Here is a 55,601-nt window from a genome sequence, read left to right as displayed (position 1 = left end):
TTCCCCAACCTGCTCGTCAACGGTGCCAGCGGCATCGCGGTGGGCATGGCGACCAACATGGCGCCGCACAACCTCATCGAGGTCGTCGCCGCGGCGACCCACCTGCTCGAGAACCCGGACGCCACCACCGAGGATCTCATGGAGTACGTCCCCGGTCCCGACTTCCCGTCGGGCGGGATCCTCATGGGGCTCTATGGCGTGAAGGACGCCTATACGACCGGGCGCGGTGCCCTCAAGGTCCGCGGGCGAACGTCGATCGAGCCGCTGGGCCCCCGGCGCACGGGCATCATCGTGTCGGAGCTGCCCTACATGGTCGGCCCGGAGCGTCTCATCGAGAAGATCCGCGACGCGGTGCAGGCGAAGAAGCTGCAGGGCATCAGCGACGTCACCGACCTCACCGACCGCAACCACGGCCTGCGCGTCGCGATCGGGATCAAGACCGGTTTCGATCCGAACGCCGTGCTGGAGCAGCTCTACCGGCTCACCCCGCTGGAGGACTCCTTCAGCATCAACAACGTCGCCCTCGTCGACGGCCAGCCCCGCACGCTCGGGCTCAAGGAGATGCTCAGCGTCTACGTCGGCCACCGCATCGAGGTCATCACCCGCCGCAGCCGGTACCGCCTCGCCCGCCGGGAGGAGCGCCTGCACCTGGTGGAGGGGCTCCTCATCGCGATCCTCGACATCGACGAGGTCATCCAGGTCATCCGCTCCTCGGACGACACGGAGCAGGCCCGCACCCGACTCCGGTCGGTGTTCGACCTCAGCGAGCCGCAGGCCGAGTACATCCTCGAACTGCGACTGCGCCGCCTGACCAAGTTCTCCCGCATCGAGCTCGAAGCGGAGCGCGACGCCCTCCTCGCGGAGATCGCGTCGCTGCGCGAACTGCTCGCCAGCCCGGCGCTGCTGCGCGCCGCCGTCGCCCAGGAGCTGGACGCCGTGGCGGAGGCCTACGGCACGCCGCGCCGCACGCTGCTGATGAACGCCGCCCCGCCGAAGCCCCGCGCGACGAAGGGCGCGGTGGATCTGCAGATCGCCGATGCTCCGACCACCGTGGTCCTGTCGATGACGGGCCGCGCCGTGCGCGTGGACCTCGGCGAAGGACAGGAGCTCACCGCCCCGGCCCGGCGGAGCAAGCACGACGCCATCCTCGCGACGGTCGAGACGACGGTCCGGGGCGAGGTCGGGGCGCTCACCAGCACGGGACGCGTCGTCCGCTTCTCCCCCGTCGACCTGCCCTCGGTGCCCGGCACCTCGGTGCAGCTCGCCGCGGGGACTCCGCTGCGCGACTACCTCGGGATCACGACCAAGGGCGAGCGCATCCTCGGGTTCGTCCGTTTCGACAGCGAGACCCCCGTCGCCCTCGGCACCGCTCAGGGCATCGTGAAGCGCATCGTGCCGTCGACCCTGCCCGTGCGGCCCGACCTGGAGGTCATCGGCCTCAAGGCCGGCGACGCCGTGGTCGGTGCGGCCGACGCTGCGGATGACGCCGACCTCGTGTTCCTCACCACCGACGCGCAGCTCCTCCGGTTCTCGGCTTCGACGGTCCGCCCCCAGGGCGCCCCGGCGGGCGGCATGGCGGGCATCAAGCTCGGCTCCGGCGCCTCTGTCCTCTTCTTCGGCGCCGTCCGCCCGGACACGGAGGCCGTCGTCGCCACGGTGTCCGGTGCGGAGAGCATCCTGCCAGGCACCGATCCCGGCCGCGCGAAGGTCTCGGCCTTCACGGAGTACCCGTCGAAGGGCCGCGCGACTGGCGGCGTCCGCGCCCACGCCTTCCTGAAGGGCGAGGACCGCCTCACCGTCGCCTGGGTCGGCCCGAGTCCGGCACTGGCCGTCGACCCCACCGGCGCGGTGCGCAAGCTCCCGGACGTGGGGGCACGACGCGACGCCTCCGGTCAGCCGATCGACGGCGTCATCGGCAGCATCGGCCGCACGCTCGTCTGATCCGTTCCACGAAGAAGGGGACCCGGCCACGCCGGGTCCCCTTCTTCGTGACCTCTGCACTCAGGCGTCGATGGACTCGCGGGAGAGCTGGTCGGCGGAGTCGATGATGAACTCCCGCCGCGGGGCGACCTCGTTGCCCATGAGGAGTTCGAAGACGCGGCCCGCCGCCTCGGCGTCCTCCATCCGGACGCGGCGGAGCAGACGACCGGAGCGGTCCATCGTCGTGTTCGCGAGCTGCTCGGCGTCCATCTCGCCGAGACCCTTGTAGCGCTGGATCGGCTCGTGCCAGCGCTTGCCGGCCTTGCGGAGCTTCGCGAGCAGCGCGTGCAGCTCCTGCTCGCTGTAGGTGTAGATCGTCTCGTTCGGCTTGGATCCCGGATTGATGACGATGATCCGATGCAGCGGCGGCACGGCGGCGAACACCCGTCCGTTCTCGATGAGGGGCCGCATGTAGCGGAAGAAGAGCGTGAGCAGCAGAGTGCGGATGTGCGCGCCGTCGACGTCGGCGTCGCTCATGAGGATGATCTTCCCGTAGCGCGCGGCGTCGATGTCGAACGTCCGACCGGAGCCGGCCCCGATCACCTGGATGATGGACGCGCACTCGGCGTTGGACAGCATGTCGCCGACCGACGCCTTCTGCACGTTGAGGATCTTCCCGCGGATCGGCAGCAGCGCCTGGAACTCGCTGTTGCGCGCGTTCTTCGCCGTGCCGAGGGCCGAGTCGCCCTCGACGATGAAGAGCTCGCTGCGCTCCACGTCGTTCGTCCGGCAGTCGACGAGCTTGGTCGGCAGGGTGGACGACTCGAGCGCGTTCTTCCGGCGCTGCGTCTCCTTGTGGGCGCGTGCCGACACGCGGGCCTTCATCTCGGAGACGATCTTGTCGAGCAGCTGCGTGGCCTGGCTCTTGTCGTCGCGCTTGGTGGAGGTGAAACGCTGCTGGAGGTCCTTGCGCATCACCTGGGCCACGATCTGGCGCACGGCGGGCGTGCCGAGCACCTCCTTCGTCTGACCCTCGAACTGCGGCTCCGGCACGTTGACCGTGAGGACCGCGGTGAGGCCGGCGAGGACGTCGTCCTTCTCGAGCTTGTCGTTGCCGACCTTGAGCCGGCGGGCGTTCTGCTCGACCTGGCTGCGGAGCACCTTCAACAGCTCCTGCTCGAAGCCCTGCTGATGCGTGCCGCCCTTCGGCGTGGAGATGATGTTCACGAAGGAGCGGATGCGGGTGTCGTAGCCGGTGCCCCAGCGCAGGGCGATGTCGACGGCGCAGACGCGCTCCACCTCGGTCGCCACCATGTGCCCGTCCGGCTGCAGGACCGGGACGGTCTCGGTGAACGTGCCCTCCCCCTGGATGCGCCAGGTGTCGGTCACCGGCGGGTCGACCGCGAGGTAGTCCACGAACTCGGAGATGCCGCCCTCGTAGAGGTACGAGGTCTCCACGGGGCCGGTCGGCGCACCGTCCTCCCCCACCCCGGCGCTCGCGGCGCGCTCGTCGCGCACCACGATCTCGAGCCCGGGGACCAGGAAGGCCGTCTGACGCGCCCGCGTCTCGAGCTCGGCGAGCTGGAACGCGGCGTCCTTGGTGAAGATCTGGCGGTCGGCCCAGTACCGCACCCGCGTGCCGGTGACGCCGCGCGGCGCCTTGCCGACGACGCGCAGCTCGCTGTTCTCCTCGAACGGGGTGAACGGCGCATCGGGCCGCTTCTCCCCCGAGTCCTGGAAGATGCCGGGCTCACCGCGGTGGAAGGACATCGCGTAGGTCTTGCCGCCGCGGTCGACCTCGACGTCGAGGCGCTCGGAGAGGGCGTTCACGACCGAGGCGCCGACGCCGTGCAGACCGCCCGATGCCGCATAGGAGCCACCGCCGAACTTCCCTCCGGCGTGCAGCTTCGTGTACACGACCTCGACGCCGGTCAGACCGGTCCGGGGCTCGACGTCGACGGGGATGCCGCGACCGCGGTCGTGCACCTCGACGCTGCCGTCGTCGTGGAGGATGACGTCGATCCGGGAACCGTTGCCGGCGACGGCCTCGTCCACGGAGTTGTCGATGATCTCCCAGAGGCAGTGCATGAGCCCGGGCGAACCGTTCGAGCCGATGTACATGCCGGGGCGCTTGCGGACCGCTTCGAGTCCTTCGAGCACCTGGAGATGATGGGCGGAGTACTCGGCATTCACAATCTCCGAGTCTATTCGCGGGAGGGAGCCGCCCCTCGCAGACACTCCCCGGGGCGCCGCCTTCGCGGGTGCGCGCGTACGCGCTGAGCGAAACACGCCGTCGACCGGGCATGCCCCCAGGTGCAGCGTGGTTGTATTGAGCACGACCAACAAGGACGCCGACACCCGAGGAGGCCCCGAGATGAATGCAACGACCGAACGTGAGACCTCCGCTGTCGAGTACCGCCTGACCGCGATGGACCGCTGCGACTCGTGTGGAGCGCAGGCCTACATCGCCGCCGAGGTCAACGGTTCCGAGCTGCTCTTCTGCGCCCACCACGGCCGCAAGTACGAAGAGAAGCTGCGCAGCGTGGCCACGAGCTGGCACGACGAGACCGCTCGTCTCATCGAGACGGTCTGATCAGCGCCTGACCCGGCCGGGCCGGTTCAGTCCACGACCCTCCGCCGAATCCGCGGACCGAGGCGGGTGAGGATCTCCTCGCCCACCGTATCGATCCGCTCGGCGAGGGTCGTTGCTGTCTCCTCCCCCTGTGCGCCGGGGCCGAAGATCGTCACCTCGTCGCCGACCGCCATCCCCGGCCAGCCTTCGACCGTCATCGTGGCGACATCGATGGTCGACACGGCACGCGAGCCGGCGGGGGTGCCCACCGTCATCCCGGTCAGCGTGGAGGGGACGCCGTCCAGGCTCCCGACGGCGACGATCGCGTTCTCGCCCTCCACCCGCACGACCGGCGCGACGAGACGCGCCGCGGGACGGATCCCGTCGAGGTCCGGGCCGTCCGCCGAGCGGATGCCGTAGCAGAACGCGCCGATCCGCGACACGGTCCCGCGCAGCTCGGGTCGCCACCAGGACGCGGCCGAGGCCGTGAGGTGCACAGACGCCGGCTGCGGCCCGGTCAGGCCGGCCTGCCGGACGGCGTCGAGGAACACGGCCTGCGCCTCGTCGTCCTCGGCATCGCTCGCCTCGGCGATGTGGCTCCAGACGCCGACGAGCGCGAGGGCGCCGGACCGCTCGGCGTCCCGGGCATCGGCGACCGCGGCCGCCCAGTCCTCCGGGCGCACGCCGTTGCGGTGCAGCCCGGTGTCGATCTTGAGGTGGATCCGTGCGCGCACGCCGAGGACCTCCGCCCGGGCGGCAATGCGCCGGAGATATTCGACCGTGCCGACGCCGAGCTCGATGTCCTGCAGGAGCGCCTCGTCGATCTCCTCATCTGTCGAGGTCGCCCAGGCGAACACCGTCACCTCTCCGCCCGCGATGCGCCGGACCTCGACGCCTCCGCGCACGTCATAGCTGCCGAACGACGTCACCCCGGCCTCGAGGCCCGTCTCGACCGCCCAGCGGAGCCCGTGGCCGTAGGCATCGTCCTTGAGGACCAGCATCAGCGTGGAGTCGCCGAGGCGGTCACGGACCGCCGCGATGTTCGCGCGGAAGACGGCGCTGTCCAGACGCAGTTCGGGGCGCATCGGGCCTCCCATCATGCCTCCCATCCGCGCACGGCGTGCGCTCCCGGGACCGCGACGAGCTCAGCCGGGGTCATCCGAGTGAGCTCCGCCCAGCGCGCGATGGCGCCGGAGGCGGGTCCGGTCCCTCCGAAGTAGGTCACCGCGTCGCCGACCTCCGCGGGAGCCCCCTGGAGGTCGATGACGCAGACGTCCATCGCGACACGCCCGACGATGGGGTGCAGCGCGCCGTCGATCTCCACGTCCGCGTGGTTGCCCAGGGCCCGGACGATGCCCTGAGCGTAGCCGCCCGTCACGAGCGCGACCGTGGTGTCCGCCGCCGCCCGGAAGGTGTAGCCGTACGAGACGGCCTCTCCCGCCCGCAGGCGCTTGGTGGACATGACACGGCCGACCAGGCGCATGACCGGAGGCGTCGTCGGGAGGCCCTCCGCGGACGGCAGCCCGTAGAGGAGAGCGGGATCGACGTCCGGCTCTCCGGTGATCGTGGCGGTGATGCCTTCGAGACGGAGCGCCTCGACCTCTCCGGGGGAGTCGACGAGGACCTCCTCCGCTCCTGCCGCGGTCACCGCCTGGGCGACGGCGAGCAGACCGTGACCCCACGCATCGCGCCGCAAGTCGGCCCGGCGACCTCCCGCCTGGATCGCCGCGGACGCGCCGGCAGCGAGGGCCGAACGCGAGATCATCGCCTGCGGAAGCGCACTCGAACTCGTGTCACACACGTGCTCCAGCCTAGCTTCCGCGCTCCCAGGAGCCTGGGGGCTCCCCGCGTAGACTGGGACGTCGATCCCTAGACCCGGAGCTTCATGTCTCGTCTTTCTCTCGCGCCCCGCATCCGCTACCTCCTCGGCCGTGCCCGCCGCATCGACGTCGGTTCGGTGTTCGAACGCGCCAAGGAGGCCTCGGCCCAGCATCACCGGCCCGTGCCCACGATCGTCGCCGACATGCTCTGGTCGGCGGCCCGTCACAACGTCGGCTTCCAGGACTACATCGACTACGACTTCGCGATGCTGAACCGGGCCGAGCGTGAGACGTACATGACGCACCCCGTGTCCAACCAGCTCTCGCAGAAGTACGACCACCCCGACTTCCGCTGGATCTTCCAGGACAAGATCGAGTTCAACCGCAAGTTCTCCGCGCACCTGCACCGTGAGTGGATGGTGGTCGAGGAGGGGAACGCCGACGAGGTCCGCGCCCTGACGGAGCGCCTCGGCACGATCGTCACGAAGGAGCCGGTCGGCCAGGCCGGGACCGGTGTGCACCGGTATCACGCGGCCGACATCACGGACTGGACCGAGTTCCACCGCGGCCTCCTCGATCGCGGCGAGCTGCTGATCGAACAGGTCATCCGCCAGCACGACGACCTCGCAGCCGTGTGCCCCGGGACCGTGAACACCACGCGCATCACCGCGTTCTTCGACGGCGAGAAGGCGCACATCCTCGCGATGGCGCAGAAGTTCGGACGCGGCGCGGTGAGCGACCAGATGACCTTCGGCGGCTTCTACACGATGCTCGACGAGAATGGGCACGCGGTGGGGGCCGGCTACGACTCGCACGGCCACGTCCACGAGACGCACCCGGACTCCGGGTTCCGTATCGCCGACTTCCAGCTGCCCTATATGGACGAGGTGCGGGCGTTCATCGATCAGGTCGCCCGCGTCGTGCCGCAGGTGCAGTACGTCGGCTGGGACGTCGTCGTGACCCCTGACGGCCCCGTGCTCGTCGAGGGCAACTGGGGCGCAGGCGTGTACGAGAACAAGCCCAGCGTCACCGGCATCCGCACCGGGCACAAGCCGCGGTACCGCGAGGTCATCGGCTTCTGAGCCTGTCGAAGCGTCGACCCGGCCCCTTACGAACGAACCGGCCCCTTGGGTTCAAACGCAAGGGGCCGGTTCGTATGTAAAGGGGTGGTTCGACCCGCTCAGACCGCGCGGACGATGCCGAGCGGGGTGGACTCGAGGCCCTGCCCCAGCGGGTTGTCACCGAGGATCTTCACCAGCCGCAGCTCCCCCGCCTTGTCCAGCGTGGAGCCGAGGATGTTGCCGCCGAGATCGTTGATGTCAACCACGGCCACCTCCGCCTGACCGCCGATCAGCGTCTTCAGGTGCGCCGCGACCCGGTCCGGATCCTTCGGCCCGAGCACCACAGCCTCGTTGTACGGAGGGATGGTGTGCTTCGTCGGTCCGTCGATCGCGCGCGCCTTGTCCCCCGCGATGCGGTAGAAGTCGCCCTTGCGCCCGAACGCCTTGGTGATCGCCGAGACGGCCGCCGCGAAGAGGATGCGCGGCGTACCGCACTCACGCAGCGCCATCTCCATCGTCTCCGGCATGCCGAGACCGATGCCGTACGGCGTGCGCGTGACGTACTTCGACAGGAACAGCGCGAGCTTCCGCGGCTTGATCTCGTCCAGGCGGTAGGACCGCCCCTGCGTGATCGCGACGATCTTCTCGGTCACGAAGAGGAGGTCGCCCGGCTGGACGGCATCTTTGGCGTACTCCGTGATGATGGCGTCGAGATCGTCGTCCGGCATCACGACACGGGTGCGCAGCGGGATCCGCGCGTAGCTCTTTCCGTCGACGCTCGTCTCGAGCGCCTTGCCCTCGTTCGCCTGCATCACTCGAGGTAGTCCCGCAGCGACTGCGAGCGGCTCGGGTGGCGCAGCTTGGCCATCGTCTTGGACTCGATCTGGCGGATGCGCTCACGCGTCACCCCGAACGTGTCGCCGATCTGGTCGAGCGTCTTCGGCTGACCGTCGCCCAGGCCGAAGCGCATCCGGATCACGCCGGCCTCGCGCTCGGAGAGCGAGTCGAGGAGCTGCTCGAGCTGACGCTGCAGCATCGTGAAGCCCACGGCATCGGCGGGGACCACGGCCTCGGTGTCCTCGATGAGGTCGCCGAACTCGCTGTCGCCGTCTTCGCCGAGCGGCGTGTGCAGGGAGATCGGCTCGCGGCCGTACTTCTGTACCTCCACGACCTTCTCGGGGGTCATGTCGAGCTCGCGGCTCAGCTCTTCCGGGGTGGGCTCGCGACCGAGATCCTGGAGCATCTGGCGCTGCACGCGGGCGAGCTTGTTGATGACCTCGACCATGTGCACCGGGATGCGGATCGTGCGGGCCTGGTCGGCCATGGCACGCGTGATCGCCTGACGGATCCACCAGGTGGCATAGGTCGAGAACTTGAAGCCCTTGGTGTAGTCGAACTTCTCGACGGCGCGGATCAGGCCGAGGTTGCCCTCCTGGATCAGGTCCAGGAACTGCATCCCGCGTCCGGTGTAGCGCTTGGCAAGGGAGACGACGAGACGGAGGTTCGCGCCGAGGAGGTGGCTCTTCGCGCGCTGACCGTCACGGGCGACCCACTGCAGGTCGAGTCCGAGCTGGCTCGTCTTCTCGGCGGGAGACATCGCGGAGAGCTTCTCCTCCGCGAACAGACCCGCCTCGATGCGCATCGCGAGCTCGACCTCTTCGGCCGCGTTCAGCAGCGCGACCTTTCCGATCTGCTTCAGGTAGTCCTTGACCGGGTCGGCCGTCGCGCCGGTGATCTGGGTCGAGTAGACCGGGACCTCTTCGTCGTCCTTGGAGGAGATGACGATCGCACCGGTCGGCAGCGGCTCGGTGAAGGCCGGCTTCGCGTCGTCCTCCTCCTCGTCGCCCGCGGCGTCTTCGGAGCCCTCGGCCGCAGCGGCGTCGTCTTCCTCGACGACGTCGTCCGACTTCTTCTTCTTCGCGGGGGCGCGCTTGGCCGCGGCGCGCTTGGGCGCGGGAGCCGCTTCGGTCGCTTCGACGTCCTCGACCTCGGGATCCGCGGTGATCTGATCGGCCTTCTTCGTCCGCGTGTTCTTCGTCGTGGCAGGAGTCACGTTTCGCCTTTCACGGGGCCGCTGGGAGACCCCGGGACATTTCGGACACTAGTAAGACCCTTGTCAAGTCCAGCGCTCGAAAACACTGATTGACAACGGGTCGGACTCCTAGTATCGCACACGTATGGCGATGAGGACGCATTCGAGGGCGATCCGCTGCGAGAGATTCAGCCGCGCCCCGGCTTGTCCTCGTCGCCGGACGGACGCGAGGCGAGGTAGCGCTCGAGCTCGGCCGCAAGTTCATCGGCGCTGGGCAGGTCGCGTTCGCTGAACCCGCCCTCGTCGTACGAGTCGTCTTCGGGGTCGCGACCGGCCATGTAGGCGTCGTAACGACGTTCGAGGTTGTGCACCATCTGCTGCAGCTCGTCGTTCGCCGCGACCTGCTCGTCGACCCGGGCGATGTAGTCCGCGCGCCGCTCCTGCACCGCGTCGAGCATGAGCACGAGACCGGTCGACGCCATGAGCTTCTCTGCCGCCGCGCTGACCGCCTCCGGATTCTCCGTCTCGGCGAGGTAATGCGGCACCAGCAGCACGAAGCCGACGACGCGCTCGCCCCGCTCCGCGAACCGGAACTCGAGCAGGTGGCCGGCGGTGGCGGGCACCTGCGTGCGCGGACGCCATACGGAGTGTGACACCACGAGATCGCGCCGATTACCGCTCACCGTCGTCCCGATGGGACGCGTGTGCGGCACGGGCATGGCGATCGAGTGGACCCAGTGCAGTCCTGAGGCCTCGAATTCCGCAGCGAGATCCAGAACGGTCTCCGCGAAGGCGTTCCATGCGAAGTCGGGCTCATACCCCGTGAGCAGCAGGAACGGGCGTCCCAGCGCATCCGTGGCGAGGGAGAGCTCGAGGCGGGGCGGGCGGAACTCGGCGAGGTGGTCCTGGTCGAACGAGATGACCGGGCGGCGCGCGCGGTAGTCGAGGAGCACATCGTTGTCGAAGATCGCGAGCGGCTGCGGCGACGTCGTCTCCCGCAGGTGATCGATGAGCCCGGACACCGCACTGCCGGCGTCGGTGAACCCGGTGAGCAGCATCACGAGAGGCAGGCCGTGGGGCACCGCGGGGGCGTTCGCGACGCGTTCGTGGATCTCTCCGGAGAAGGGCATGTCTCCATGCTACGAGCCGCACCCGGAGCCGGGCTCTGACGTGTCTCGCTGAGAGCGAACACACCCCGGCCGCCGGACCGACGACCCCGGTGCGGAGATCCTAGGATGGAGAGCATGACGCTTCCCGTGCTCTCGCACACCACCGATCAGTTCCCCGGAAGCGCTGCCGATGCCGCAGTGCTCGTCGTCCCCGATCTCTCCGAGTCGGCCGAGTCGCTGGCGGCTCACCCCGGTCTCGCCGACGTCCTGGCGGGCATCGGCTTCACCGGCGCCGCCGGAGCGTTCGCGCGGGTTTACGCCCCCGAGGTGACGACCCTCCCCTTCGCGGTCGTCGGCGTCGGCTCTACCATCGACGACGCGTCGGTGCGGAGCGCCGCCGGCACGGCTCTTCGCTCCCTCACCGGCTTCGACACCGTCGCGCTCGGCCTCGCCTCCGGGCTCGAGGCGCACGCGGCCGCCGCGGCGGAGGGCGCCGTCCTCGGTGGCTACCGCTTCGATGACTACCGCGCCGAGAACGGCAGGAAGAAGCGGGCGACGGCGGTCGTCGTCCACGCCCCGCTCGACGACGAGACGATCGCCCGCGCCCACGTGACGGGCGAGGCTGTCGCCCTCATCAAGGACCTCGTGAACGTGCCCGCGGAGTGGCAGAGTCCCGCACAGCTCGCGCAGAGCGCCGCCGACAGCGTCGCCGACCTCGACGTCACCGTGCAGATCCTCGACGAGACCGCTCTCGCGGAACAGGGTTTCGGCGGCATCCTCGGCGTCGGCCAGGGCTCCGACCGCCCACCGCGTCTCGTCCGCCTCGACTACGCGCCGGCGGACGCGCAGCGCCACATCGCCCTCGTCGGCAAGGGGATCACGTTCGACACCGGTGGGCTCTCCCTGAAGCCGGCCGCGTCGATGGTCGGCATGAAGTTCGACATGGCGGGTGCCGCCACCTCTCTCGCCGCGCTCCGCGCCATCGCAGCCCTGCGACTTCCCGTGCACGTGACCGCCTGGCTCTGCATCACCGACAACATGCCGTCCGGCCGCGCCCTCCGCCCCGGCGACGTCATCCGCATCCTCGACGGCACCACCGTCGAGGTGCTGAACACCGACGCGGAAGGGCGCCTCGTCCTCGCCGACGGCCTGGTCGCCGCGAGCCGGGAGAACCCCGACGTCATCATCGACGTCGCGACCCTGACCGGCGCGATCGTCGCGGCCCTCGGCCACCGCCACACGGGTGTCTTCGGCGACGACGAGACGGTCGCGGAGTTCCTCGCCGCCGCTGCGCGCACGGGAGAGCCGGCGTGGCACATGCCCCTGCCCGCCTACATGGAGGAGACGCTGGACTCCCCCATCGCCGACATGATCAACGCCAACATGGGAGATCGGATGGGCGGCGCGTCCTTCGCCGGCCTCTTCCTGCGACGCTTCGTCGGCCGCACCTCGGACGCGGACGACGCGCCGCGCATCCCCTGGGTGCACCTCGACATCGCGGGCTCCGGTGAACACGCCGGCGCCCCCTACGGCTTCACCGAGAAGGGCCCCACGGGGGCGATGGTCCGATCGATCATCGCCTTCGCCGAAGCAGCATCCCACCCGGAGGCATGACACCCATGACAACCCACACCTTCGACATCGTCGTCCTGGGCGGCGGCAGCGGCGGGTACGCCGCGGCACTGCGAGCGAGCGAGCTCGGCAAGTCCGTCGCACTGATCGAGAAGGACAAGGTGGGAGGCACATGCCTCCACCGCGGGTGCATCCCCACCAAGGCGCTGCTGCACGCCGCCGAGGTGGCGGACCACGTGCGCGACGCCTCCTCCGTGGGAGTCACGGCCTCGTTCGGCGGGATCGACGTCGCCGGGGTGCGCACGTACCGCGAGGGCATCGTCGCCAAGAAGTACAAAGGCCTCGAGGGGCTCGTGAAGGCGCGCGGGATCACGACGGTCCCCGGGCTCGGCCGCCTGAACACGGACCGGAGCATCAGCGTGGGCGACGACGTCTACGTCGGCACCGACGTGATCCTCGCCACGGGCTCCTACAGCCGCTCGCTGCCGGGGCTCGAGATCGGCGGACGGATCCTGACCAGCGAGCAGGCCCTCGCCCTGGACGTCATCCCCGAGCGCGTGCTCATCCTGGGCGGCGGCGTGATCGGCGTAGAGTTCGCGAGCGTATGGCGCTCCTTCGGCGCCGAGGTCACCATCGTGGAGGCCCTGCCCCACCTCGTCCCGAACGAGGACATCGCGATGAGCAAGGGCCTCGAACGCGCGTTCCGCCGGCGTGGCATCCAGTACTCGCTCGGCGTGCGCTTCCAGACCGCCACGCAGGACGACTCGTCCGTGACCGTCACCCTGGAGGACGGCAAGGAGCTCACCGCCGACTACCTCCTCGTCGCCGTCGGCCGCGGCCCCGCCACCGCCGACCTGGGATTCGAGGAGGCCGGCGTGCGCCTTGACCGGGGGTTCGTGACGGTGGACGACGAGCTCCGCACCGGCGTCCCCGGCGTGTGGGCGGTCGGCGACATCGTCCCGGGTCTCCAGCTCGCCCACCGCGGGTTCCAGCAGGGCATCGCGGTCGCCGAGCGCATCGCGGGCCTCACCCCCGTGAACGTCCCTGACGTGCAGATCCCCAAGGTGACCTACTCCAGCCCCGAGGTCGCCTCGGTCGGTCTCACCGAAGAGGCGGCGATCGCGGCACATGGCGCCGACGCCGTCCACTCCTACGAGTACAACCTCGCGGGCAACGGGAAGAGCGAGATCATCGGCACGGGCGGCCTCGTCAAGGTCGTCCGCCTCAAGGACGGTCCCGTCCTCGGCGTGCATCTCCTCGGCGACCGCGTCGGCGAGCTCATCACCGAGGGGCAGCTCGCGGTCGCGTGGGAAGCCCACCCGGAGGACATCGCGCCGCTCATCCACGCCCACCCGACCCAGAGCGAGGCCCTCGGCGAAGCCTTCCTCGCGCTGGCCGGAAAGCCCCTGCACGCCCTCTGAGCACCAACCGGTGCCCGAGTCACTAAGCTAGACAAGCGTCATACAACTTCTGAAGGAGACTCAGTCATGAGCACATCCGTGGTCCTCCCCGCTCTCGGTGAGAGCGTCACAGAGGGTACGGTCACCCGCTGGCTCAAGCAGGTGGGAGACACCGTCCAGGCGGACGAGGGCCTGCTCGAGATCTCGACCGACAAGGTCGACACCGAGATCCCCTCTCCCGTCACCGGCGTCATCGAGGAGATCCTCGTCGCCGAGGACGAGACCGTCGAGGTCGGTGCTCTGCTGGCCCGCATCGGTGACGGCAGCGGCGCGGCCCCTGCCGGCGATGCCCCTGCCGCCGCCGAGGCCGCTCCGGCCGAAGCCGCCGCCCCCGCCGCTCCGGAGCCCGAGGCGGTTCCCGCAGCGGAGCAGCAGGCTCCCGCCGAGTCCGCTCCCGCCGAGGCCGCCCCTGCGGCTCCGTCCGGCGACGCAACCGACATCGTGCTCCCCGAGCTCGGCGAGAGCGTCACCGAGGGCACGGTCACCCGCTGGCTCAAGCAGGTCGGCGACTCGGTCGAGGTCGACGAGGCGCTCCTCGAGATCTCCACCGACAAGGTCGACACCGAGATCCCATCGCCGGTCGCCGGCGTGCTGCAGGAGATCGTCGCCGGCGAGGACGAGACCGTCGAGGTCGGCGCCGTGCTGGCACGTGTCGGTTCCGGTGCTGCTCCCGCGGCTCAGGCCGAGGCTCCCGCCGCGCCGCAGGCCGAGGCTCCCGCCGCGCCGGCTCCGCAGGCCGAGACTCCGGCTGCACAGCCCGAGGCTCCGGCTGCACAGCCCGAGGCTCCGGCTGCTCCTGCCCCGCAGGCCGCGGCTCCCACCGCGCCGGCCCAGCCCGCTGCTCCCGCACAGCCCGCTGCTCCGGCACAGCCCGCGCAGGCCGAGACTCCCAAGCTGTCGCTGCCGACCGAGAGCGACAACCTGTACGTGACCCCGCTCGTCCGCCGTCTGGCTGCGCAGCAGGGTGTCGACCTCGCCACGGTCAAGGGCACCGGCGTCGGAGGCCGTATCCGCAAGGAGGACGTCCTCAAGGCGGCCGAGACGGCGACCGCCGCACCGGCCGCCGCCGCGGCACCGGCTCCGGCACCCCTCGAGGTGTCGCCGCTGCGCGGGACCACTCAGCCGATGTCGCGCCTGCGCAAGGTCCTCGCCAAGCGCGCGGTCGAGTCGATGCAGCAGACCGCTCAGCTCACCACCGTGGTCGAGGTCGACGTCACCGCTCTCGCCGAGTACCGCGACAGCGTCAAGGCGTCCTTCCTCGAGAAGACGGGCGACAAGCTCTCCTTCCTGCCGTTCTTCGCGCTGGCGGCGGCGGAGGCCCTGCAGGCCTTCCCGATCATCAACGCGACGGTCGACGGCGAGCAGATCGTCTACCCGGCCTCCGAGAACGTCTCGATCGCGGTCGACACCGAGCGCGGTCTGCTCACGCCGGTGCTCCGCGACGCGGCGTCGAAGAACATCGCCGAGATCGCCCACGAGATCGCCGACCTCGCGGCGCGCACGCGCGACAACAAGCTGAAGCCCGACGAGCTCGCGGGCGGCACGTTCACACTGACCAACACCGGTTCGCGCGGCGCGCTGTTCGACACCCCCGTGGTGTTCCTGCCGCAGTCGGCGATCCTCGGCACCGGCACGGTCGTCAAGCGCCCTGGCCTGGTCAAGGTCGGCGGCACGGACGCGATCGCGGTGCGCTCCTATGTGTACTTGGCCCTGTCGTACGACCACCGCATCATCGACGGTGCCGACGCGGCCCGCTTCCTCGGCGCTGTCAAGGCTCGCCTGGAGGCCGCGCAGTTCAGCGGTCAGCTCGGCGCCTGACTCGACGGCTTCGTCTCACCTCGGCTGGTCCGCGACGCGATATGCGTCGCGGACCAGCCATTTCTCTTCTATGCGCGCGAGAACGAGAGTGATCGCACCCTCCGTCCCCTCCTCGTCAGCGGACGATGACGGCACTTCCAGCACGGCGATGTCTCCATACCGATCGATGAGAGCGGCGTCCTGGACGTCGGCGGCTCCGGAGACGAGCGGGATGACCTCCGACGGGCTCGCCGCGACCGCGGAAGCGCACACCCGGTCCTCCTGAGCTTCGCACTCCTCGATCTGGGCCACGAGCCCCGGCAGGGCGAGCACCGGATCGTCGCCCGTCGGCGCCACCGGTGTGCGGGCCGCGGGAGCCGGCGACGGGGAGTCTACGTCCGCAGAGTCGGCCCCCGCTCGATGGGGCGAGGCCGAGGGCCGGCTCTCCGGGGGCCCGTCCGCCGGCTCATCTCGCTCGTTAGGCCACAGCAAACCGGCAAGCAGCACCACCACCGCGCCGGCACCGGCCACGGCGAGAACCCGCGGCCGTCGGGATCCGGTCCCCCGCTCCGGTGCGGCCCGGCGCGGCCTGCCGGCCTGCTGGCCGATGAGGGCTCGCGTCCTGCCGACGAGGCGGTCACGCAGAACGAGAATGTCGGCAACGATCCGTGTCGAGCGCGGTCCGCCGGCTCCTTCCACCCGCGCCCGGCGGTGCCGCAGTCGCGCACGGGCAACCGGCTCGACCCGGACGCGCCGCAGCGCCCCGGCAACCCCCGTCTCCACGGGAGGGCCTGCCCGGTCTTCGGCCGCCTCTTCCAAAGGTCGCGGCGCCGCCATCTCCAGGAGCTCGCTCTCCACCTCCTCGAGCAGCCGCCGTGGCACCCTGCGCTGTGCCGCGGCCGTGTCGATTCGATCCCGGGCGCGGTCGAGAGCCCGGGCCAGCATCTTGTCCGTACACTCCGCGCGCAGCCGGCCTACGATCTCGGAGACGGCAGACGCCGCCTCCTGGCCGGGCCCGACCACGAAGAGCGGCCGGCCACCCTCGGTGAGCCACCATGTTCCCTGCGCCTCGACAGCCGGCGCCGGACCCAGTTCCGCCAGTCCGCGCAGCAGACTCACGACCACCGTGCCGATCTCCCCGGGCGGCAGCCCACCCTGTGTCCGGAGCCGTCGGTCCAGGTACGACTCCAGCCGCTCCGTGCACCAGGGAAGCAACACGTCATGCCCGTCCAGCCGTCGGGCGATGTCGACCGGAGCCGCGATGTGCTGAGAGCCCGCGTACCGCCAGCCCGCCCAGCCGGCGAAGCTCTCAGCGTCGGCGCGCACGAGCGGCTCGTCCGGTGAGGTCACGAGCGCACCGTGGAAGGGCCCTTCGGAGCGGTCGAGGAGACGGATCGTGCGGTGCGCCTGGGCGAGCACGGCCGGTTCCTGCAACGGAGTCTCACGCGCTGGTGTCATGTGGTCCATCCCACCCGACCCGCCGGACCCGCCGTGGCTGTTCGGTGCCGCCGGGAGGGGATCCGGTCGCGGTCCGAATTGTGCAGGAACGGTCACCCTCTGCTCTCCGCTGCACGCGAACGGCGGCATCGCAAGGCGCTCGGACTCGGTAGGCTGGTCTCCATGGCAAAGCGTGCTCCCGAACCCGAGAAGCGTCCTGGGTTCTTCTCCCAGATCAAGTCCCTCTTCCGGTTCACGCGCGAGGCCTACCCCTGGCTCCCCTGGGCGCAGGCCGCGATCCTCATCGGCGGCGTGCTCCTCGGTCTCCTGGCCGGCTACCTGATCCCGCCGTTCCAGGTGTGGACGCTCGTCCTCTGGGCGATCACCGGCCTCATGCTCGGCGTGCTCGGCGCCCTCTTCCTCATGACCAGGCTCTCGACCTCGGCCATGTACACGAAGATCGACGGCATGCCCGGTGCGACGGGTCACGTGCTCAGCACCAGCCTGGGTCGCCAGTGGCAGGCTTCCGAGACCCCGGTGGGCATCAACCCGAAGACGCAGGAGGCCGTGTACCGGACGGTCGGCCGCGGCGGCATCGTCGTCGTCGGCGAAGGAGCCCGCGGACGTCTCACGCGGCTGGTGAACGAGGAGCGCAGCCGGGCGCAGCGCGTCGCCCACGGCGTGCCGATCACGGTGCTCTACGTCGGGCACGGCGAGGACGAGGTCCCCATCGCCGACCTCGCGAAGACCATCAAGAAGCTCCCGAAGGCCATCGACAAGGCCACGATGGCGGCCGTCATCCGCCGCATCGACTCGGTCTCGCAGTCGCTGTCGTCGCTTCCCATCCCGAAGGGGATCGACCCGACGAAGGTGCGGGCCCAGCGTCCGCGCTGACCCGCTCCCCCGAACCGCGAAGCGCGGCCGTCCTCACCGAGGGCGGCCGCGCTTCTCTTATTCCGAGAGCGGCTGCTTGGGGAGACGGCGCACCTTCGCCCGACGGCGACGACGCTCGGGGATCATGGAGCGCATCTCATCGAGCTTGCCGAAGCAGAACAGGCGGTCGTCGGGTTCGAGGACCACGTGCTTGCGCGGGTTCGGGATCACGCTCACCCCGCGGTGCAGCGTGAGGACGGTGATGTCGCGTTCCCACAGACCCGCCTCCCCCAGCGTCTTGCCGACGAGGTCGGCGGCGCCGTGGACCATGAGCTCGGCGACGCCGTATCCCGTGGAGACCGTGAGGCGCTGCCGCACGTCGATCTCCGGGAAGGCCACCTGACCGGCGATGTAGTCGATGATCGCGCCCGCGACGTCGAGCTTGGTCGCGGTCTCGATGCCCTGCAGGCCCGGGGAGGAGTTGACCTCCATCACCAGGGGTCCCTCGTCCCCCTCCAGCATGTCCACGCCGGCGACGCGGAGTCCCATGATCTGGGCCGATCGCACGGCGGCCCGCTCGTAGACCGGGTCGAGCTCGATCGCCTCGACCGAGCCGCCACGGTGCACGTTCGAGCGGAACTCGTCTCCGGCCGCCGAGCGCCGCATCGCCGCGACCACGCGGTCCCCGACGACGAGCGCGCGGATGTCGCGCCCCCGGCTCTCGGCGATGAACTTCTGGATGAGCACGTTCTGCTTGGTGGAGTGGAGCGTCTCGATGATGGCCTCGGCCACCTTCACCTGAGGCGCGAGGATGACGCCGATGCCCTGGGTGCCCTCGAGCAGCTTGATCACCACGGGAGCACCCCCGACGCGCTCGATCGCCGGTCGCACGTCGGCGCGGTTGCGCACGAAGGCCGTCGGAGGCATAGCGATGTTGTGCCGGGAGAGGATCTGGTTCGCCCGCAGCTTGTCGCGCGCGCTGGAGATGCCGTTCGCCGTGTTGGGGGTGTAGACGTCCATCTGCTCGAACTGCCGCACCACGGCGGTGCCGAAATACGTGATCGAGTTGCCGATGCGGGGCAGGATCGCGTCGTAGTCGCTGAGCTGCCGGCCCCGGTAGTGCAGGTCGGGCTCATCGGAGGTCAGGTCGATCGCGAAGCGCAGCGTGTTGAGCACCTTCACGTTGTGGCCCCGCTGCAGTGCGGCCGCGCGGAGGCGTTGGGTGGAGTACGCCTGCGGCGCACGGGACAGCACTGCGATCTTCACGGGGGATTTCCTGCCAGGATGTATCAGGTGAGTAGGTCTACCCATTCAAACACCCTTACGGGGTGGCGCGAGTGGGTGAGCCTGCCCGATCTCGGCGTCGACTGGATCAAAGCCAAGATCGACACCGGCGCCCGCACCTCGTCCCTGCACGCGTTCGACATCCAGGAGTTCGAGCGCGACGGCGAGGCGTGGGTGCGTTTCCGCGTGAAGCCCTGGCAGGACAGCCAGGAGGACGCGGTCGTCGTGGAGTCCCCCATCCACGACCGCCGAGCCGTCCGGAGCTCGTCCGGACACGCGCAGGAGCGTCTCGTCGTGCAGCTGATGATCCGGCTCGTCGACCGCGAGGTGATGGCCGAGGTCACGTTGAGCAACCGGGACGAGATGGGTTTCCGCATGTTGATCGGCCGCGAAGCGCTGCGTCGCGGTTACGTCGTCGATCCGGCGCGTTCCTTCCTCGGCGGCCGCGCACCCCGTGAGGCACGCCGGCGCAACCGCGGCCGCGCCTGAGCGTCAGGCGCGGATGAGGACCGTTCCCACGGCCTTGTCGTGCAGACCGCGCTGATCCGGGTCCCACACCACGGCCGGAATCACGATCAGCAGCAGCAGCGTGCGTACGATCGGGCGCCATAGGCCGACCCAGCCGCCGTCGAGACGGACGACGCGCATGCCGAGGATGCGGTGCCCGGGGCTGCCGCCCGCGGTCGGGATGAAGAGGATCTGCACGACGCCGAAGATGAGCAGCGTGGCGAACGGGTCGTACTGGAAGAACGCGACGGAGAGGATGACGGCTGCCGTCCAGTCGATCGCGAGGGCGCCGATCCGGCGACCGGGGCGGCCGATGCTTCCCGGTCCGGACTCCGGGAGTCCGAGTCGCTCACCGGGGTACGTGTTCACAGCATCCGTCACCCCTCCAGCCTACCGAGGCTGTGGATGCCCTCCGATCCTGCTCACGCTGTAACACGGACGAAACAAAGCGGATACCGTGGAGAAATCCCCCGTCCGTACTGTGCAAAGTGGCCCCGAAGCCATCGATCCGCATCACAGGAGTCGTACATGTTCAAAGATTCGTCCGAGGTACTGGCCTACATCAAGGAGAACGACGTCAAATTCCTTGACATCCGTTTCACCGACCTCCCTGGTGTGCAGCAGCACTTCAACATCCCTGCGGCGACGGTCGACGAGGCCTTCTTCACGGACGGACAGCTGTTCGACGGCTCCTCCATCCGCGGCTTCGCCAGCATCCACGAGTCGGACATGCAGCTCATCCCGGATGTGACGACGGCGTACATCGACCCCTTCCGCGAGGCGAGCACCCTCGTGATGATCTTCGACATCTACAACCCGCGCACCGGCGAGATCTACTCGAAGGACCCGCGTCAGGTCGCGAAGAAGGCGGAGAAGTACCTCACCTCCACCGGCATCGCCGACACCGCGTTCTTCGCTCCCGAGGCCGAGTTCTACATCTTCGACGACGTGCGCTACTCCGTGACCGCCGGCGAGAGCTTCTACAAGGTCGACTCCGAGGAGGCCGCGTGGAACACCGGCCGCGAGGAGGAGGGCGGGAACCTCGCCAACAAGACCCCCTACAAGGGCGGCTACTTCCCCGTCAGCCCGGTCGACAAGACGGCCGACCTGCGCGACGACATCACCCTCAAGCTCATCGATGCGGGCTTCATCCTCGAGCGCTCCCACCACGAGGTGGGCACGGCCGGCCAGCAGGAGATCAACTACCGCTTCGACACCATGGTGCACGCGGCCGACGACATCCTGAAGTTCAAGTACATCGTCAAGAACACCGCCGAGGAGTGGGGCAAGGTCGCCACCTTCATGCCGAAGCCGCTGTACGGCGACAACGGCTCGGGTATGCACACCCACCAGTCGCTGTGGAACGACGGCAAGCCGCTGTTCTACGACGAGGCCGGCTACGGTCAGCTCAGCGACATCGCGCGGTGGTACATCGGCGGCATCCTGGCGCACGCGCCGGCCCTGCTCGCCTTCACCAACCCGACGCTGAACAGCTACCACCGTCTGGTCAAGGGCTTCGAGGCTCCGGTCAACCTGGTCTACTCGGCCGGCAACCGCTCCGCCGCGATCCGCATCCCGATCACGGGCTCGAACCCGAAGGCCAAGCGCATCGAGTTCCGCGCCCCCGACGCCTCGGGCAACCCGTACCTCGCCTTCGCCGCGCAGCTCATGGCGGGCCTCGACGGCATCAAGAACCGCATCGAGCCGCACGAGCCCGTCGACAAGGACCTCTACGAGCTCCCGCCCGAGGAGGCCAAGAACATCCCGCAGGTGCCGAACTCCCTGCTGGACTCGCTCGAGGCGCTCCGCGCCGACCACCAGTTCCTCCTCGAGGGCGGCGTGTTCACCGAGGAGCTCATCGAGACCTGGATCTCCTACAAGTACGAGAACGAGATCCTGCCGATCGCTCAGCGCCCGCACCCGTTCGAGTACGAGCTGTACTTCGGAGTCTGAGCCGAACGCAGATCGCGAAAGAGTCCGTCCCCATCCGGGGGCGGGCTCTTTCGCTGTCCAGGGCCGGGCGATGACGGCAGCCTTATCCCTCCGTACTCATCCGAGGTTACTTCCTACGCATACACAGACATTTCGCTATCCTCTGACCACGTCTTCGCCTATGCTCGATCCCGCAGCCGGGGGGGCTCGCAGGAAGAGGGCGGCATGTCGCAGGACTACGAGGTCGACACGGACGTGTTGCGGACGATGGCGGCGAAGACGCGACGCATCATCTCAGACGTCGGGGCGACCGACCTCACCCCGCCGACGAGCGCCGGCCACGAGTGGGTGGTCGCGGCCTCTGAGCGGTTCGCCGAAGCCTGGTCTGCGGGCCTCGCGGCCCGGGTGACGGACTCCGACGCTTTCACCGAACGTTTGGCGACGACGGCCCGGATCTTCGACGAGGGGACGGATGCCGCGAAGGCCGAGGTCGACGCGATGATCTGGGAAGAGTGATGGAGCTCGGGCAGACCCGCTCCGCCGCCGCCCTCATTCCCGGCTCCCCCGGCGAGGTCCGGCAGACAGCCGAGGCGTGGAAGGCACACGGCTCGGCTGCAGCACGGGTGCACGACAAGCTCGCGACGCTCGACGATGAGGGCACCTGGACCGGCGAGGCCTACGACGCGTACTTGGCGCGCTTCGACCGTCAGCTGCTGCACTGGTCGAACGCCGGCGACGGGCTCCGCGAGGGCGCTCACGCCCTGTTCACCTGGGCGGATGCGCTGGAGTGGGCGCAGGAGGAAGCCGCGCGCGCCATCACCCTGTGGGACGAGGCCGAGCAGCAGGCCGCCACGGCGTTAGCCGCGCACCGCGCGTACGTCCGCGAGCTTCGGGTCGGGCAGGGTCTACGGCACCCGGACGTGGAGGTGCCGTTCGTCGACCCGTCCGGTCCGGCGCATGAACAGGCCAGAGAGGTGCTGTTCACCGCCCGGGCGACGCTGGAGGTCTTCGCCCGGGACTGCGCTGTCCGATTGGAGCAGGCTGCAGAGGCCGCGCGCATGCCGCTCACCGAGGCTGAGGCCGCGACCGCAGCCCAGCATGCCGTCACCGAGGCGGTGTTCACCCTTGCTGTCGTGCAGCCGTTCCAGGCCACGACGGACATGCTCGCCGTCTCCACGCAGACGCTGTGGGAGCACCCGGACATCATCCTCGAACTCCTCGGCGGGGCTGCGACCTTCATCGGAGGCGCGGCACTCGCTGTCGGTGGCGGAGGTCTGACCATCACCGGAGCCGGCGCACTCGCCGGCGCACCCGCCATCGCCGCCGCAGGCCTCGGCGTCGCCGGCGTCGGTGCGGGACTCATCGGGGATGCAACCGGGCGGTGGTTCCGCGAAACCGACAGAGCCGCCGACTCCCGCAAGGGTGTCGATCGCGGGGATGGACGAGACTACGAGGGCAAATACGCAAACGGTCAGGAGGAAAAGCCGTGGGTCGACAAAGAGAAGATCGGACTCGACAAGTTCGCCGCTGAGGAGCAAGTGGAAGTGATCCGTATCAAAGCCAAGGTGGGCTACGACGGCGCGCCACAGGACGGCCGATACTATGACGGCCTCGTCCGAAACCCTGACGGGACGTTCACAGCCATCGAGGTCAAGTCCGGTGGTGCTTATGACGCGTATTTCCGGCCGGGGAGCACACAGCGCCAGTTCGACGCGCAAGTGAACGATGGGGCCGTCGCGAGAGGGCAGCTCAATGGTGAGAGTATCGAGATTTCTAGGGTGATTGTGAGAAGGGAACCATGAGCAGCTACGGACCGTTCGCAGAGAGAACCCCACGCGGCCAGGAAGGGTGGATTGAAGAGGTCTTTCGTCCGGTCCCGGATACTCTTCGGCTGAGGCTCGAAGCACTGGACGGCCTGGAGGCATTCACCTACATCATCTGGCGGGGCAGCGACCCGACGAGCATCGTGGGGTTCGACTCCAAGCCTGGTGGATCCTTCATGCAGGCGGCGGGTTCAGCCGATCAGATGACCGTGGAGGTCCGGTTGGCAGGGCCTGACGGTCAGACCCGCCTGTACACGGTCGGTCGTCCCGAGCCTGCCGATGGGACGACGCTGATCCCGATCAGTCAGACCCGTGCGGTGCGCGTGTTCTCGAACGAGGTGTTCACCGCCAACGAAGCCGCGGTCATCTTCTACACCTACTACCTCACCGACGCCGTCGCTCAGCCGTACGTCCTCCGCGAGCTCGACCTCAGCCAAGAACTGTCGGAGCAACGATGAGAGTCTTGGAGACCGCCAGCACCGCCGCCCGCCTCTGGCGGTAACGGTGCTCCGGGCATGGCCCGCGTCAGAACTCGTCGGCGACGATCTCGGCCTTGAAGCCCGCGGAGTTCTCCAGCCATCCGGCGTAGTGATCCGGCCCGCCCGCGTGCGGGTAGCGCTCCGCGTACAAAGGCCGCCAGCCGTGTTCTGGCGCCGCTGCCATGATCGCGTCCACACGGTCCCGCGGGCCCGCAGCGAAGGCGAGATGGTTCACGCCCGGGGCACGACGATCGTGTTCACTGCTGCTGAGGTTCGGGGATGTCGTGAGGGTGACATACGCGCCACCCGCCTCCCAGGACTCGCCCTCGGGCCATGCACCGGCGCGGACGAAACCCACCGCACCGAGCAGCCACCCCCACTCCGCTCGCGACGACACGAGGTCGGCGACCCAGACCTCCACGTGGTGAATCCCTGCCATCCGTCCAGTCTCTCAGCTCCCCGTGGATCCGCCATTGCAGGTGTCGGGCTCTACGTCAACCCCAACGCGTCGCTTTTTTTGCGCGGATACGGTGAATACATCGTCGGGATACCCGGTCCCGCCAGTGGAGGACGCCGTGATCACCCAGGAAGCCCCGCCCACCGCCGCGCTTCTGGACGGCCGCTACCGCCTGGCGGAGGCTGTCGGCATGGGCGGGATGGCGACCGTGTATCGCGCGGAGGACATCGCCCTCGAACGCACCGTCGCGGTGAAGATGTTCCGCGAGTCAGACGATGCCGTCGTGTCCGTGGAGCGGGTGCATTCGGAGAAGGCGCTCCTCGCGGGCCTCAACCACCCGGGCCTGGTCACACTCCTCGACGCGCACCTCGAGCCCGGACGACCGAAGTACCTCGTGATGGAGTACGTGCCGGGACCGACGCTGAGCAAGCGCATGGCCCGCGCGACGGTCCCACCGCGGGAGATCGCCACGATCGGGGCGGACATCGCCTCCGCCCTCCACGCCGTGCACAGCGCCGGCATCGTGCACCGCGACATCAAGCCCTCGAACGTCCTGCTCACGCCGCCCCTCGACACGAACGGCCGCTGGAGCGCGAAGCTGGCCGACTTCGGGATCGCCTGCGCCATCGACATGTCCCGCGTCACCACTCCCGGCATCGTCCTCGGGACGCTGACCTACATGGCACCGGAGCAGTTGCGCAACGGCGACATCCGTCCCGCGGTCGACGTCTACGCGCTCGGGCTCGTCCTGTTGGAGGCGCTCACCGGTAAGCCCGGCTTCGCTCCCACCCTCAGCGTCGAATCCGCCCTCGCCCGTCTCCAGATCGCGCCGGAGATCCCGGCGGAACTGGGATCGGAGTGGGCCGCTCTGCTCAGCGCGATGACGGCGATCGACCCCGACGCACGGCCGCACGCTCTGGAGGTCGAGAGCGAACTTCGCCGGCTGATCGACCTCCCTTCGACCGAGGAGGTCGCCACGGACGTCACCGTGCCGCTTCCCGCGCCGACGGCAGGCACCCTCCCCCGCACCCGCGCCGAGGCCCGCGCCCGCCGTCGCGCCGCCTCGGCGCACCCCGCCGCGTCCCCGGCCCGGCGCACGCGCCGTCGTCGCGAGTCCCTGCTCATCGCTGCGGTGGTCGTACTCGGCGCGGTGACCACCGCCTCCGCAGCACTGCTCGGACACGGCGAGCAGGCCCTCGCCAGTTCGGGTGCCGTCTCCGACGGTGCCTCGAGGATCGTCGAGGACCTCCCCCCGGTCGAGCCGACTCCCGCGGACGCCGTCGTCGACTCGGAGCCATCAGAGACCGTCGCCGTGGAGCCGGTGGCCGCGACCCCGGTGACACGGACGGCACCGGTCACCGAGTCGGTCGCCGAGGATAGCCTGCCCGAGAACGCCGCACCGCAGGCGCAGGAGAACCGAGGCAAGAGCCCCGGCCGCGACCGCAACAACGGCAAGGGCAACAGCAGCCACTGATCCGACGCTCCCGACGCCCGCCGAGCCGGCGGGTGTCGCTGAGCGGCGCGCGGGACCGGGTGGAGGATGATCGAGTGTCGAGTATCGACAGAGGGAGGGGACCATGCGTCGCAGGAAGTTGATCGCACCGCCGGATCAGGCACCCAGCGTGTCCGCGCAGCGACGGTCGCCGTCGAGCGTGGTCGCCGGCGCCAGGGCGAACCCGTTCATGTTCGGTCTCCTCGGTGCCCTCGGGGTCCTCGTCGCGCTCATGATCGGCGGCATCGTCGGTCAGCTCGCCACCGTGCTGGTCTACATCGGCGTCGCGCTCTTCCTGGCGCTCGGCCTCGATCCGATCGTGCGGTTCATCGAGCGTAAGCTCCCCCGTCCCGCGGCGGTCGCCGTGGTCGTGATCGGCGTCCTCCTCGCCTTCGCCGGGATCATCCTCGCCATCGTCCCCACCCTCGTGGAGCAGATCGGGAACCTGATCAAAGACGGTCCGAAGATGATCGAGGACTTCACGAACAGCGCCTGGTTCCAGGACGTCAGCGGACAGTTCGGCGGCACGATCAAGGACGCGGTCGACGGTGTACTCGGCTTCGTGCAGAACCCGGACAACTTCCTCGACATCGGCGGCGGTGTCTTCGCCGTGGGCGCCGGGATCGCCGGCGGCCTGACGGGCATCACGATCGTTGTCATCCTCACGCTGTACTTCATGGCGTCGCTGCGCAGCATGAAGCGGGTGGCTGCCCGGTTCGTCCCGGCCTACCAGCGCGACACGTTTAGCGAGCTCCTCGAGGACGTCTCCAGTGCCGTCGGTCGCTACGTCATCGGTCAGGCGAGTCTCGCGCTCACCAACGGCATCCTGAGCCTCATCTTCCTGACCATCATCGGAGCGCCGGTGCCCGCACTGCTCGCGCTGATCGCCTTCATCGGCTCGATGATCCCGCTCGTCGGGACACTCTCGGCGTCGATCATCATCTCGCTCATCTGCCTGTTCGTCTCGCCGACGACCGCGCTGATCGCGATCATCTACTACCTGATCTACATGCAGATCGAGGCATACGTGCTCTCTCCGCGGATCATGAACAAGGCCGTCGACGTCCCGGGCGCGCTGGTCGTCATCGCCGCAGTGGCCGGTGGCGCGCTCGGCGGGATCCTGGGTGCGCTCGTCGCCATCCCGGTGGCCGCGAGCATCATCATCATCGTGCAGAAGGTCGTCTTCCCCAATCAGGACAGGAAGAAGACGCCGCCCGCGGTGACCGTCGCCTGATCAGCGGACGAGCACGGCGCCCGGCTGCACACGGACGGTGAAGGCGTCGATCTCGCCGACCTCCTCGCCGTCGATCTCGAACATCTGCGGCGCGGCGAGCTGCACCCGGATCCGCTCCGCCGAGACATGGGTCGTGGAGTCGGTGCTGACCGCCTGATCGACGTTCCCGATCATGCGACGGATCCCGTTGTCCCAGACGACCGAGCGGACGGTGTCCAGCCACTGCAGCGCGCCGTCGGAGCTGATGAGCAGCATGTCGAGGAGGCCGTCGTCGAGGACGGCGTCCGGCAACAGGCGGATGCCGCCCTGGAGCATGCCGCAGTTGCCGACGAGCAGCGTGTGCCCGCGCACCTCCTCCGGCTCGTGGTCGTCGAGCTGCAGCGTGATGTCCGTCATCTCGGTGCCGGCGAGTGCCCGCCCCATCGCCTCCACGTAGGCGAGCCAGCCGGCGCGATCCTTGAGGTCGTCGTTGGTCTCCACGAGCATCTGCGCGTCGACCCCGAAGCCGACCATGACGGAGAAGGCGTGCTCCTCGCCGTCGAACTCCACCCAGCCGAGGTCGATGCGGTGGGGCTCCGAGTCGCGGATGTGCTCGAGCGCCGGCAGCACGCCCTCGAGCGGCACGCCGAGGTTGCGCGCCAGGAGATTGCCGGTGCCCTGCGGCACGATGCCGAGGGCGACATCGGTGCCGACCAGAGCTTCCGCGACGGCGCGGATCGTGCCATCGCCGCCGACTGCGATGACGAGGGCGCAGCCCTCCTCCACGGCCTTCGCCGCGACGCCGCGACCGGGGTCGTCCGGGGTGGTCTCCCCCCAGCGCACATCGGCTTCCTCGCCGAACGCGAGGGTCACCGCTTCCCCGAGGACATCCCGGTCGGACTTCGTCGGGTTCCAGATCACGCCGATGCGAGGAGAGGTCATACGCTCACTCTGAGCGACGGAGGACGATCGTGCAACTCGACCGGCCGTCTAGCCGTAGAAGAGCTGCTCGAAGGTCCGCCGGGCGCGCCGCGTAACCGCCAGGTAGTCCTCCTCGAGCGGTGTCGCGGACCGGGGTGGATAGCCGAGCAGACGGGCCAGGGCATCCAGCTGACGGCGGTCAGCGGGGAGGACGTCGCTCGTCTGCCCCGTGAGCAGCGTGATGCCCGAACGGAGACGGCTCGACAGCAGCCAGGCGGCCCGCAGGCGCTCGGCGTCGTACTCCCCGACGAGCCCGGCTCCGACCGCGGCGTCGAGCGCGTGCAGCGTGGACGTGGTCCGGAGACCCGGAACGTCGGTCGCATGCTGCAGCTGGAGGAGCTGCACGAGCCACTCCACGTCGCTGAGAGTCCCCGGCCCGAGCTTGAGGTGACGACGCGGGTCGGTGCCCTGCGGCAGCCGCTCCCCCTCCACGCGCGCCTTGATCCGCTTGATCTCCCGGAGGCCCTGAAGATCGACCGCCTCCGGGTACCGGATGCTGTCCGCGAGCTCCATGAACCGCCCGATGAGCTTCGTGCTCCCCGCGACACCACGCGCCCGCAGCAGCGCTTGCGCCTCCCACGACAGCGACCAGCGGCGGTAGTAGGCCGCGTAGGCGTCGAGGGACCGCACGATCGGACCGTTGCGCCCCTCGGGCCGCAGACCCGCGTCGAGGTCGAGAGGGAGGCGATGATCGGTGAGGTGCTCACGGAGTCCCGCCACGATCCTCGTCGCGAGCTTCTCCGCTCTGCCGGGGTCGACGCCGTTCGCGTCGTAAACGTACAGGACGTCGGCATCGGACCCGAAGCCGAGCTCTGCGCCGCCGAACCTCCCCATGCCGATGACCGCGAAGTCGAGCGCTGCGTCCTCAGGCGGCACGACCTCGCGGAGGACGGCGCGGAGGCCCGCCTGGATCGTCGCGTCCGTGATGTCGGTGAGCGCGGTGGCCACCTCCTCGATGGTGACGACGTCGAGGACGGCCGCCATCGCCGTGCGTAGGAGCTCGCGACGCCGCAGGGCCCGGACGGCCCGCAACGCGTCGGCGACCGTCTCATGGCGCGTCTGGATCGCTCGGGCCTCGTCGTCGAGCGCCTGCGCGCTCCGCGGACGCAGCCGCTCGGCGCTGTCCAGCCACGCCACCGACTCCGGGATCCACTCCAGCAGCTCGCCGATGTACCGCGACGACGACAGCAGTCGAGTGAGGCTCTCCGCCGCGCCGGAGGAGTCCCGCAGCATGCGCAGGAACCACGAGGTGTCCCCCAGCCGCTCGCTGATGCGGCGGAACGCGAGGAGGCCGTAGTCAGGATCGCTGCCGTCCGCGAACCAGCGCACCATGACGGGCATGAGGTGCCGCTGGATCGTCGCCTTGCGGCTGAGTCCGCGTGTCAGCGCGCCGATGTGGCGCAGCGCTCCCGCCGGGTCGCGGAACCCGATCGCGGCGAGCCGGTCGTGAGCCTGCTCCGCGGAGAGGGTGCGCTCCTCCTCGGGCAGTCCGGCCACGGCGCTCAGCAGCGGCCGGTAGAAGAGGCGGGTGTGGATGTCGCGCACCTCGCGGCGGACGCTCTCCCACCGCGCCCAGACGCCCTCTCCCGTCTCCGCCAGCTTCGTGCTGCGCGCCAGGATGCGCAGGCCGGCCGGCGTCTTGGGCATGAGGTGGGTGCGGCTGAGGTCGCGCAGCTGCAGACGGTGCTCCATGAGGCGCAGCACCCGATAGTCGTCCGCGAAGGTCCCCGCATCCGCGCGACCGATGTAGCCGCCGGCGACCAGGGCGTCCAGGCTCTCCAGCGTGCCACGCGTGCGCAGCGACTCGTCGGTGAGACCGTGCACGAGCTGCAGCAGCTGCACCGTGAACTCGATGTCGCGCAGCCCGCCCGCGCCGAGCTTGAGCTGGTACGGGGCGTCCTCCGGGTCGATGTGCTCCATGACCCGCTCGCGCATACGCTGGACGCTCTCGACGAACTCCTCTCTGGCGGCACTCGACCACACGCGCGGCTGCACCGCATCGATGTAGGCGGCGCCCAGGTCGGGGTCGCCCGCCAGCGGACGAGCCTTCAACAGAGCCTGGAACTCCCAGCTCTTCGCCCACCGGTCGTAGTACGCGACGTGCGACGCGAGGGAGCGCACGAGGGCGCCCTGCTTGCCCTCCGGGCGCAGCGCCGCGTCGACCTCCCAGAGCGGCGGCTCGACCTCGATGGCGCTGAGGTGGCGCATGGTGTCCCTGGCCAGACGCGTGGCGATGTCGATCGCCTGCGGCTCGGAAAGCGCCTCCTCATCCGTCGTGCCGCCGACGAAGATGACGTCGACGTCGCTGACGTAGTTGAGCTCCCTCGCGCCGGCCTTCCCCATGCCGATCACGGCCAGCTGAGTGGCAGCGACGGCCTCGCGACCGGCGGACGGCGCCTGGCGGGTGCGGGCGATCGCGAGCGAGGCCTCGAGGGCGGCGCCGGCGAGATCCGCGAGGGAAGCGGCCACCGCGGCGACGACCTCTTCGGGGCGCGAGTGGCCGAGATCGAAGGCGGCGATCTCCGCGAGGTTCCGCCGATACGCGACGCGGAGCGCCACGACCGTCCCGTCGTCCGCCGAGTCCGCGAACCCGTCCTCCGCCCCGACGGCAGCGAGGAGGCGATCGCGCCACACGTCCGCCGAGGGGAGCACGTCGATCGGTGCCGCCAGCACGTCCAGCTCGTCGGGATGCCGCAGGAAGAACTCCGCCAGTCCTACGGAGGCACCGAAGACGCGCCAGACGCGTCGGCGCGCCTCCTCGTCGTCCGCGAGCGCCCGCAGCGGGGCAGGGTCTCGTCGAGCGACCCGCAGCATCCCGCGAACGGCCGCATCCGGGTCCGCCGCGACGGCCGCCTCGAGCAGCATCGCGCGCGGCACGCCGAGCAGGCTCTCGAGCTCCGCCAGCGACGCCGCGGCCTCGCTCAGCTCAGCGAACCCGAGCCGGGCGAGTGCCGAGAGCGAGACGGAGGCGTCGGGGCGAGCCATGCCGCGCTCAGAGGAGCTCGAGGTTGTTCTTCAGCTCCAGCGGCGTGACCTGGCCGCGGTACGCCTCCCACTCCTTGCGCTTGTTGAGCAGCACGTAGTTGAACACCTGCTCCCCCAGCGTCTCCGCGACGAGTTCGGAGGCCTCCATGTACTCCAGGGCGTGGTCGAGGCTGGCGGGCAGGGCGGAGTAGCCCAGCGCCCGGCGCTCGGCGTCGCTCAGCGCCCAGACGTTGTCCTCCGCCTCCGGCGGAAGCTCGTACTCCTCCTCGATGCCCTTGAGACCGGCGGCGAGCATGAGCGCGTACGCGAGGTAGGGGTTCGCCGCGGAATCGAGCGCGCGGTACTCGACGCGCGACGACTGCCCCTTGTTCGGCTTGTACATCGGGACGCGGACCAGCGCGGACCGGTTGTTGTGGCCCCACGTGATGAAGCTCGGCGCCTCGTCGCCGCCCCAGAGCCTCTTGTACGAGTTGACGAACTGGTTCGTCACGGCGGAGATCTCGTTGGCGTGCTTGAGCAGGCCCGCGATGAAGTGGCGTCCGGTCTTGGAGAGCTGGTACTTCGCACCCTCCTCGTAGAACGCGTTCTGATCGCCCTCGAACAGCGACATGTGCGTGTGCATGCCGCTGCCGGGCTGGCCGCTGAGCGGCTTCGGCATGAACGTGGCGTACACGCCCTGCTCGATCGCGACCTCCTTGATGACCGTGCGGAAGGTCATCACGTTGTCCGCGGTGGTGAGGGCGTCGGCGTAGCGCAGATCGATCTCGTTCTGGCCGGGGCCGCCCTCGTGGTGGCTGAACTCCACGGAGATGCCGAGGTCTTCGAGCATGCGGACCGAACGGCGACGGAAGTCGTGCGCCGTACCCCCGGGGACGTTGTCGAAGTAGCCGGCGGAGTCGACGGGGACGGGCCCCTCAGGACCGAACGACGACGACTTGAGCAGGTAGAACTCGATCTCCGGGTGCGTGTAGAACGTGAAGCCCGCATCGGCGGCCTTCGCGAGCGTCCGCTTCAGCACGTGACGGGGATCGGCCACCGCGGGCTGTCCGTCGGGCGTGGTGAGGTCGCAGAACATGCGCGCGGTCGGGTCGATCTCCCCGCGCCACGGCAGCGTCTGGAAGGTCGTCGGGTCGGGCTGGGCGAGCAGATCGGACTCGTACGTGCGGGTCAGCCCCTCGATCGCGGAGCCGTCGAACCCGATGCCCTCGGCGAAGGCGCCCTCGACCTCGGCCGGCGCGATGGCGACGGACTTGAGCGTGCCGATCACGTCGGTGAACCACAGGCGCACGAACTTGACGCCGCGCTCCTCGATCGTCCGGAGGACGAAGTCCCTCTGCTTGTCCATGGCTACTCTGCGCCCTGGCCCTTCTCTGCGCCGAAGCCACTGGACGGCTTCGCGTCCCAGCCCTGCTCCGCGGCCTCTTCCTCGGCCCAGGCGCGCGACCGCTCCTTGAGCACCTCGGGGGCGCGGCGCGCCTCGGCCTCGGTGTCGAACGGACCGATGCGGTCGATGGACGGCGACAGCATGCCGAACTCGACCTCGCCCGTGACGGAGTTGTACCAGTACTTGTGATCGCCGTCGGTCATGGCTGCTCCTTCTTCCCGCGAGCGGTTGGGGTGATGTCATCGATCCTACTGGCGTGCACCGTGGTCGCTAAGCTATCGGCCATGGCAAAAGCGATCGGCGTCGACATCGGCGGCACGGGCATCAAAGCGGGAATCGTCGACCTCGAACACGGCACCATGGCCTCGGATCGGGTGCGCGTGCCCACTCCGGCCGGCGCGGCACCGGAAGACGTCCTCGTCGCGGTGCAGACGGTCCTGAAGACGCTCGACGTGCACGAGTCGACCCTGCCGCTCGGCGTGGCGTTCCCCGCGATCGTCAAGCGCGGCAAGACCCTCTCCGCGGCGAACGTCTCGAAGGAGTGGATCGACTTCGACGCCGAGCGCTTCTTCCGCGACGGCCTCGGCCGCAACATCGTCTTCGTGAACGACGCCGACGCCGCGGGCGTCGCGGAGGCTCGCCACGGAGCCGCCCGCGATGTGCTCGGCTTCACGCTCCTGACCACACTCGGCACCGGGATCGGCTCCGCGTTCCTGTACGACGGCGTGCTGCTCCCGAACACGGAGCTCGGCCACCTGAACTTCCGCGAGTACGAGTCCGTCGAGACCTACGCGGCCACCTCGGCGCGCGAGCGGGAGGGCCTGAGCTGGGAGGAGTGGGCCGAGCGCCTGCAGGCGTTCTACTCCCACATCGAGTTCCTGTTCAGCCCCGACCTCTTCGTGGTCGGCGGCGGCGTGTCGAAGAACGCGGGCGACTTCCTGCCCCTGCTCGACCTGAAGACGCCGATCGTCCCGGCGATCCACCGCAACAACTCCGGCATCATCGGCGCGGCCTCGCTCGCCGGCGACTGACCCTTCGACAGGCTCAGGGACCTTCGACAGGCTCAGGGACCAACGGGACGCTCAGGGCCCTTCGACAGGCTCAGGGACCCAAACGAGAGAAGGCCCCGATGACGGGAGTCATCGGGGCCTTCGGCGTTCGAGGCGAATGGGCCGACCTGTACGCCGGGTTCTGTTCCGGGGTTCTTCGCCCCTTCGACGGCCATCTCTCTCGGCGACACGTTGCCGTGCCGCTCCAGCGGTCTACCCGAGGACTCGGCGGGCCGCGTCATCATCCTCTGTCTGACCTTGCTCCGGGCGAGGTTTACCTGGCGGGCCGTGTCACCACGACCCCCGGTGGTCTCTTACACCACCCTTTCACCCTTACCCCTCGCGGGGCGGTCTGCTCTCTGTGGCACTGTCTCGCGGATCACTCCGGGTGGGTGTTACCCACCGCCCTGCCCTGTGGAGCCCGGACGTTCCTCGGTGCGGTTGCCCGCCACGCGACCGTCCAGTCGACCCATTCGCCCCTCCAGTCTACGGGGCCTCACTTCTCTGCGGAGTCCGCGATGCGCAGGTCGAGCGGAACATCGATCGGGAAGGTGCCGAACAGGCGGGTGGTGGCGACGGCAGCGGCCTCGCGGACGGCGTCGGCCGCGGCCTCCGCGCGCTCCTGCGGCGTGTGCAGGATCACCTCGTCGTGCAGGAAGAACGCCAGGTGCGGTTCCCGGGCGAACGGCCCCGATGCCTCGGCCGCGCCGAAGACCTCGGGGAGCTGTGCCAGGCGGTGACGGATCTCGGCGAGCCAGATGAGCGACCACTCCGCCGCGGTGCCCTGGACGACGAAGTTCCGGGTGAAGCGCCCCCACTCCCGTGCGCGGCGGCGTGCGTGGGAGACCACGGCGGGATCGGCGTCGGCGCCCGTGGCATCGGCCTGCAGCCGCATCCACTCCGCGGACGGACGCGGCGAGGAGCGACCGAGCCAGGTCGAGACGATGCCGCCATCCTCCCCGACACGCGCCGCGTCGTCGACGAGCGCCATCGCACGCGGGTACACCTTCCGCAGCCGAGGAACGAGTCGCCCGCTGTCGCCGCTGGTGGCGCCGTACATCGCACCAAGCACCGCGTACTTCGCCTCCTCGCGGGTCGCGACGGCACCCGACGCGACGACCCCCGCGTAGAGGTCGCCGCCGCGCGCCGCGGCCGCCATCGCCTCATCGGACGCCATGGCCGCGAGCATCCGCGGCTCCAGCTGGGCGACGTCCGCGACGACGAGGGCCCAGCCCGGATCCGCACGCACCGCGGGGCGGAGGTTGCGCGGCAGTTGGAGGGCACCGCCGCCGGCCGACGCCCACCGTCCGGTGACGACGCCTCCGGGGATGTACACCGGACGGAAGCGGCCGTCCTGCACCCACTCCGACAGCCAGCTCCAGCCGTTCGCGCTGAGCAGTCGAGACAGCTTCTTGTAGGCGAGGAGCGGTTCGATCACCGGGTGCTCGTGGGCGGACAGCTCCCACTTGCTCGTCGACTCCACCGACACGCCCACGCGGTGCAGCGCCCGCAGCAGCTTCGGCTGGCTGTCCAGGTGCAGCGTGGGGTCGTCGAGCAGGGCCCGCACCTCGTCGCCGCGCTCCACCATCCGTCGGGGCAGCCCGCCCGCGGCCGGACGAGCCCCCAAGGTCTCGGTGAGGATCGCATCGTGCACCCCGGCGTCCCACGGGAGCCCCGCGACGCGCATCTCCTCCGCGATCAGCCCGCCGGCCGACTCCGCGGCGCACAGCAGCGTCAGGCGCCCGTCGGCCGCCTCCGCCATCACGGTCCGCTGTGCGCGGTACTGCTCGAGTGCCGCGGCGATCGCGTCCTCGCCGGACTCCTCGTCGAGGACGTCGAACAGGGACGGGGTGGTGTCGACCGGGTCGCGGCGCTCCCACGCCGCCGCGGGTACCAGCGGCGTGGACGCCATGGCCGTGTCGCGCAGGATCGCGTGGCAGAGCACGAGATCATGGCTGCGCGTGATCCTGACGCCTTCGCTCAGGAGCAGCGCGTAGATCTCGGCCGCGCTACGGATGATCCACCGCGGGGCGTCGGCGGCTTCGACCGCGGCCACCCATCCGGCGAGTTCCGCCGCGGGCAGGAGCGTGCGCTGCTGCTCCTCGTCGTGTTCGTCGAGCTCGATCGCGGCGTACGCCCCCGCACCGAGGCCGACCAGCGCGAGGCGTCGCTCCGGGCCCGACGCCGGCGCCGTCACGGGCGGTGCAGGCCGGATGCGCTCATGAAGAGAGTCCCGACTCCTCGGTGCGCACGAGGATGCAGCCGCACTCGGGGCACGAGACGACCTCGTCCTCGGGCGCGCGACGGATCTCGTTGAGATCGGTGCCGGGGAGCATCATGCGGCAGCCTTCACAGGTTCCGCGGGTGAGGAGCGCAGCTCCGGCGCTGTTCGCGGCGCGACGATCGTACTCCGCGAGCAGAGGAGCGGGAACGGTGGCGGCGACGGCCTCCCGGTCCCGGGCGAGCTGGGCGCCGAGCTCGGCCGCCGCAGCGACATCGGCCTTGCCCTGGGCGGTGAGCGCGCTGCCCTCCGCGGTCGTCGCATCCAGCAGCGCCTGCTGCGCGGCCACGGCGGCGTCGGCTTCCTCGACCCGGCCCATGACGTCGAGTTCCGCGTCCTCCAGGTCACTCAGACGCTTGGCGAGGCTGGCGAGCTCGTGCTCCAGGGCCTGCGCCTCCTTCGGGTTGGTGGCCGCCGCGAGGCGCTGGGCGTCGCGGTCGCGCCGCTGCTCCGCCAGCGCGACATCCGATTCCAGCCGCGAGAGCTCGGTGCGGGCGTCGTCCCTGGCGCCGGTCAGGACCGTGAGCTCGCGGAGCTGCTCCTGACGGATGGCGACGAGCTCGGCGATCCGGCCCGCCTGGCTCGGCTGCGTGCGGGCACGCTCCGCCTGCGCGATGCGCCGGTCGAGGTCCGCGATGTCGAGCAGGGTGCGCTGGTTCTCCGGGGTGGCGTTCACGCTCTCAAATCTAGTCGCTGCCGGGCCGAGCGCCGCATCATCGGATGTCGCCGTCCACGTAGAGCCACGTCCGGTTCTCGCGGACGAAGCGGCTGCGCTCGTGCAACGATCCACGCGTGCCGCCCTGCCGCCAGAAGGCCTCGAACTCGACCACGCCCTCCGTGTCGAACGGGCCGCCGGCCACGCGATCCACGATCACCAGCCGACGCCACTCGAGGTCGTCCTCGAAGGCGATCGTCTCCGGTCGCGTCTCCGGGTGCCAGGTACGGAGCAGGTACGCCCCGTCCTCCCGCACGAAAGCCGTGTAGCGCGAGCGCATCAGTCGCTCGGCGGTCGGCGCGGATGCCCCGTCGAGGAGCGGTCCGCAGCAGGCGGCGAACGTATCCCCCGAGGCGCAGGGGCAGCGGAAGGACGCCGTCATGGGAGCGCGACGATCAGGGTCATGCCTGCCAGCATCGCGCGGAGGGCCGTGATGCGCCAACTCGCCCTACGCTGGAGGCACGCCAACGCCAGGAGCATCGATGACCACTGTCCCCACCTTCCGCGCCCACAACGGCTTCGCCCTGCCGGCCCTCGGTCTTGGCACGTATCGGCTGAACGGTGACGCCGGGGCGGAGGCGGTCGCCCAGGCGCTCCGTGCGGGTTACCGACTCGTGGACTCGGCGTTCAACTACGAGAACGAGGGCTCCGTCGGGCGCGGCGTCGCGGCCTCCGGCGTCCCCCGCTCCGAGGTCATCGTGACGACGAAGCTCCCCGGACGGCACCATGCCCGCGCGACGGCGACCGCCAGCATCGAGGAGAGCCGATCCCGCCTCGGCCTCGACGCGACCGACCTGCACCTCATCCACTGGCCGAACCCGAGCCAGGACGAGTACGTCGAGGCATGGGCGGCTCTCGTGGACGCCCAGTCGCGCGGCGTCGTCCGCCAGATCGGCGTCTCGAACTTCCTCCCCGAGCATCTCGAGCGCATCGAACGGGAGACCGGGGTCCGGCCGGTCGTGAACCAGATCGAGGTGCACCCGTACTTCCCGCAGGAGGAGCAGCTGGCCTATCACCGGGAGCGCGGCATCCTCACCGAGGCCTGGAGCCCCCTGGGGCGTGCGCAGGCCCTCCTCGACGAGGATGTCGTCCGCGAGGTGGCCACCGCTCACGACATCACGCCCGCGCAGACCGTCCTCGCCTGGCACGTGGCCAGGGAGACGGTCGCGATCCCGAAGGCGTCGTCCGCAGAGCACCAGGCCGCGAACCTCGCCGCCGCCGCGGTCGTGCTCGACGACGCGGAGGTCGCCGCGATCACCGCACTCGGACGCGCGGACGGGCGCCTGTTCGACGGCGATCCCGCCGTGCACGAGGAGTCCTGAGCCGCGAAGGCTCAGACGCTCTGCGTGCCGAGTACGCGCAGGAACTCCAGCTTTTCAGCCGCCTCGCTCCCGGGCTGCGCCGTGAGGACGATGAGCGCCTGCGACTCGTCCTCCGTGAACAGCGCCTGACAGTCCACCTCGATCTCCCCCAGCTCCGGATGAACGATCACCTTGTGCTGCTCGAAGCGACGGGCGACCTCGTGAGCCGCCCAGAGCTGCACGAACTCGGGGCTCCGTTCCGACAGATCCGCCACGATCTCCCCCGCCCGCGACCGCGCGCCCATCGTCCCGTACGCCGCGCGCAACGCCGCCACCAGCGCCCGTGACTGCCGGGGGTGATCGACTTCCCGGTATCGCCGCCGTTCCTCCCCCGGGCGCGCGAACCAGCGGTGGATGCCGCTCCGGTCGAGCCCGGTCAGCCCGCTCGCGTCTCCGATCAGCGCGCGCGAGGCGTCGTTCTGCACCAGCACCTCGTCGAGCGCCGAGACCACGAACGCCGGGGTGTCGTGCAGACGGTCGAGCACCCGGAGGATTCCGGGACGGACGTAGTCGGTGATCACCGCCCGATCGGGAGCGCTGAGCCCGCTGAGCCGGTAGAGGTAGTCACGCTCGTCCGAGGACAGCCGCAGCGCGCGGGCGAGGGCGGCGAGGATCTGCGCGCTCGGCTGCGGGCCCCGACGCTGCTCGAGACGCGTGTAGTAGTCCGTCGACATGGTCGCCAGCTGTGCGACCTCCTCGCGGCGCAGTCCGGCCGTCCGTCGCCGAGTCCCCTCGGGCAGGCCCACGTCGGCAGGACGCAGCGCCTCCCGACGGCGCAGGAGGAAGTCGGCCAGGGCATCGCGATCCATCCGTGCAGTATCCCCCGGACGCGGGACGGGATCCAGGGACCGCCGATCCCCCGATCAGCCGTCTCTGGAACGGGGCCGGTACAGCGCCGAGGCTGAGGTCATGGACATCACCGGAAACACCATCTTCATCCCCGGCGCGACGAGCGGGATCGGTCTGGCGCTGGCGCTCCGGCTGCAGGAGCGCGGCAACACCGTGATCGTCGGGGGACGCCGCGGGGACCGGCTGACCGCGATCACTGCCGCGCATCCCGGGCTCCACACCGTCCGCATCGACATCGCGGACTCGGCGAGCATCGACGAGGCCGCGGCCGCGGTCCTCGCCGCACATCCGACGCTGAACGTGCTGATCACGATGGCAGGCATCATGCGCACGGAGGACTGGACCACGCCGGCCGGCTTCCTGTCCACCGCGGAGGAGACCGTCACGACGAACATCCTCGGCCCGATCCGTCTCATCGCCGCCTTCATCGAGCACCTGCGGGCCCAGCCGTCGGCGACCATCATGACCGTCTCCTCCGGTCTCGCGTTCGCGCCCCTGAAGGTCACGCCCACGTACAACGCGAGCAAGGCGGCGATCCACATGCTCAGCGAGTCGCTGCGGCTGCAGCTCGCGGGTACGACCGTCGCGGTGCAGGAACTCGAGCCGCCCGCCGTGCGCACGGACCTCATGCCCGGGCATGCGGAGAACGAGGCCGCTCTGCCGCTCGACGCGTTCGTCGACGAGGTCATGACGCTCATCGAGACCCAGCCCGACGCGACCGAGATCCAAGTCGAGCGGGTGAAGTTCCTCCGCTACGGCGAGGCGCGGGGCGACTACGACGAGGTCGTCACGGTCCTCAACCGCACGGATCCGCACGGCCGGTGAACCCCGGTGGGGCGGACCGCCGCCCCACCGGCGTCACTCCTGCAGGGATGCGGCGACCGCGGTGAGCGCGTCGGCGGACTGCCGCAGCAGGTCGAGCTCCCGATCCGAGAACGCCGTCGTGCGGATCGGCACGGCCCCGGCGGCGCTGACGATCGACGGCACGGACAGGGCGACGCCGTCGATCCCGTGGAAGTCGCGGAGAACCGTGCTCACGGGCATCACCGCATGCTCGTCCCGGAGGATCGCCTCCACGATGCGCGCGCTGGAGAGCCCGATCGCGTAGTTCGTGGCGCCCTTCCCCTGGATCACCTTGTAGGCGGCGTCGCGGACGTCGACGGCGATCTCGTCCAGCTCCTCCAGTGTGAAGCGCGGGTGCTCCGGCGTCTCCCAGTCGAGGATCGGGACCGTGCCGATCGTCGCCCGCGACCAGAGCGGGAACTCGGTGTCGCCGTGCTCCCCGATGATGTGGGCGTGCACACTCGCCGTGGACACTCCCGCCCGCTCCCCCAGCTTCCAGCGCAGCCGGGAGGTGTCGAGGACCGTTCCGGAGGCGAAGATGCGCTCCGAGGGCAGGCCCGTCTCCTGCTGAGCGATGACGGTGAGCACATCGCACGGGTTCGTGACGATGACGTAGACCGCGTTCGGCGCGACGGACAGCAGCTCCGGCATCATGCGCCGGATGATGCCGGCGTTCACCCCGGCGAGCTCGGTGCGCGTCTGTCCCGGGTTCTGCTTCGCTCCCGCCGTGATGACCACGACATGGGAACCGGCCGCCACCGAGATGTCGCTGCCCCCGATGATGTCGCTGCTGCCGGTGAACTGCGTCCCGTGCGCGAGGTCCAGCACCTCCGCCTCGACCTTCTCGGTCGCGATGTCGTAGAGGGCGACGTGGCGGGCCGAGCCGCGGATCAGAGCCGCGTAGGCGACGCTCGATCCGACGCTTCCGGCGCCGACGACGGTGAGCTTCGAGTTCTCGATGATCTCCATGCGCCCATCCTGACAGCGCGAGCGCCGCGACGGCAGGGGTGTCGCCGGGAGAATCGCGGGCTCGTCAGATCGCGGCGGCGACCGCTTCGGCTGCTGTGCGATGGGTGAACCGGAAGCCGGAATGCTGCAGCGCCTCGGGCCGCACATCGGCATCCGGGAGCAGCAAGGATTCGGCGGCGTCGCCGAGAGCGAGGCGCAGGGCCCACCGGGGGGCGGGCACCCAGAACGGCCGGTGCATCCGCTGCGCGAGCGCGCGACCGATGTCGTTCGCGGACGCCCGGGTGGGCCCGGTGAGGTTGACCGGCCCCGCGAGCTTCTCATCGAGGACATGGCGGATACCGCGCACCTCGTCGTCCAAGGAGATCCACGGCCAGATCTGCGTACCCGGCCCCAGCGGGCCGGCGACGCCGAGCTTCGTCAGCGTGATCATCGGCCGGAGCACACCCCGGCGGTGGATGACGGGTGCCGTCCGCAGCAGGGCGACCCGCGTGTGGTCCTCGGCCCGCCGCGCCGCGGTCTCCCAGCGCACCGTGAGGTCGGCGAGGAAGGTGCTCCCGGGGCCGGAGTGCTCGGTGAGCACCTCGCCGGGCGCCGACCCGTAGTAGCCCACGGCGGAGGCGGAGAGGAAGGCGGGCGCGTCGGTGCGCAGGGCGCGCAGAGCGGTGGTGAGCGTGTTCGTCGCGTCGAGCCGCGATTCGACGAGCTGGCGACGGTACCCACGCGTCCACGGCAGCCGGCCGACGCTCGCACCCCCGAGGGCGACGACGGCCTCCGCCCCGGCGAGTACGTCGGGATCCAGGGACGCCTCCCCCGGAGCCCACTCGATCTCGCCCTCCGCCTGCGGGGGACGTCGCACGAGGGTGCTCACCTCGATGCCGTCCGCCCGCAGGGAGGCGGCGAGAGCAGAACCGATGAGGCCTGATGCCCCGCTGATGACGATGCGTCGCGTCATTGCGCTCCCCGCTGCAAACGTTACGGGTGGGCCCTGCCGGGATCGAACCGACGACATCCACGGTGGAGTCCCCACACTTGGCACCCATCGTAAACCTCTTCGCGGGGCGGGAAGCATCGTGACTCGCATGGTGAACGCCGCGGTTGTCACCGCCGCCCTTAGTCAGATGATGGAGGTCGCGATGGATCGGGACAACATGCAGTCCGTGCGCCTCTCGATCTTGAAGCGCCGCATCGTGTCGCTCCAGAACCACGTCGACGAGCAGTCCATCGAGGTCGATACACCGTAGCCGCCGTCGGCTCCTGTGAACGACGCGCTCAGCGAATCGCCGTGATTCCTGGGCGCGTCGGTCGTCGCGGGCGTTTCGAGACGCTCCGTACGGTCATTTCACAGGCTCTGGAGGGGGCCTTCTAACCCGAGGAGAGACACATGCACTTCCAGGACATCACCGCTCTTGAGATGTTCATCGATTACCAGCGCGCGCAGAACCTCGCCGTGACGACGATCCGCAACCGTAGGAGCATCCTGACCACCTTCGCACGGCGCACCGGGACGCTCGTCGAGTGTGACGTGTTCACCCTGCGCCGTTACATCGGTCGCGACGACGCCGTGAGCGCCGGCACGCGCCGCACCGAGCGCGGCGCGCTGATCGCGTTCTACACGTTCCTGCAGGACGAGGGCCTGCGCGATGACAACCCCGCGGCGAAGCTGCCCGTGGTGCGCGTCCCGAAGGGCCAGCCCCGCCCGTTCACGCCCGAGCAGATCGACGCGATGCTCACCTCGGGCGCGTACGCGAAGACGCGGGCGATGATCCTCCTGGGCTACTACCAGGGCTTCCGGGTCTCGTCCATCGCCCGCGTCCACGGCCACGACATCGACCTCGACGGCCGAACCATCGCCACGCTGGTCAAGGGCGGCAAGGAGCGCCGCCTCCCGCTCCACGACGTCATCGCCGACCTCGCGCTCACGATGCCACGCGACGGCTACTGGTTCCCGGCTCGCGGCGGGCAGGGCGGCCACATCCGGGCATCGTCGGTAACCGACCTCATCACGAAGGCGAAGGTACGCGCCGGGATCACAGACCCGAAGCTCACGCCGCACTCGCTCCGCCACGCCTTCGGAACCGACCTCGTGGAGCAGGGCGTCGACATCCGCGTCGTCCAGGAGTTGCTTGTGCATGAGCACCTGTCGACGACGCAGATTTACACCGCGGTCAGCGAGCGTCGGAAGCATGACGGCATTCGCACGCTCACGCCGCGCGAGGTGCCCGCACGGTCCGGGAGGGGTGCCGCTAAGATCGCGGCATGAGCAAGCCAACGATCGTCGAGCTAGCAGCGTGGATCATTACCGGAGTCCTCGCGCTCATCACTCTGGTTCTGGGCGCACTCGCTGCGGCGGCCAGCGCTGGAAGCGTCGCTCCGGCTGCAACGGCAGAGTTTGGGATCGCAGCCGGAGCCCTGGCCCCAGTTCTGGCCGCCGCGCTTGTGCTTAGCGGTCTGCGCGTCCTGCTGGCTTCCCGGGACGCTCAGCGCGCACCGGGTCGGTAGACGACGCCGACGCCGCCGCCGATGATGCCCATGACGGTCGTGACGACGCCGCCGGTCGCGAGCACCTGCGGTGCGATGTCCGGGAGCCAGATGCCCGCGATGCCGGAGGCGAGGGCAGACGCGGCCGCGGTCGCGAGGGTGGTCCAGTAGACGGCATCCCGGACGCGGGGCGTCACGGCCGGGCGGTACTCCTCCACGGGCGACGCGGTGTCCTCTGTGCTGGTCACGGTCGTGGCGTCGGCGATGAGTGCTGCACGCCGGGATCGGGGGGTGATGTCGGTCATGGTCTTTCCTTTTTCAGGGGGTGATGATGCTCCAGAGGATGCCGCCAGCACTGAGCAGGAGCGCGAGGACGCCGGTGATGCGGCCCCACGTCGCGGCGCTGTCCTCTTCGAGGTCGTTGAGGCGCTCGTCGTGCCGGGCGAGGGTCTTGCCCTTGTCGTTGAGCCGCGCCTCGTGCTGGTTGAGGGTGCCCTCGTGCTGGTCTAGCCGCTGGTCGTGGCGGGCGAGCGTCGCCGTCAGCATGCCCTCGATGCGAGCCACGCTGATCCGAAGGTCGGTGTCGTCGCCAGGCACTGTCACGCCTTTGGCGTCGAGAACTCGCCGCGTACGCCCTTGAGCGGCTTGAGCCCGTTCATCGCGCGACGGGTGTTCACCATGTCGAGGGCGGACTTCCAGCCGGCGTTGTTGACGTTCTCGACGTCGCCCCACAGGGTGCGCTCCTTTGCGGATGCAGAGGCGCCCTGGACGTGGAACGTGAGCTCGCCGACGACGGCGCGGCGGCTGCTCTCGTCCTTGTTCTGGGTGTTGTAGATGACGCGCATGGTGATGTCTCCTTGCTTCTCAGGCGTCAGCGCCGTGACGATCGGTTTGCCGTGGTTCTTGTCGCGAGCACGGATGTACTCGAAGTGGTGGTTCTCGTTGGGGACGTAGAGCCGGTTTCGGATGAAGCCGTTGTCGGCGAGGATCGCGACGACGCGGGCGTTCACCCAGTCGTCGGAGTCGAGCGCGGTGCCCTTCGTGTGGAAGGCGAGCGGGTCGTCCGGGTGCAGTGCTTTGGAGTGTCCGGGATAGGGCCCGCGGCCGGCGATGTACGCCTGCCAGGCGTTGTACATCCGAAGCTGCGTGCTGCGCTTTCGGTACGTCGAGTTGACGTCGATGTCTCGGTGAAGCTCGGCACGCACCTTAGCCTCCGCCCGACGGAACGCCGCCGCGGCCTCGGGTGTGAACTCGACGCCGGGGCGGACTGTCTCGATGACGAGGCCGCCCATCACCCCGCCTCCTCGAGTGCGGTGATCCGCTGTGCGAGCAGGTCCACGGCCTGGTGGAGCTGCGCGTTCTGTGCCATGAGGAGCGCGATGAAGTCGATGCTGTCCGGGATCGGCTCGCCCTCGTCGCCGACGGTGGTGTAGACGACGAACGGGCGGAGGTCTTCGGACTCGTCGAGCCGTTCGGCGATGTACCCGTACTTCCACGAGCCGTCGCCGTGACGCATCTGGTAGCGGCTGAGCGCCGGCCAGATGTCGCCGAGAGAGGCCGGGTCAATCTCACTGACGAACTTCTTGTACCGCTCGGACGAAGCGTTACGAGAGAGGCGACCGTCGCCGTTGATGTAGGCGACGGCATATCCGGAGGTCGCCGGGGTCGCGCCTGCGGCGTAGATGTTGCCCTGCACGATCACGTCGCGCCCGAACTCCCAGTTCCTGTTCGTGCTGGGAACGGATGCCGCGACCTTGTCGTCGACATACTCTTTGTTCGCGGCGTGGCCTGCGGAGCTGGGGGTCTGCGTGGCGAGCTGGCCACCAGTGGTGTAGACGGGCACCTTCCCGCCGGGCGAGCTGCCGGCGGTGGTGGTGAGCACGATCCCGAGGTTCGAGCGCGCCGAGGCGGCGGTTTCCGCGCCAGTGCCACCCTTCGCGACCGGGGTCACGGCATTCGTGCGCTGGGCGATGTAGTCCCGTGTCTTGTTCTCCTCGGTTGCGAGGGTGTTGGCCAGCTCGTTCCCAGTGAGGATGTCCATGCCCGCTGCTGCGGCGTCGTCACCGGTAGCCATGTCGTCTCCTACAGGTTGTTGATGGTGCCCGGGAGGGCGTTGATGGTGCCGGGGAGCAACACGATCGCTCCGGCGGGGGTGTCGGTAGTGCGGGAAGTCACGGTGACCCGGTTCTTCCCGAGGTCGAACTCGACCCGCTCCGCGGTACCGAGCTGGATGGGAGTGCCTTCGAGGATCGCGCTGAGCGGCTGCTCCGCCGCCTCCGTCCACCGTGCAACCTTCTCCGCGGTGACCGTCCGCCCGCGTCCCTGCGCCCGTTGCACGGCGTACTGGGCGCGCCCGGGACCCGGGTAGGGGGCGTTGATCTCGCGGAGCACGACCTTCGGGTTTGTGATGCCAGGCATGACGTAGGTGTCATCGCGGGTCTGCGCGATGCCGTCGCGGTCATCCCACGAGTAGCGGAACACGGCGCCCTGGAACCAGTCGTCGGAGTCTCGGGAGAGCTCCTCACTCGCGGCGATGATGTTCACGCCGTCGCGGAAGGTGATGCTCCCCGATGCGCGGTACTCAGCGTTGCGGAGGGACCACGCACGCGCCTCGTTGCACACGAGGCGCAACCCGAGGGCCTGCACCAGCGGGGCGAGGAAGTCCAGCGCCGACATACCCGCCGACCAGTAGAGCGCATCCCTGTCGGGAGCGTCCCGCACAGGGGTGCGGATCGACGCGGACGCTTGCGGTGTCTCCGCCCACTCGTATGTGTAGTCGGCCGTGTTCGCCGACCCGCCGGTGAAGGGCTCCGGCAGGAACGGCCCCTCCGTGAGCATCACGACACTTCCGTAGTGGAGCTGCCCCTCGGTGTTCCCGGCGGTGTCCACGATGATGTACGCGTACCGGGCGAGCTTCGGAGGGATCGCCGTGACCTTGAGGCGGGTCCACACCGTGGTGGAAGTCATAGTCGGTGCGGAGGAAGTGACGGCGCCAGGAAGGCTCTTGCCGTTCTCGTCGCGGAACGCCAGGCGAATCGTCGCATTCCGCGCGGTGGAGGACAGTAGGTAGATCGAAGCGGTGTACTGCTTGCCGGGAGTGACCGCGCACACCTTCGTCGTATCGACGCCGTTCCATCCCCCGGCCTGCACGATGCTCGTTCCCGCGTTCGCGCGCCAACGTACGACGGACGAGCCGACCGGTGCCGTCACCGGGGGTGCGACGGCGGTAAGGTTCGATGCTCCGGTGGAGGTGACCCACCCGCTTGTCCCAGAGTGCCCGGTCGGGAACGGGATCAGGTTAGTGACGTCCCACAGCGGGTAGACAGACCCGGTAGGCCCGCTGATCGCGACCGCCGCGCCGATAGCTGCAGCGATGACCGCCTGACAGAGAGCCTTGATGTCGGACGCGTAACTCATCATGTCGATCCCGGCGACAGGGCGGTGATCGCCGAGGAGCGCCTCGTCGGAGGCCAGCGTGAGATTCACCCGGGAATCCGCGCGGGAGGGTGACGCGCGACGGATGCCGAGGTCGAAGGTGCGCGGCGTCCCTGTCGGCACCTGCACCGGACCCTCTGGCGTCTCGGTCCACTCCGAGTCCGCCCACACGTCCACCGCGAGACGGTGGTTGTCGCGAGGGTCGAGGTCCTCGAACAGCGCCGCGTCCTCGACAGCGAGCTGCACGGTGCCCTCGACGTGTGGTGCGCTCCCGGAGTCGAACACGATGCGGCCCGTGTCGTCGGACATCGATACCTCGATGTCTGCTGGAGTCCCGAGGATGCGCGCCGCGTAGATCGGTTGGGTGGTGCTCACGGGATGACCTCCACGAAGGGCACCACGATCCACCATGCGGAGCGCGTGTCGTCGTCCAGTTCGATGTCGAGCTGCTCGCCCTCGGGACCGATGACGAAGGACATGTCGATAGCCGGCACGTCGGCGTCGCTGATGGACAGCACCTGCGGCACGGACAGCGCGGCATAGGCGGAGAGAGCGTCGGCCTGATCCATGAACAGACAGCGGAACTCGCCGCGGCGGAGACCAGCGGGACGGAAGGTGATGTCGGGGTTCGGCCGGTTGAGGATGTCGTGGACAATCGAGCGTGTCGTACGGCTCGCCTGGTAGCCGTCGATGAGCTCGGGGGTGATGGTCCCGGCCGTGTGCGTGATCGTCGTCATGTCAGTCCCATTTCGCCAAGCCAGCCGCGACACCGCCGCGCACCACGTCGACCGTGATGGTGCGACGGCGAGCGGTAAGCGCGTTGATCCTGCGCTCCGCCGAGGACGTGTCGGCATTGACCTTGACCGTGCCGGACTTGATGCTGCCCGCCTTGTCCTCGACTCGCTGGATGTCCTCGGTGGCCCGCTTCGTCTTCGCGTTGACGGCCACTTCGGTTTCGTCGGGGAGGCGGTAGATCGCATTGCCGAGCGCGTCGGTCTCCCCCGTTGCGACTCCCACGGTCATCGCGTACTGGTACGCGGTGCGCTCGGCGAGACTGGCGGCGTCAGCGCCGCTGATGTACCCCTCCTCCGTGGCCTTGAGGACGGCCTCCAGCTCGCGCACCCGACCGCTCGTGACGGAGGTCGTCATTCCGTTCGCGGCAAACGCTTCGGTTAGACGGTCAAGCTTCGGCCCACCCGAGGCGAGGGCGTCGATCACGTCGACCTGATCCCAGCCCGAGACATTCGCGAGGTCCGTCACCTGCTTGTACTTCTCGGTCTCGCTCGTCCACTCGCTGATCCGCTGGGTGTAGCCCGCCGCGGAAAGCGCCCCAGCCACGTCATAGGCGAGACCGAACGCAGATTCGCGGGCCTCGTCCGCGGACTCCTGCACCTCGTTGAAGTGGTTGACCATGACGCCCGCGGCTGCCGCGACGGCTAGACCGGCGGCGGCACCTGCGGGCCCGAAGTCCGCGAAGGCGTTGGCGGCGACCTCCTGGCCAAGCTCGGCGATGGACTCGAAGGAGCCGTCGAAGCTCGCCGCGGTCTCGCGGGCGGACTGCATCGCCTCGTCCTTGAGGCCTTTGACGCCCTCCTCGGCCTTCTCGAAGCCGCGGGCGCTGGAGTCGCCGATGTCGTCGAACGCGTCCTTGGAGCGCCGCTGCACGTCCTGGAGGGAGTCCTCGATCCCGTCGAGAGCCCGCTCGCCGTCGCGACCGGCGTCGCGGAACTCGTCGCCGATGCCCTCGACGGCGCGCTCCGCTTGCTTCGCGGAGAGCCCCATCGCGCGGAGGGCGTCCTTGATGTCGTCGTCGGACTTCCCCGCCTTGCGGGATGCCTCGACGAGCTTGGCGGCGAAGCTGTCGACCGGGCGGGTGGACCGTGCCGATTCGTCGCCGACGCCCTCGACGGCGGCCTCCAGGTCGGCGAGGGCCTTCTCGCCGTCCTTCGCGCCTTTCGCGACGCCGGAGGCGTTGAGGCCGATGTCGATCTCGAATCGTTTGCTCATGATCCTGTGGCTTTCTCGATGGTCTCGGCGACCGTCCGGTAGGCGGTCTGCGCGTAGAGGGACCAGGCCCGCGGGATGAACTCCCGGAGCGCGGGATAGACGACGCGCCCGGTCTTGACGTAGTGCCAGAACTGGCGCTGCGTGCGCCGGGTGACCGATCCGCGGCGTGTCTGATAGGTGGCGTAGTCCTCGCGGTAGGCGCCGAACTCGGTCTCGCGAGGGAACTTGCCGTTGGCTCCGGCGATGAGCTTGGCGCCGCGATCGGAGACGTAGACGGTGGCGGGAGCCACCAGGCGCTTGTGGAAGATCGCCTCCCCGGGCGACTTCTCGGCCAGGAGCTTTTTCCACTCCGGGACGATGACGCGCTTTGTCTGCGCGCGGGCTTCCTTCGCGACCTCGCGCGGGATGGTGGCCATGACCTGGACGAGCGCGGTGAGCGTGGGGCTGCGCCGCACGTCGAGCTGCATGGCCACCACTCGCTTATGCGCCTGGCGCTGCCACGGGCACCGGCCGCGGGCGGCCCTGGACGCCGTGGGTAACGGACGAAGTGGCGACCGCGTTGACCTGCCCGCCGATGGAGCCGGGGGCGATGAAGATGTCGGCCTCCCATCCGAGGCCGCCGCGGACGACCTCGAAGAGCATGGTGACCTTCTCGCCCTCGTGCTCGTACAGGTACATCGAGAGGGAGTCCGGGGTCTCCCAGTCCTGGGCGTAGTCGAGCTGCGCACCCCAGGTCGTGGCGGTCGGGAAGTTGTAGGTGGCGTCGGGGGTCAGCCCGTTCCAGGTGACGTTGCCCGTCGTGGGGGTGAGCGTGACGCCGGAGACGTGCTTCTCGTAGTCGGACTCCGCGATGCGCAGGAGCACGTCGCGGAGGACGATGGGCTGGACTTCGATCTGAGGCATGAGTGTGTGCTCCTAGCTTGGGTCGGCTGGTGCCGGCGGGGCGGTAACGGGGTTGGTCGTGATGACGGTGATACTCAGCCGCCACCCGAAGTAGGCGTCCCAGAACACCGCCTTGGAGGCGCTGATGCGGTAGAAGCTGGTCGAGGAGAGCGCGGCTTCGTAGAGCTCAGCCACCGACTCGTCCGCGTCCGCTTCGGCCTTGCGCACGTCCATGCGGTTGGTCGCGATGCAGACGTCGACCGTCGCGGCGATCTTCGAGAGCGGGGCCTCCGGGAAGGGCTCGAAGCCCGTGTACTCCAGCCACATGAGGGGCCGAGAAAGGGCGTGCATCTTGTCGGGGATGCCGTCCTCGGCCTTCCAGTCAGCGGGCACGAGCGGCTTAAGTACGCCGAACACGTACTCGCGGACGGTGGGCGTGTCGGTGTCAGTAGACATCGGGCTTCCCGTCCTCCGGGCGGATGATGCCGCGGATGGTCTTGTCGAGAGGGCGCGGAGTGTAGCTGAACTGCCCATCACCGACGTCTCCGCCGCCGGACACCCGGCCCGCGTTCCAGAGGTTCTGCGCCTGCCGGAGCTGCGCGTAGACGTAGTTGAAGGGCGGGTCGGTCGGCTCGGCGTCGAGGACCGCGAGCACGGCGTCGAGGTGCTGGGAGACTCCGAAGCGTGCGAGCGCGTCCTCGATCGCCGAGCCGAGCGTGGCGGGCTCGGGAGCGTAAGCCAGCACCTGGATGCGTGAGGTCTCCAGCAGGAAGCCACACGTCTCCGAGTCCTCGATCGGCGCGTCGGCCCATGCGCCAAGGAGGCGTCCTTCGTCGGAGGTGCTGTACCAAGCGGTCATGTCTACGCTCCCGCGTCTCTCAGGCGGCGGGGTCGTCGGTGCCGAGGAGGATGAGCGATTCCTCTCGAACGACGAACGTCTCCAGGTAGCCGAGCACGGCCTTGTCGACGCCGCCTCGGGCGATGTCGAGTGCGTCGACCTGGATAGGCGTGGTGCCCTGCTCGCGGAATTCGATCGCCCCCTTGGCGCCGGCGGCGACGGCGGGCTCGGCGGGGTCGAGGCCGGTGAAGTAGGTCGCCGGCGCCTTCTTCACGATCACCTTGCCGTCTGCCTGGCCTTCGCCGGTACCGGCGCGCACGGAGAACTGCACGTACTCGGGAACGAGGTCCTTCGGCGTGAAGAGCAGCTGACGCCACGCGACCGGGTTGACGACGGCGAAGGCGGGCTCGTCCTCGTTGTCGTTGACGCCCTCGATCGCGTCGATGAGCATGCCCATCGCGATGGGGTAGTCGTGGCCCGCGACCGCAGGGTAGGTGCCCGGTGCGACGAGTCGCGAGTTGTCGGTGCCGGCCGCGGCGGCGATGATGTCGGTGAGCGCGCGGCGGTCGGTGACGCGGGCGTACGAGTCGACGACGAGCTGCAGGAATGCCTCGATGACGTCTGCGCCGCCTTCGAGGTCGAACCACTCACGGGCGATGTCAGCCGCCCAGCCGTACTTGCGGAGAACCGACTTCTGGGTCGCGGTGGTCGCTCCGCCGGACGGCATCTCGGTCTTGTTGCCCGACCACTCCTGAACGAGCTCGCCGCTCGCATCGATGGTGAAGCCGGAGCGTCCGCCGAGCTGGATGCCGCCGAAGAGGTGCGTGGCCAGGTCGATGTACTTCCGCGCGTACCGGCGACCCTGCCAGAGCTTGCCAACCCATGCGGGCTGCAGCACCCCGCTCGCGGCGGTGGTGAGTCCGCCGTTGGCGTTGTACTTGATGTCGGTGAGCGCCGCGAGCAGGGTCTCGGCGTCGGACGTGTCGCCCATGCCGTTCTTGATCTTGGCGATGGACGCGAAGACCGATCCGAGATCGACCTCCTCTTCTCCCGCCGGGGCGGATGCGAGCAGCGTGTCGGGGACCTTGGCCCCGGTCTCTGCGACTGCGGATGCGGTCATGGTGGACTCCTCTTCTTCGGTGTCTTCCTCAGCCGGGGCGGCGTTGGTCTCGTCGGTCACCTTCGTGACCGTGGTGGTGCTCACGTTTTCCTCGACGCGGCGCCACTTCGCGCCGTCCTCGTCGGTGAACTCAGTGACGTACTGGGATCGGCTGGAACGCTCGGGGGCGTCGTACTCGCTCGGCACTGCCGCGTCAGTGTCTTCGGCGGCGAGGAGGGTGGCACCGGCGAACGCCGGCCGCTCGACGAGAGCGGCGCCGAACAGGCGCCCGCCGGTCGCTTTCCCGTTGCGGATGGTGACCTTCGCAACCTCCGCGGAGAGGTTCTTCCGCTTGCCGGATTTCGCGTCGGCGAACGCTGCGCGGCCCTCTTCGGTGTTCGCGAACTTGAAGGTTCCCATGACGCCCTCGGGCTGCTCCCACGCCTTCGCGATCCCACCGACGACGTCCTCGCGTTTGTGCTCGATGTTCAGCGGCGATCCGGTGGTGTCGGCCGGGAGAGCGAAGACGCCGCTCTCGACCTCAAACTCGCCGAGGTTGGATCGGCACTTGACGCCGAACGGGACGAGGAGGCCGGTGGCGGTCAGGTCCTCTTCGCTGAATGCCAGCGTGCCGGCGTCGATGATTACTGCATCCATGTCTCAGTCCTCACTCGTGAGCGGTGTGGTGGGGTTGGGGGTCGTCAGGTAGTGGGAGGCGTCGACTCTGATCGACAGTCCTGGAGGGCAGACGTCATCGAGGGAGAGTCGATCGGCGATCGCGTCGGCGAACTTTTCGAGTCCGAAGTCCCAGAGCTCATTGCGCTGTGCGCCTCCCGCCTCGGTCGAGTAGTGGATGTCGCCGCCGCCAGACTGCTTGCTACCTTCGATGAGGTCAGCGGGGATACCGGCGTGGTTGGCGATGTCGAGGCGGTTCGCGTTGCGACCCGACTCAAAGAGGTCAGTGGGGAGTGCACCGGGCATGTCGACGGTGACGAAGCTCGGCTTCATGGCGGTGGCGCCGTTCGCGCTCGCGCGGCCCTTGATCCAGAGCTGCCGGAACTTCTCGCGTTCCTCGGGCGTCCAGGACTTCCACTGCTCAGCCTCGACCGTGAGGATGGTCTGCGGGATGGGGTTGTCGATACGGTCGCGATAGGCGGCGCCGATCGCGCGTGCATCGCGAAGCGCTTCGATGCCGTCGTTCATGATCCCGTTCGACTGGTAGCCCAGCGGGATCGCGACGATGCGCTGGCGATACTGCGGGCTGACGGACGGCTCGACATCGATCTGGCCAGTCTGCGCGTTCATGCTCCACCAGCCCTTCGGGATGTGGATCGCGTCGACCGGGTATCCGTCGTCGCCGAGCTTGAAACCGATGACGGCCCAGCCGTGCATGAAGAGGTCACCGACGACGCCGTAGCGGAGGCTGCGCGGGCCGATGCCTGAGTCGGACGTGAAGAGCCACCGCGGCTGATCGGTGACCTCGGTGTCGCCGTCGTACTGCCGCCACGGCATCCGGGCGAGGACACCACAGACAATCTCGTAGGACCGCTTGACCGGGCCGATGCGGAGCGCGGTCTGATCGGTCAGTGTCTTCGAGGTGTCGTGCTCGGGCCAGAGCTGAGCGACGGTGATCTCAGTGAGGGAGTCCTGCGGCGTGAACGGTGACAGCGGGAGGACCGGCTGAGCCTTGACAGCCGGTCCGCCGGTGAGGAATTCCCAGACGCCCATGTGATCGAAGATCGGGCCGGTATCCCACAGATGAAAATCACACGGCGAGTCGGAGCTTGCGTCGAAGCTCCGAGAGCGCGTCCTGCGCCTGGGTCTCCCCCGGATGAGCACGCTTCTCGTGAGCGGCTGCGCGCTCCCACCCTTCGAGCTTCGAGAACGCGAAGGCATGCCACACGCCGCATGTCTCGCACACGATGACGACACTGATCTGGGTGCAGTCGAGTCGGATCACTGGTCGTCTCCTAGAACTGGAATACGTCTTCGGGCTTGACGGTCGTCGGTGCGTCGTCGAGGAAGTGCAGGGCGAGGGCCACGGCCTCCAACGGAGACACATCAAATTCGGGATCGGAATCCGGCGGGCCGAATCGGAACGTGCCGTAGTTGCCGAACTTCTGGCGCTTGGCGCGCCGGAGAGCGGCTTCGAGTTGCGGGTGGTGGAAGATCACGAGGTCGCCGTCATCGAGCGCCTTTATGAAGTTCGCGGTCGACCTCGGGATGTCGCCCGGCTTCGTTGCCTGGAGGCTCGGCGCCGGGTTCGCCTTCGCGAGGTGCTTTGTCGCGACAGTCTCGGTGTACCCGTACGCGTCGTAGAACAGCTTCGTGGGCGAACGCCGCAAGCGCACGAGCACCTCCCGCTCCACCCCGGTGTGCCCCTCCTGCCACCACCACATAGCAACGGCTTTCTTCCGCTTCGGCACGGCCTCCCCCGCGATCTCCAGCGCCTCGCTCACAAGGTCCCCAGGCTCGGTGTACTCCCACGCAATCGCGAGGGACGATGCCGAGCCCAGGTGATTCACCTTCAGCGCGGCCGAGAAACGCTCGGGCGCCTCCTCCGGGAACGGGAGCTTGCGGAGAGCGCGGTCGACGAGGGCCGGCGCGAGCGCCACGTCCGCGGCGCCCTCGGTCCCGAACTGACCGCCGTACTCCAGGAGGAAGTCCTCCAGCGGGAACTTGTTGAAGGACCGCTGCGGCGCGTCGGTCAGCGTCGTGAAGCCGAGGCCCGGGTGCGTCAACTCGATCCACTCGCGCATCCGCCCGCCCGTCGCGCCCGTGCGCGGGTGCGGGAGGTCCGGCTCCCACGACACCAGCTCAGCGCGGTCGACGGTCTCGGGGATGCCGTGCCACAGCACCGATGCGTCCTCGTCATGGAGGTTCTCCCAGAGGAGCTGCCCCGTCCGCCACTTCTGCCCCGTGCCAGCCAACACGAACTGCGCACCCGGCTTCGTGTCCATCGTCGGGATCACGGCGCGGTTCACGTCCTCGCCCTGCTCGATGTCCGCCTCACCGGCCTCGTCTCCGAAGGCCATGTCGAAACCGCCCGAGCGGAACATGTCACCGTTGGGCGTACCGACCAGGAGCAGAGATCCGGTGTCGCGGAACTGGAGCTGCTCGCCACCCTTGGACAGACCGATCGCCACCGGGCTCTTCCGGCGGTCCGGCCAGAGCTTGTCGAGGTGCTTCACGATGTCCTCGCGGAACCGCTGCCCCGCCTTGAAGCCGGTCGTGAACATCGTCCACCCGATGGTGTAGTCGTCGCGTGACCAGCACCGCCCGAGCATCACCGCCTGCACCGCCGTCGTCTTCGTCGACCGGCGCGGCTCGAACACCACGTTCATGAAGTTCCCCGCGGCGAGGAGGTCCGCGACCATGAGCTGCATCGGCGACGGCCCGCGCCCCATGTCGCCCGCGCGCTGGCGGTGATCGAGGCGGAGCAGGTGCGCACCCTGGATGAACTCGCCACGCGACTGCTCCGTCGTCACGAGCGCGTCGAGACGTATCGGCGCGAGGTGCTCGATCCGCGACCGCCACTCCAACCAGTTCGCCTCCGACCACAGATCAGCCAGCGTCGGCGTCGCGCTCACCGCTCCCCACCTCGATCGCATGACGTGTGCTCGCGCGAACCGCACACCGAGCACGCCGGCCGATAGTTGGTCCCGGCTGGCGAACCGAAGTGGACGATCACCGCACCGGGCGGCAGGTAGGTCGCGCCGGAGCCGAGAGTGGGCGGTCGAGTCATGCTTTTCTCCAGTTCAGGGGGGGATTTTGCTCTTGGAGCCGAAGGCGGGGGTTGCACGGCGGCTCAAAAAAAGACCGGCTCACCACGGCGCGAGCCCCTCGGTCGATGTCTTTCCCGACCGCCGAGGCGCGATGACCGGCAGCGCCCGAGCCGCCCGACCGTTGGTGATCGCGGCGCCACGCCGTCCACCCTCGGAGCGGTTGCTCTTCACGGTCTCGGGTGCGAGGTTCGAGATCGCGTTGCCGCCGTCCCACTCGATGTGTCCCACGTCGAACGGCATCCCCGGCTCGAGCACAGCACCCGTGCGCCAGCACCTGACCTCGGTGCCGTTGCGCCAGCACGCCCGGACCCGAGCCCGCACGATGCGCGCGTTGCGCAGGTACTCGGGGTCGCGGTGCTTGCCTGTCACGTCTTGTCCTCGAGCGGTCGTACTTCCTCGGCGATCCGGATGCCGCACCGCCCGCACCGGGTGATGCCGACCACAACCATGCGCCCGCCGCGGTGCTCGACGATGCTCACGAGCTGCGGTGCGTGCATCCCGAAGAGGCAAGCGAGACCGGTCATGCGGCATCCTCCAGTTGTTCCGAGAGGACGAACCGGACGCGTGCACCGGGTGACCAGTCCACGGCGTCCAGTTCGTCTTGCTCGAGCAGGTCGAGTAGGTCAGGCGACATCGATCATCTGCTCGGCGAGCAGTCGAATTGCATCCGCCTGGAGGGTCGCGACGGTGGGTGCCAGGAACTCCCGTGCGGCGGCCCGTGCGGCGGCCCCTGCGGCGGCCCCTGCGGCGGCCCCTGCGGCGGCCCCTGCGGCGTCCCGTGCGGCGGCCCGTGCGGCTGCCCGTGCGGCGTCCCGTGCGG

Annotated in this window: 57 protein-coding genes and 1 other RNA gene (1 of these 58 running past the window's edge); 19 read left to right on the top strand and 39 right to left on the bottom strand. The window is 69.4% G+C overall.

All coding sequences use genetic code 11. From position 1 onward, the window contains the following. Window positions 1-1,941 carry the 3' portion of a DNA topoisomerase IV subunit A gene (locus KVS71_RS14490; protein WP_217584883.1) on the top strand. 501 nt of this gene lie to the left of the window's left edge, so 1,941 of the gene's 2,442 nt are visible here — the last part of the coding sequence; its start codon lies beyond the left edge, outside the window; the stop codon is at window positions 1,939-1,941. 60 nt (window positions 1,942-2,001) lie between these two features. Here the strand turns inward: KVS71_RS14490 and KVS71_RS14485 are convergent, their stop codons facing one another. After that, window positions 2,002-4,116, bottom strand: a complete 2,115-nt coding sequence (locus KVS71_RS14485) for a type IIA DNA topoisomerase subunit B (RefSeq protein WP_060921827.1) — start codon at window positions 4,114-4,116, stop codon at window positions 2,002-2,004. 178 nt (window positions 4,117-4,294) lie between these two features. Here KVS71_RS14485 and KVS71_RS14480 point away from each other — a divergent pair, with 178 nt between their 5' ends. Continuing rightward, window positions 4,295-4,513 (top strand): hypothetical protein, encoded by a 219-nt coding sequence (locus KVS71_RS14480; protein WP_025103577.1) that lies wholly within the window; start codon window positions 4,295-4,297, stop codon window positions 4,511-4,513. 26 nt (window positions 4,514-4,539) lie between these two features. On the opposite strand, the gene KVS71_RS14475 is transcribed toward KVS71_RS14480, so the two are convergent. Continuing rightward, window positions 4,540-5,577, bottom strand: a complete 1,038-nt coding sequence (locus tag KVS71_RS14475; protein WP_060921826.1) for an alanine racemase — start codon at window positions 5,575-5,577, stop codon at window positions 4,540-4,542. 11 nt (window positions 5,578-5,588) lie between these two features. Beyond that, window positions 5,589-6,293 (bottom strand): alanine racemase, encoded by a 705-nt coding sequence (locus KVS71_RS14470; RefSeq protein WP_231919622.1) that lies wholly within the window; start codon window positions 6,291-6,293, stop codon window positions 5,589-5,591. A gap of 84 nt (window positions 6,294-6,377) precedes the next feature. On the opposite strand from KVS71_RS14470, the gene KVS71_RS14465 reads away from it, so the two are divergent. Continuing rightward, entirely contained in the window at window positions 6,378-7,394 is a 1,017-nt protein-coding gene (locus tag KVS71_RS14465) for a sugar-transfer associated ATP-grasp domain-containing protein (RefSeq protein ID WP_060921807.1), read from the top strand. Window positions 7,395-7,492: 98 nt separating this feature from the next. On the opposite strand, the gene KVS71_RS14460 is transcribed toward KVS71_RS14465, so the two are convergent. The 3 genes from KVS71_RS14460 to KVS71_RS14450 all read right to left on the bottom strand — a co-directional run bounded on the left by KVS71_RS14460 (window position 7,493) and on the right by KVS71_RS14450 (window position 10,535). Then, complete coding sequence (locus tag KVS71_RS14460; RefSeq protein WP_060921806.1) at window positions 7,493-8,185, bottom strand: coenzyme F420-0:L-glutamate ligase; 693 nt, start codon at window positions 8,183-8,185, stop codon at window positions 7,493-7,495. Then, the gene (locus KVS71_RS14455; protein ID WP_025103582.1) at window positions 8,185-9,426 is read right to left on the bottom strand and encodes an RNA polymerase sigma factor; all 1,242 of its coding nucleotides are present in this window, start codon (window positions 9,424-9,426) and stop codon (window positions 8,185-8,187) included. The genes KVS71_RS14460 and KVS71_RS14455 overlap by 1 nt, the downstream gene beginning before the upstream one ends. Before the next feature lie 167 nt (window positions 9,427-9,593). Then, window positions 9,594-10,535, bottom strand: a complete 942-nt coding sequence (locus KVS71_RS14450) for a proteasome assembly chaperone family protein (RefSeq protein WP_060921805.1) — start codon at window positions 10,533-10,535, stop codon at window positions 9,594-9,596. A 114-nt stretch (window positions 10,536-10,649) separates the two neighbouring features. Between KVS71_RS14450 and KVS71_RS14445 the strand changes: the two genes are divergently transcribed. The 3 genes from KVS71_RS14445 (at window position 10,650) to sucB (ending at window position 15,364) form a co-directional block, all read left to right on the top strand. After that, complete coding sequence (locus tag KVS71_RS14445) at window positions 10,650-12,128, top strand: leucyl aminopeptidase (protein ID WP_217584882.1); 1,479 nt, start codon at window positions 10,650-10,652, stop codon at window positions 12,126-12,128. 5 nt (window positions 12,129-12,133) lie between these two features. Next, window positions 12,134-13,507, top strand: a complete 1,374-nt coding sequence (gene lpdA, locus KVS71_RS14440) for a dihydrolipoyl dehydrogenase (RefSeq protein ID WP_105949904.1) — start codon at window positions 12,134-12,136, stop codon at window positions 13,505-13,507. A gap of 66 nt (window positions 13,508-13,573) precedes the next feature. Then, window positions 13,574-15,364: a 2-oxoglutarate dehydrogenase, E2 component, dihydrolipoamide succinyltransferase gene (gene sucB, locus KVS71_RS14435; protein WP_217584881.1), complete on the top strand. Its 1,791-nt coding sequence runs from the start codon at window positions 13,574-13,576 to the stop codon at window positions 15,362-15,364. A 15-nt stretch (window positions 15,365-15,379) separates the two neighbouring features. Here the strand turns inward: sucB and KVS71_RS14430 are convergent, their stop codons facing one another. Further along, the gene (locus KVS71_RS14430) at window positions 15,380-16,801 is read right to left on the bottom strand and encodes a hypothetical protein (protein ID WP_217584880.1); all 1,422 of its coding nucleotides are present in this window, start codon (window positions 16,799-16,801) and stop codon (window positions 15,380-15,382) included. A 162-nt stretch (window positions 16,802-16,963) separates the two neighbouring features. Between KVS71_RS14430 and KVS71_RS14425 the strand changes: the two genes are divergently transcribed. After that, window positions 16,964-17,674, top strand: coding sequence for a DUF4191 family protein (locus KVS71_RS14425; protein WP_025103588.1), 711 nt, complete (start codon window positions 16,964-16,966; stop codon window positions 17,672-17,674). 57 nt (window positions 17,675-17,731) lie between these two features. Here KVS71_RS14425 and KVS71_RS14420 read toward each other — a convergent pair whose 3' ends face one another. Then, window positions 17,732-18,919: a RimK family alpha-L-glutamate ligase gene (locus tag KVS71_RS14420; RefSeq protein WP_060923121.1), complete on the bottom strand. Its 1,188-nt coding sequence runs from the start codon at window positions 18,917-18,919 to the stop codon at window positions 17,732-17,734. An 18-nt stretch (window positions 18,920-18,937) separates the two neighbouring features. On the opposite strand from KVS71_RS14420, the gene KVS71_RS14415 reads away from it, so the two are divergent. Next, window positions 18,938-19,426, top strand: coding sequence for an ATP-dependent zinc protease (locus tag KVS71_RS14415; protein WP_036292426.1), 489 nt, complete (start codon window positions 18,938-18,940; stop codon window positions 19,424-19,426). Between the two features lie 3 nt (window positions 19,427-19,429). Here the strand turns inward: KVS71_RS14415 and KVS71_RS14410 are convergent, their stop codons facing one another. Next, entirely contained in the window at window positions 19,430-19,825 is a 396-nt protein-coding gene (locus tag KVS71_RS14410) for an RDD family protein (RefSeq protein ID WP_025103591.1), read from the bottom strand. Window positions 19,826-19,972: 147 nt separating this feature from the next. Here KVS71_RS14410 and glnA (KVS71_RS14405) point away from each other — a divergent pair, with 147 nt between their 5' ends. The 4 genes from glnA (KVS71_RS14405) to KVS71_RS14390 all read left to right on the top strand — a co-directional run bounded on the left by glnA (KVS71_RS14405) (window position 19,973) and on the right by KVS71_RS14390 (window position 23,657). After that, the gene (glnA, locus tag KVS71_RS14405) at window positions 19,973-21,397 is read left to right on the top strand and encodes a type I glutamate--ammonia ligase (RefSeq protein ID WP_025103592.1); all 1,425 of its coding nucleotides are present in this window, start codon (window positions 19,973-19,975) and stop codon (window positions 21,395-21,397) included. Between the two features lie 204 nt (window positions 21,398-21,601). Continuing rightward, entirely contained in the window at window positions 21,602-21,892 is a 291-nt protein-coding gene (locus tag KVS71_RS14400) for a hypothetical protein (protein WP_105949908.1), read from the top strand. Then, the gene (locus tag KVS71_RS14395; protein ID WP_217584879.1) at window positions 21,892-23,178 is read left to right on the top strand and encodes a putative T7SS-secreted protein; all 1,287 of its coding nucleotides are present in this window, start codon (window positions 21,892-21,894) and stop codon (window positions 23,176-23,178) included. Before KVS71_RS14400 ends, KVS71_RS14395 begins: the two co-directional genes overlap by 1 nt. Beyond that, window positions 23,175-23,657, top strand: a complete 483-nt coding sequence (locus tag KVS71_RS14390; protein WP_217584878.1) for a hypothetical protein — start codon at window positions 23,175-23,177, stop codon at window positions 23,655-23,657. The genes KVS71_RS14395 and KVS71_RS14390 overlap by 4 nt, the downstream gene beginning before the upstream one ends. Before the next feature lie 67 nt (window positions 23,658-23,724). On the opposite strand, the gene KVS71_RS14385 is transcribed toward KVS71_RS14390, so the two are convergent. Then, window positions 23,725-24,117, bottom strand: a complete 393-nt coding sequence (locus tag KVS71_RS14385; RefSeq protein ID WP_105949912.1) for a VOC family protein — start codon at window positions 24,115-24,117, stop codon at window positions 23,725-23,727. Between the two features lie 136 nt (window positions 24,118-24,253). Between KVS71_RS14385 and KVS71_RS14380 the strand changes: the two genes are divergently transcribed. Together KVS71_RS14380 and KVS71_RS14375 are read left to right on the top strand one after the other, a co-directional pair. After that, the gene (locus tag KVS71_RS14380; protein WP_217584877.1) at window positions 24,254-25,609 is read left to right on the top strand and encodes a serine/threonine-protein kinase; all 1,356 of its coding nucleotides are present in this window, start codon (window positions 24,254-24,256) and stop codon (window positions 25,607-25,609) included. 103 nt (window positions 25,610-25,712) lie between these two features. After that, entirely contained in the window at window positions 25,713-26,861 is a 1,149-nt protein-coding gene (locus KVS71_RS14375) for an AI-2E family transporter (RefSeq protein ID WP_060923237.1), read from the top strand. Here KVS71_RS14375 and KVS71_RS14370 read toward each other — a convergent pair whose 3' ends face one another. From KVS71_RS14370 to KVS71_RS14355, 4 genes are read right to left on the bottom strand one after another with little or no spacing between them, the layout of a single operon-like run. Beyond that, window positions 26,862-27,782 (bottom strand): diacylglycerol kinase family protein, encoded by a 921-nt coding sequence (locus tag KVS71_RS14370; protein ID WP_060923238.1) that lies wholly within the window; start codon window positions 27,780-27,782, stop codon window positions 26,862-26,864. Window positions 27,783-27,830: 48 nt separating this feature from the next. Then, a complete protein-coding gene (locus KVS71_RS14365) occupies window positions 27,831-30,806 on the bottom strand; it encodes a bifunctional [glutamine synthetase] adenylyltransferase/[glutamine synthetase]-adenylyl-L-tyrosine phosphorylase (protein WP_217584876.1) in 2,976 nt (991 codons plus the stop codon). Between the two features lie 7 nt (window positions 30,807-30,813). Continuing rightward, complete coding sequence (glnA, locus tag KVS71_RS14360) at window positions 30,814-32,151, bottom strand: type I glutamate--ammonia ligase (protein ID WP_025103603.1); 1,338 nt, start codon at window positions 32,149-32,151, stop codon at window positions 30,814-30,816. Between the two features lie 2 nt (window positions 32,152-32,153). Beyond that, a complete protein-coding gene (locus KVS71_RS14355) occupies window positions 32,154-32,393 on the bottom strand; it encodes a hypothetical protein (protein ID WP_025103604.1) in 240 nt (79 codons plus the stop codon). A gap of 81 nt (window positions 32,394-32,474) precedes the next feature. Between KVS71_RS14355 and ppgK the strand changes: the two genes are divergently transcribed. Further along, complete coding sequence (gene ppgK, locus KVS71_RS14350) at window positions 32,475-33,221, top strand: polyphosphate--glucose phosphotransferase (protein WP_025103605.1); 747 nt, start codon at window positions 32,475-32,477, stop codon at window positions 33,219-33,221. Between the two features lie 133 nt (window positions 33,222-33,354). Here ppgK and rnpB read toward each other — a convergent pair. From rnpB to KVS71_RS14330, 4 genes are all read right to left on the bottom strand, one after another. Next, window positions 33,355-33,711, bottom strand: an RNA gene (gene rnpB / locus KVS71_RS14345) — RNase P RNA component class A. A 24-nt stretch (window positions 33,712-33,735) separates the two neighbouring features. Continuing rightward, complete coding sequence (locus KVS71_RS14340; protein WP_217584875.1) at window positions 33,736-35,436, bottom strand: bifunctional 3'-5' exonuclease/DNA polymerase; 1,701 nt, start codon at window positions 35,434-35,436, stop codon at window positions 33,736-33,738. Window positions 35,437-35,458: 22 nt separating this feature from the next. After that, entirely contained in the window at window positions 35,459-36,196 is a 738-nt protein-coding gene (locus tag KVS71_RS14335; protein ID WP_060921830.1) for a zinc ribbon domain-containing protein, read from the bottom strand. Between the two features lie 37 nt (window positions 36,197-36,233). Then, entirely contained in the window at window positions 36,234-36,617 is a 384-nt protein-coding gene (locus KVS71_RS14330; RefSeq protein WP_060921831.1) for a YchJ family protein, read from the bottom strand. Window positions 36,618-36,717: 100 nt separating this feature from the next. Between KVS71_RS14330 and KVS71_RS14325 the strand changes: the two genes are divergently transcribed. Next, on the top strand, window positions 36,718-37,557 hold the full coding sequence (locus KVS71_RS14325; protein ID WP_060921832.1) for an aldo/keto reductase: 840 nt from the start codon (window positions 36,718-36,720) through the stop codon (window positions 37,555-37,557). Window positions 37,558-37,568: 11 nt separating this feature from the next. Here the strand turns inward: KVS71_RS14325 and KVS71_RS14320 are convergent, their stop codons facing one another. Beyond that, complete coding sequence (locus KVS71_RS14320; protein WP_105949918.1) at window positions 37,569-38,405, bottom strand: helix-turn-helix transcriptional regulator; 837 nt, start codon at window positions 38,403-38,405, stop codon at window positions 37,569-37,571. 100 nt (window positions 38,406-38,505) lie between these two features. On the opposite strand from KVS71_RS14320, the gene KVS71_RS14315 reads away from it, so the two are divergent. After that, complete coding sequence (locus KVS71_RS14315) at window positions 38,506-39,270, top strand: SDR family NAD(P)-dependent oxidoreductase (RefSeq protein WP_217584874.1); 765 nt, start codon at window positions 38,506-38,508, stop codon at window positions 39,268-39,270. Window positions 39,271-39,303: 33 nt separating this feature from the next. Here KVS71_RS14315 and KVS71_RS14310 read toward each other — a convergent pair whose 3' ends face one another. Both KVS71_RS14310 and KVS71_RS14305 read right to left on the bottom strand, forming a co-directional pair. Next, complete coding sequence (locus KVS71_RS14310; RefSeq protein WP_105949920.1) at window positions 39,304-40,257, bottom strand: L-lactate dehydrogenase; 954 nt, start codon at window positions 40,255-40,257, stop codon at window positions 39,304-39,306. A gap of 64 nt (window positions 40,258-40,321) precedes the next feature. Then, complete coding sequence (locus tag KVS71_RS14305; protein ID WP_217584873.1) at window positions 40,322-41,209, bottom strand: TIGR01777 family oxidoreductase; 888 nt, start codon at window positions 41,207-41,209, stop codon at window positions 40,322-40,324. A gap of 127 nt (window positions 41,210-41,336) precedes the next feature. Between KVS71_RS14305 and KVS71_RS14300 the strand changes: the two genes are divergently transcribed. After that, window positions 41,337-41,498 (top strand): hypothetical protein, encoded by a 162-nt coding sequence (locus tag KVS71_RS14300; protein WP_217584872.1) that lies wholly within the window; start codon window positions 41,337-41,339, stop codon window positions 41,496-41,498. A gap of 140 nt (window positions 41,499-41,638) precedes the next feature. After that, window positions 41,639-42,517: a tyrosine-type recombinase/integrase gene (locus tag KVS71_RS14295; protein WP_217584871.1), complete on the top strand. Its 879-nt coding sequence runs from the start codon at window positions 41,639-41,641 to the stop codon at window positions 42,515-42,517. 217 nt (window positions 42,518-42,734) lie between these two features. Here KVS71_RS14295 and KVS71_RS14290 read toward each other — a convergent pair whose 3' ends face one another. From KVS71_RS14290 to KVS71_RS14205, 18 genes are all read right to left on the bottom strand, one after another. Beyond that, window positions 42,735-43,040 carry a hypothetical protein gene (locus tag KVS71_RS14290; protein WP_217584870.1) on the bottom strand — a complete coding sequence of 102 codons (306 nt, stop codon included), beginning with the start codon at window positions 43,038-43,040 and terminating at the stop codon, window positions 42,735-42,737. A gap of 13 nt (window positions 43,041-43,053) precedes the next feature. Beyond that, window positions 43,054-43,338 carry a hypothetical protein gene (locus KVS71_RS14285; RefSeq protein ID WP_217584869.1) on the bottom strand — a complete coding sequence of 95 codons (285 nt, stop codon included), beginning with the start codon at window positions 43,336-43,338 and terminating at the stop codon, window positions 43,054-43,056. After that, window positions 43,335-44,027, bottom strand: coding sequence for a hypothetical protein (locus KVS71_RS14280; protein WP_217584868.1), 693 nt, complete (start codon window positions 44,025-44,027; stop codon window positions 43,335-43,337). The genes KVS71_RS14285 and KVS71_RS14280 overlap by 4 nt, the downstream gene beginning before the upstream one ends. Then, window positions 44,027-44,809, bottom strand: coding sequence for a hypothetical protein (locus tag KVS71_RS14275; protein WP_217584867.1), 783 nt, complete (start codon window positions 44,807-44,809; stop codon window positions 44,027-44,029). The genes KVS71_RS14280 and KVS71_RS14275 overlap by 1 nt, the downstream gene beginning before the upstream one ends. A gap of 8 nt (window positions 44,810-44,817) precedes the next feature. Then, window positions 44,818-46,545 carry a hypothetical protein gene (locus KVS71_RS14270; RefSeq protein WP_217584866.1) on the bottom strand — a complete coding sequence of 576 codons (1,728 nt, stop codon included), beginning with the start codon at window positions 46,543-46,545 and terminating at the stop codon, window positions 44,818-44,820. Then, window positions 46,542-46,907 (bottom strand): hypothetical protein, encoded by a 366-nt coding sequence (locus tag KVS71_RS14265; RefSeq protein ID WP_217584865.1) that lies wholly within the window; start codon window positions 46,905-46,907, stop codon window positions 46,542-46,544. Before KVS71_RS14265 ends, KVS71_RS14270 begins: the two co-directional genes overlap by 4 nt. A gap of 1 nt (window position 46,908) precedes the next feature. After that, complete coding sequence (locus KVS71_RS14260) at window positions 46,909-48,177, bottom strand: hypothetical protein (protein ID WP_217584864.1); 1,269 nt, start codon at window positions 48,175-48,177, stop codon at window positions 46,909-46,911. Then, entirely contained in the window at window positions 48,174-48,653 is a 480-nt protein-coding gene (locus KVS71_RS14255; RefSeq protein ID WP_217584863.1) for a hypothetical protein, read from the bottom strand. The genes KVS71_RS14260 and KVS71_RS14255 overlap by 4 nt, the downstream gene beginning before the upstream one ends. Window positions 48,654-48,657: 4 nt before the next feature. Continuing rightward, a complete protein-coding gene (locus KVS71_RS14250) occupies window positions 48,658-49,080 on the bottom strand; it encodes a hypothetical protein (protein ID WP_217584862.1) in 423 nt (140 codons plus the stop codon). Window positions 49,081-49,092: 12 nt separating this feature from the next. Then, window positions 49,093-49,515 carry a hypothetical protein gene (locus tag KVS71_RS14245; protein ID WP_217584861.1) on the bottom strand — a complete coding sequence of 141 codons (423 nt, stop codon included), beginning with the start codon at window positions 49,513-49,515 and terminating at the stop codon, window positions 49,093-49,095. Further along, a complete protein-coding gene (locus KVS71_RS14240) occupies window positions 49,505-49,918 on the bottom strand; it encodes a hypothetical protein (RefSeq protein ID WP_217584860.1) in 414 nt (137 codons plus the stop codon). The genes KVS71_RS14245 and KVS71_RS14240 overlap by 11 nt, the downstream gene beginning before the upstream one ends. 19 nt (window positions 49,919-49,937) lie before the next feature. After that, complete coding sequence (locus tag KVS71_RS14235) at window positions 49,938-51,653, bottom strand: hypothetical protein (protein WP_217584859.1); 1,716 nt, start codon at window positions 51,651-51,653, stop codon at window positions 49,938-49,940. 3 nt (window positions 51,654-51,656) lie between these two features. Continuing rightward, window positions 51,657-52,724, bottom strand: a complete 1,068-nt coding sequence (locus tag KVS71_RS14230) for a phage portal protein (protein WP_217584858.1) — start codon at window positions 52,722-52,724, stop codon at window positions 51,657-51,659. Between the two features lie 37 nt (window positions 52,725-52,761). Beyond that, window positions 52,762-52,956 carry a hypothetical protein gene (locus KVS71_RS14225; RefSeq protein ID WP_217584857.1) on the bottom strand — a complete coding sequence of 65 codons (195 nt, stop codon included), beginning with the start codon at window positions 52,954-52,956 and terminating at the stop codon, window positions 52,762-52,764. Window positions 52,957-52,966: 10 nt separating this feature from the next. Further along, entirely contained in the window at window positions 52,967-54,586 is a 1,620-nt protein-coding gene (locus tag KVS71_RS14220; RefSeq protein WP_217584856.1) for a hypothetical protein, read from the bottom strand. A gap of 234 nt (window positions 54,587-54,820) precedes the next feature. Then, the gene (locus tag KVS71_RS14215) at window positions 54,821-55,150 is read right to left on the bottom strand and encodes a hypothetical protein (protein ID WP_217584855.1); all 330 of its coding nucleotides are present in this window, start codon (window positions 55,148-55,150) and stop codon (window positions 54,821-54,823) included. Further along, window positions 55,147-55,305, bottom strand: coding sequence for a hypothetical protein (locus KVS71_RS14210; protein ID WP_217584854.1), 159 nt, complete (start codon window positions 55,303-55,305; stop codon window positions 55,147-55,149). The genes KVS71_RS14215 and KVS71_RS14210 overlap by 4 nt, the downstream gene beginning before the upstream one ends. Before the next feature lie 99 nt (window positions 55,306-55,404). After that, window positions 55,405-55,601, bottom strand: a 197-nt coding sequence (locus KVS71_RS14205) for a hypothetical protein (protein ID WP_217584853.1), incomplete at its 5' end; no start/stop codon positions are given.

It is taken from the genome of Microbacterium sp. GbtcB4 (assembly GCF_019091465.1).
Lineage (GTDB): Bacteria > Actinomycetota > Actinomycetes > Actinomycetales > Microbacteriaceae > Microbacterium > Microbacterium paraoxydans.
Note: the sequence above shows the minus strand (reverse complement) of the source record. Positions and strands in the feature narration are given on the sequence as shown.

Excerpts from the sequence above, each read along its gene's own strand:
- KVS71_RS14480 (WP_025103577.1), top strand. The coding sequence starts at position 4,295 with ATGAATGCAACGACCGAACGTGAGACCTCCGCTGTCGAGTACCGCCTG.
- KVS71_RS14475 (WP_060921826.1), bottom strand. The coding sequence starts at position 5,577 with ATGCGCCCCGAACTGCGTCTGGACAGCGCCGTCTTCCGCGCGAACATC.
- KVS71_RS14465 (WP_060921807.1), top strand. The coding sequence starts at position 6,378 with ATGTCTCGTCTTTCTCTCGCGCCCCGCATCCGCTACCTCCTCGGCCGT.
- KVS71_RS14460 (WP_060921806.1), bottom strand. The coding sequence starts at position 8,185 with ATGCAGGCGAACGAGGGCAAGGCGCTCGAGACGAGCGTCGACGGAAAG.
- KVS71_RS14450 (WP_060921805.1), bottom strand. The coding sequence starts at position 10,535 with ATGCCCTTCTCCGGAGAGATCCACGAACGCGTCGCGAACGCCCCCGCG.
- KVS71_RS14445 (WP_217584882.1), top strand. The coding sequence starts at position 10,650 with ATGACGCTTCCCGTGCTCTCGCACACCACCGATCAGTTCCCCGGAAGC.
- lpdA (WP_105949904.1), top strand. The coding sequence starts at position 12,134 with ATGACAACCCACACCTTCGACATCGTCGTCCTGGGCGGCGGCAGCGGC.
- sucB (WP_217584881.1), top strand. The coding sequence starts at position 13,574 with ATGAGCACATCCGTGGTCCTCCCCGCTCTCGGTGAGAGCGTCACAGAG.
- KVS71_RS14430 (WP_217584880.1), bottom strand. The coding sequence starts at position 16,801 with ATGACACCAGCGCGTGAGACTCCGTTGCAGGAACCGGCCGTGCTCGCC.
- KVS71_RS14425 (WP_025103588.1), top strand. The coding sequence starts at position 16,964 with ATGGCAAAGCGTGCTCCCGAACCCGAGAAGCGTCCTGGGTTCTTCTCC.
- KVS71_RS14415 (WP_036292426.1), top strand. The coding sequence starts at position 18,938 with ATGTATCAGGTGAGTAGGTCTACCCATTCAAACACCCTTACGGGGTGG.
- glnA (WP_025103592.1), top strand. The coding sequence starts at position 19,973 with ATGTTCAAAGATTCGTCCGAGGTACTGGCCTACATCAAGGAGAACGAC.
- KVS71_RS14400 (WP_105949908.1), top strand. The coding sequence starts at position 21,602 with ATGTCGCAGGACTACGAGGTCGACACGGACGTGTTGCGGACGATGGCG.
- KVS71_RS14395 (WP_217584879.1), top strand. The coding sequence starts at position 21,892 with ATGGAGCTCGGGCAGACCCGCTCCGCCGCCGCCCTCATTCCCGGCTCC.
- KVS71_RS14390 (WP_217584878.1), top strand. The coding sequence starts at position 23,175 with ATGAGCAGCTACGGACCGTTCGCAGAGAGAACCCCACGCGGCCAGGAA.
- KVS71_RS14385 (WP_105949912.1), bottom strand. The coding sequence starts at position 24,117 with ATGGCAGGGATTCACCACGTGGAGGTCTGGGTCGCCGACCTCGTGTCG.
- KVS71_RS14375 (WP_060923237.1), top strand. The coding sequence starts at position 25,713 with ATGCGTCGCAGGAAGTTGATCGCACCGCCGGATCAGGCACCCAGCGTG.
- KVS71_RS14370 (WP_060923238.1), bottom strand. The coding sequence starts at position 27,782 with ATGACCTCTCCTCGCATCGGCGTGATCTGGAACCCGACGAAGTCCGAC.
- KVS71_RS14365 (WP_217584876.1), bottom strand. The coding sequence starts at position 30,806 with ATGGCTCGCCCCGACGCCTCCGTCTCGCTCTCGGCACTCGCCCGGCTC.
- glnA (WP_025103603.1), bottom strand. The coding sequence starts at position 32,151 with ATGGACAAGCAGAGGGACTTCGTCCTCCGGACGATCGAGGAGCGCGGC.
- KVS71_RS14355 (WP_025103604.1), bottom strand. The coding sequence starts at position 32,393 with ATGACCGACGGCGATCACAAGTACTGGTACAACTCCGTCACGGGCGAG.
- ppgK (WP_025103605.1), top strand. The coding sequence starts at position 32,475 with ATGGCAAAAGCGATCGGCGTCGACATCGGCGGCACGGGCATCAAAGCG.
- KVS71_RS14330 (WP_060921831.1), bottom strand. The coding sequence starts at position 36,617 with ATGACGGCGTCCTTCCGCTGCCCCTGCGCCTCGGGGGATACGTTCGCC.
- KVS71_RS14325 (WP_060921832.1), top strand. The coding sequence starts at position 36,718 with ATGACCACTGTCCCCACCTTCCGCGCCCACAACGGCTTCGCCCTGCCG.
- KVS71_RS14320 (WP_105949918.1), bottom strand. The coding sequence starts at position 38,405 with ATGGATCGCGATGCCCTGGCCGACTTCCTCCTGCGCCGTCGGGAGGCG.
- KVS71_RS14315 (WP_217584874.1), top strand. The coding sequence starts at position 38,506 with ATGGACATCACCGGAAACACCATCTTCATCCCCGGCGCGACGAGCGGG.
- KVS71_RS14310 (WP_105949920.1), bottom strand. The coding sequence starts at position 40,257 with ATGGAGATCATCGAGAACTCGAAGCTCACCGTCGTCGGCGCCGGAAGC.
- KVS71_RS14305 (WP_217584873.1), bottom strand. The coding sequence starts at position 41,209 with ATGACGCGACGCATCGTCATCAGCGGGGCATCAGGCCTCATCGGTTCT.
- KVS71_RS14300 (WP_217584872.1), top strand. The coding sequence starts at position 41,337 with ATGGTGAACGCCGCGGTTGTCACCGCCGCCCTTAGTCAGATGATGGAG.
- KVS71_RS14295 (WP_217584871.1), top strand. The coding sequence starts at position 41,639 with ATGCACTTCCAGGACATCACCGCTCTTGAGATGTTCATCGATTACCAG.
- KVS71_RS14290 (WP_217584870.1), bottom strand. The coding sequence starts at position 43,040 with ATGACCGACATCACCCCCCGATCCCGGCGTGCAGCACTCATCGCCGAC.
- KVS71_RS14280 (WP_217584868.1), bottom strand. The coding sequence starts at position 44,027 with ATGGGCGGCCTCGTCATCGAGACAGTCCGCCCCGGCGTCGAGTTCACA.
- KVS71_RS14275 (WP_217584867.1), bottom strand. The coding sequence starts at position 44,809 with ATGGCTACCGGTGACGACGCCGCAGCAGCGGGCATGGACATCCTCACT.
- KVS71_RS14265 (WP_217584865.1), bottom strand. The coding sequence starts at position 46,907 with ATGACGACGATCACGCACACGGCCGGGACCATCACCCCCGAGCTCATC.
- KVS71_RS14260 (WP_217584864.1), bottom strand. The coding sequence starts at position 48,177 with ATGAGCAAACGATTCGAGATCGACATCGGCCTCAACGCCTCCGGCGTC.
- KVS71_RS14250 (WP_217584862.1), bottom strand. The coding sequence starts at position 49,080 with ATGCCTCAGATCGAAGTCCAGCCCATCGTCCTCCGCGACGTGCTCCTG.
- KVS71_RS14245 (WP_217584861.1), bottom strand. The coding sequence starts at position 49,515 with ATGTCTACTGACACCGACACGCCCACCGTCCGCGAGTACGTGTTCGGC.
- KVS71_RS14240 (WP_217584860.1), bottom strand. The coding sequence starts at position 49,918 with ATGACCGCTTGGTACAGCACCTCCGACGAAGGACGCCTCCTTGGCGCA.
- KVS71_RS14235 (WP_217584859.1), bottom strand. The coding sequence starts at position 51,653 with ATGGATGCAGTAATCATCGACGCCGGCACGCTGGCATTCAGCGAAGAG.
- KVS71_RS14230 (WP_217584858.1), bottom strand. The coding sequence starts at position 52,724 with ATGGGCGTCTGGGAATTCCTCACCGGCGGACCGGCTGTCAAGGCTCAG.
- KVS71_RS14210 (WP_217584854.1), bottom strand. The coding sequence starts at position 55,305 with ATGACCGGTCTCGCTTGCCTCTTCGGGATGCACGCACCGCAGCTCGTG.